50 protein-coding genes, 4 tRNA genes and 1 pseudogene (1 of these 55 cut by a window edge) are annotated in these 56,179 nt (G+C 62.8%); 27 read left to right on the top strand and 28 right to left on the bottom strand.

Going from position 1 to position 56,179, the window contains the following annotated elements; translation table 11 throughout:
- Positions 1–750 carry the 5' portion of an outer membrane protein assembly factor BamD gene (locus tag Q6A48_RS17780; protein ID WP_304555467.1) on the bottom strand. Its footprint begins 267 nt before the window's first position, so only the first 750 of its 1,017 coding nucleotides appear in the window; it begins with the start codon at positions 748–750; its stop codon lies beyond the left edge, outside the window.
- 150 nt (positions 751–900) lie between these two features.
- On the opposite strand from Q6A48_RS17780, the gene rluD reads away from it, so the two are divergent.
- The 9 genes and pseudogenes from rluD to Q6A48_RS26135 all read left to right on the top strand — a co-directional run bounded on the left by rluD (position 901) and on the right by Q6A48_RS26135 (position 7,778).
- On the top strand, positions 901–1,863 hold the full coding sequence (gene rluD, locus Q6A48_RS17775) for a 23S rRNA pseudouridine(1911/1915/1917) synthase RluD (protein ID WP_304555465.1): 963 nt from the start codon (positions 901–903) through the stop codon (positions 1,861–1,863).
- Positions 1,860–2,585, top strand: coding sequence for a peptidoglycan editing factor PgeF (pgeF, locus tag Q6A48_RS17770; protein WP_304555463.1), 726 nt, complete (start codon positions 1,860–1,862; stop codon positions 2,583–2,585). Before rluD ends, pgeF begins: the two co-directional genes overlap by 4 nt.
- Before the next feature lie 129 nt (positions 2,586–2,714).
- Positions 2,715–5,279, top strand: a complete 2,565-nt coding sequence (gene clpB, locus Q6A48_RS17765) for an ATP-dependent chaperone ClpB (RefSeq protein WP_304555461.1) — start codon at positions 2,715–2,717, stop codon at positions 5,277–5,279.
- Between the two features lie 307 nt (positions 5,280–5,586).
- A tRNA-Asn gene (locus tag Q6A48_RS17760) sits at positions 5,587–5,662 on the top strand.
- 7 nt (positions 5,663–5,669) lie between these two features.
- Positions 5,670–5,746: transfer RNA gene (locus tag Q6A48_RS17755), tRNA-Pro, on the top strand.
- Between the two features lie 5 nt (positions 5,747–5,751).
- Positions 5,752–5,827: transfer RNA gene (locus Q6A48_RS17750), tRNA-Lys, on the top strand.
- 94 nt (positions 5,828–5,921) lie between these two features.
- A tRNA-Pro gene (locus tag Q6A48_RS17745) sits at positions 5,922–5,998 on the top strand.
- A 154-nt stretch (positions 5,999–6,152) separates the two neighbouring features.
- Positions 6,153–6,923: pseudogene (locus Q6A48_RS26140) on the top strand (MCP four helix bundle domain-containing protein); the annotation flags it as partial.
- Positions 6,915–7,778: a methyl-accepting chemotaxis protein gene (locus Q6A48_RS26135; RefSeq protein WP_369811712.1), complete on the top strand. Its 864-nt coding sequence runs from the start codon at positions 6,915–6,917 to the stop codon at positions 7,776–7,778. The pseudogene Q6A48_RS26140 and the gene Q6A48_RS26135, both read left to right, overlap by 9 nt.
- Positions 7,779–7,899: 121 nt before the next feature.
- On the opposite strand, the gene Q6A48_RS17735 is transcribed toward Q6A48_RS26135, so the two are convergent.
- The 3 genes from Q6A48_RS17735 to Q6A48_RS17725 form a co-directional block, all read right to left on the bottom strand.
- The gene (locus tag Q6A48_RS17735; RefSeq protein WP_304555457.1) at positions 7,900–9,198 is read right to left on the bottom strand and encodes an NAD(P)/FAD-dependent oxidoreductase; all 1,299 of its coding nucleotides are present in this window, start codon (positions 9,196–9,198) and stop codon (positions 7,900–7,902) included.
- Between the two features lie 57 nt (positions 9,199–9,255).
- Complete coding sequence (locus Q6A48_RS17730) at positions 9,256–9,429, bottom strand: DUF3094 domain-containing protein (RefSeq protein WP_003185543.1); 174 nt, start codon at positions 9,427–9,429, stop codon at positions 9,256–9,258.
- A gap of 121 nt (positions 9,430–9,550) precedes the next feature.
- Entirely contained in the window at positions 9,551–10,177 is a 627-nt protein-coding gene (locus Q6A48_RS17725; protein ID WP_304555450.1) for a DUF1780 domain-containing protein, read from the bottom strand.
- Positions 10,178–10,344: 167 nt separating this feature from the next.
- Here Q6A48_RS17725 and Q6A48_RS17720 point away from each other — a divergent pair, with 167 nt between their 5' ends.
- Both Q6A48_RS17720 and Q6A48_RS17715 read left to right on the top strand, forming a co-directional pair.
- On the top strand, positions 10,345–11,031 hold the full coding sequence (locus Q6A48_RS17720) for an energy-coupling factor ABC transporter permease (RefSeq protein ID WP_304555449.1): 687 nt from the start codon (positions 10,345–10,347) through the stop codon (positions 11,029–11,031).
- Between the two features lie 63 nt (positions 11,032–11,094).
- Positions 11,095–11,310, top strand: a complete 216-nt coding sequence (locus tag Q6A48_RS17715; protein ID WP_042730989.1) for a hypothetical protein — start codon at positions 11,095–11,097, stop codon at positions 11,308–11,310.
- Here the strand turns inward: Q6A48_RS17715 and yacG are convergent.
- The 5 genes from yacG to pilB are packed head-to-tail and all read right to left on the bottom strand — an operon-like array spanning position 11,307 to position 15,937.
- Complete coding sequence (gene yacG, locus Q6A48_RS17710; RefSeq protein ID WP_304555448.1) at positions 11,307–11,513, bottom strand: DNA gyrase inhibitor YacG; 207 nt, start codon at positions 11,511–11,513, stop codon at positions 11,307–11,309. The genes Q6A48_RS17715 and yacG overlap by 4 nt on opposite strands.
- The gene (gene coaE / locus Q6A48_RS17705; RefSeq protein ID WP_304555447.1) at positions 11,510–12,133 is read right to left on the bottom strand and encodes a dephospho-CoA kinase; all 624 of its coding nucleotides are present in this window, start codon (positions 12,131–12,133) and stop codon (positions 11,510–11,512) included. Before coaE ends, yacG begins: the two co-directional genes overlap by 4 nt.
- A 12-nt stretch (positions 12,134–12,145) precedes the next feature.
- Positions 12,146–13,015 (bottom strand): prepilin peptidase, encoded by an 870-nt coding sequence (locus Q6A48_RS17700; RefSeq protein WP_304555446.1) that lies wholly within the window; start codon positions 13,013–13,015, stop codon positions 12,146–12,148.
- Position 13,016: 1 nt separating this feature from the next.
- Positions 13,017–14,234, bottom strand: coding sequence for a type II secretion system F family protein (locus tag Q6A48_RS17695; RefSeq protein ID WP_304555445.1), 1,218 nt, complete (start codon positions 14,232–14,234; stop codon positions 13,017–13,019).
- 2 nt (positions 14,235–14,236) lie between these two features.
- Positions 14,237–15,937, bottom strand: coding sequence for a type IV-A pilus assembly ATPase PilB (gene pilB / locus Q6A48_RS17690; protein ID WP_304555443.1), 1,701 nt, complete (start codon positions 15,935–15,937; stop codon positions 14,237–14,239).
- Positions 15,938–16,162: 225 nt separating this feature from the next.
- Here pilB and Q6A48_RS17685 point away from each other — a divergent pair, with 225 nt between their 5' ends.
- Positions 16,163–16,570, top strand: a complete 408-nt coding sequence (locus tag Q6A48_RS17685; protein WP_304555442.1) for a pilin — start codon at positions 16,163–16,165, stop codon at positions 16,568–16,570.
- Positions 16,571–16,839: 269 nt separating this feature from the next.
- Positions 16,840–17,193 (top strand): BON domain-containing protein, encoded by a 354-nt coding sequence (locus Q6A48_RS17680; RefSeq protein WP_304555441.1) that lies wholly within the window; start codon positions 16,840–16,842, stop codon positions 17,191–17,193.
- A 333-nt stretch (positions 17,194–17,526) separates the two neighbouring features.
- On the opposite strand, the gene Q6A48_RS17675 is transcribed toward Q6A48_RS17680, so the two are convergent.
- The 14 genes from Q6A48_RS17675 to dksA form a co-directional block, all read right to left on the bottom strand.
- The gene (locus Q6A48_RS17675; RefSeq protein ID WP_304555440.1) at positions 17,527–17,823 is read right to left on the bottom strand and encodes a DUF2845 domain-containing protein; all 297 of its coding nucleotides are present in this window, start codon (positions 17,821–17,823) and stop codon (positions 17,527–17,529) included.
- Between the two features lies 1 nt (position 17,824).
- Positions 17,825–20,758, bottom strand: coding sequence for a DUF748 domain-containing protein (locus Q6A48_RS17670; protein WP_304555438.1), 2,934 nt, complete (start codon positions 20,756–20,758; stop codon positions 17,825–17,827).
- A 116-nt stretch (positions 20,759–20,874) separates the two neighbouring features.
- Positions 20,875–21,891, bottom strand: a complete 1,017-nt coding sequence (locus Q6A48_RS17665) for a class I SAM-dependent rRNA methyltransferase (RefSeq protein ID WP_304555437.1) — start codon at positions 21,889–21,891, stop codon at positions 20,875–20,877.
- Between the two features lie 241 nt (positions 21,892–22,132).
- Positions 22,133–24,070: an acetate--CoA ligase gene (gene acs, locus Q6A48_RS17660; protein WP_304555436.1), complete on the bottom strand. Its 1,938-nt coding sequence runs from the start codon at positions 24,068–24,070 to the stop codon at positions 22,133–22,135.
- A 235-nt stretch (positions 24,071–24,305) separates the two neighbouring features.
- Entirely contained in the window at positions 24,306–25,970 is a 1,665-nt protein-coding gene (gene pgi / locus Q6A48_RS17655; protein WP_304555435.1) for a glucose-6-phosphate isomerase, read from the bottom strand.
- A 368-nt stretch (positions 25,971–26,338) separates the two neighbouring features.
- Entirely contained in the window at positions 26,339–27,199 is an 861-nt protein-coding gene (gene panC, locus Q6A48_RS17650) for a pantoate--beta-alanine ligase (protein ID WP_304555434.1), read from the bottom strand.
- On the bottom strand, positions 27,196–27,996 hold the full coding sequence (gene panB / locus Q6A48_RS17645; protein ID WP_304555433.1) for a 3-methyl-2-oxobutanoate hydroxymethyltransferase: 801 nt from the start codon (positions 27,994–27,996) through the stop codon (positions 27,196–27,198). Before panB ends, panC begins: the two co-directional genes overlap by 4 nt.
- A gap of 353 nt (positions 27,997–28,349) precedes the next feature.
- Complete coding sequence (gene folK / locus Q6A48_RS17640) at positions 28,350–28,835, bottom strand: 2-amino-4-hydroxy-6-hydroxymethyldihydropteridine diphosphokinase (protein WP_304555431.1); 486 nt, start codon at positions 28,833–28,835, stop codon at positions 28,350–28,352.
- A 3-nt stretch (positions 28,836–28,838) separates the two neighbouring features.
- Positions 28,839–30,239 (bottom strand): polynucleotide adenylyltransferase PcnB, encoded by a 1,401-nt coding sequence (locus tag Q6A48_RS17635; RefSeq protein WP_304555430.1) that lies wholly within the window; start codon positions 30,237–30,239, stop codon positions 28,839–28,841.
- A 724-nt stretch (positions 30,240–30,963) separates the two neighbouring features.
- A complete protein-coding gene (locus Q6A48_RS17630; RefSeq protein ID WP_304555429.1) occupies positions 30,964–32,400 on the bottom strand; it encodes a sigma-54-dependent transcriptional regulator in 1,437 nt (478 codons plus the stop codon).
- Between the two features lie 22 nt (positions 32,401–32,422).
- A complete protein-coding gene (locus Q6A48_RS17625) occupies positions 32,423–35,377 on the bottom strand; it encodes a sensor histidine kinase (RefSeq protein WP_304555428.1) in 2,955 nt (984 codons plus the stop codon).
- Positions 35,361–35,537 carry a hypothetical protein gene (locus Q6A48_RS17620; protein ID WP_003176118.1) on the bottom strand — a complete coding sequence of 59 codons (177 nt, stop codon included), beginning with the start codon at positions 35,535–35,537 and terminating at the stop codon, positions 35,361–35,363. The genes Q6A48_RS17625 and Q6A48_RS17620 overlap by 17 nt, the downstream gene beginning before the upstream one ends.
- Before the next feature lie 78 nt (positions 35,538–35,615).
- Complete coding sequence (gene gluQRS, locus Q6A48_RS17615; RefSeq protein ID WP_304555427.1) at positions 35,616–36,506, bottom strand: tRNA glutamyl-Q(34) synthetase GluQRS; 891 nt, start codon at positions 36,504–36,506, stop codon at positions 35,616–35,618.
- A 241-nt stretch (positions 36,507–36,747) separates the two neighbouring features.
- Positions 36,748–37,191 (bottom strand): RNA polymerase-binding protein DksA, encoded by a 444-nt coding sequence (gene dksA / locus Q6A48_RS17610; RefSeq protein ID WP_003205639.1) that lies wholly within the window; start codon positions 37,189–37,191, stop codon positions 36,748–36,750.
- A gap of 352 nt (positions 37,192–37,543) precedes the next feature.
- Here dksA and Q6A48_RS17605 point away from each other — a divergent pair, with 352 nt between their 5' ends.
- Both Q6A48_RS17605 and sfsA read left to right on the top strand, forming a co-directional pair.
- Positions 37,544–38,716: a pyridoxal phosphate-dependent aminotransferase gene (locus tag Q6A48_RS17605; RefSeq protein ID WP_304555426.1), complete on the top strand. Its 1,173-nt coding sequence runs from the start codon at positions 37,544–37,546 to the stop codon at positions 38,714–38,716.
- Complete coding sequence (gene sfsA, locus Q6A48_RS17600) at positions 38,716–39,471, top strand: DNA/RNA nuclease SfsA (RefSeq protein ID WP_304555425.1); 756 nt, start codon at positions 38,716–38,718, stop codon at positions 39,469–39,471. Before Q6A48_RS17605 ends, sfsA begins: the two co-directional genes overlap by 1 nt.
- Here sfsA and Q6A48_RS17595 read toward each other — a convergent pair.
- On the bottom strand, positions 39,427–39,744 hold the full coding sequence (locus Q6A48_RS17595; protein ID WP_304555424.1) for a Rieske (2Fe-2S) protein: 318 nt from the start codon (positions 39,742–39,744) through the stop codon (positions 39,427–39,429). The genes sfsA and Q6A48_RS17595 overlap by 45 nt on opposite strands.
- Before the next feature lie 278 nt (positions 39,745–40,022).
- Here Q6A48_RS17595 and Q6A48_RS17590 point away from each other — a divergent pair, with 278 nt between their 5' ends.
- The 3 genes from Q6A48_RS17590 to Q6A48_RS17580 are packed head-to-tail and all read left to right on the top strand — an operon-like array spanning position 40,023 to position 42,643.
- Positions 40,023–41,006, top strand: coding sequence for a FecCD family ABC transporter permease (locus tag Q6A48_RS17590; protein ID WP_304555504.1), 984 nt, complete (start codon positions 40,023–40,025; stop codon positions 41,004–41,006).
- A gap of 2 nt (positions 41,007–41,008) precedes the next feature.
- A complete protein-coding gene (locus Q6A48_RS17585; protein WP_440137893.1) occupies positions 41,009–41,773 on the top strand; it encodes a heme ABC transporter ATP-binding protein in 765 nt (254 codons plus the stop codon).
- Positions 41,774–41,794: 21 nt separating this feature from the next.
- Entirely contained in the window at positions 41,795–42,643 is an 849-nt protein-coding gene (locus Q6A48_RS17580) for a ChaN family lipoprotein (protein ID WP_369811711.1), read from the top strand.
- A 218-nt stretch (positions 42,644–42,861) separates the two neighbouring features.
- On the opposite strand, the gene Q6A48_RS17575 is transcribed toward Q6A48_RS17580, so the two are convergent.
- The 3 genes from Q6A48_RS17575 to Q6A48_RS17565 all read right to left on the bottom strand — a co-directional run bounded on the left by Q6A48_RS17575 (position 42,862) and on the right by Q6A48_RS17565 (position 45,381).
- Positions 42,862–43,134 (bottom strand): TfoX/Sxy family protein, encoded by a 273-nt coding sequence (locus tag Q6A48_RS17575; RefSeq protein WP_304555421.1) that lies wholly within the window; start codon positions 43,132–43,134, stop codon positions 42,862–42,864.
- Between the two features lie 257 nt (positions 43,135–43,391).
- Positions 43,392–43,733, bottom strand: a complete 342-nt coding sequence (locus tag Q6A48_RS17570; RefSeq protein ID WP_042728782.1) for a pentapeptide repeat-containing protein — start codon at positions 43,731–43,733, stop codon at positions 43,392–43,394.
- A 91-nt stretch (positions 43,734–43,824) separates the two neighbouring features.
- Positions 43,825–45,381, bottom strand: coding sequence for a bifunctional aminoglycoside phosphotransferase/ATP-binding protein (locus Q6A48_RS17565; protein ID WP_304555419.1), 1,557 nt, complete (start codon positions 45,379–45,381; stop codon positions 43,825–43,827).
- 141 nt (positions 45,382–45,522) lie between these two features.
- Between Q6A48_RS17565 and mrcB the strand changes: the two genes are divergently transcribed.
- From mrcB to Q6A48_RS17550, 3 genes are read left to right on the top strand one after another with little or no spacing between them, the layout of a single operon-like run.
- Positions 45,523–47,841, top strand: coding sequence for a penicillin-binding protein 1B (mrcB, locus tag Q6A48_RS17560; RefSeq protein WP_304555418.1), 2,319 nt, complete (start codon positions 45,523–45,525; stop codon positions 47,839–47,841).
- A gap of 16 nt (positions 47,842–47,857) precedes the next feature.
- Positions 47,858–48,577 (top strand): tetratricopeptide repeat protein, encoded by a 720-nt coding sequence (locus Q6A48_RS17555; protein WP_304555417.1) that lies wholly within the window; start codon positions 47,858–47,860, stop codon positions 48,575–48,577.
- Positions 48,577–48,906 (top strand): YqcC family protein, encoded by a 330-nt coding sequence (locus Q6A48_RS17550; RefSeq protein WP_304555416.1) that lies wholly within the window; start codon positions 48,577–48,579, stop codon positions 48,904–48,906. Before Q6A48_RS17555 ends, Q6A48_RS17550 begins: the two co-directional genes overlap by 1 nt.
- A 6-nt stretch (positions 48,907–48,912) precedes the next feature.
- Here the strand turns inward: Q6A48_RS17550 and Q6A48_RS17545 are convergent, their stop codons facing one another.
- Positions 48,913–49,338 carry a DUF4124 domain-containing protein gene (locus Q6A48_RS17545; RefSeq protein WP_369811710.1) on the bottom strand — a complete coding sequence of 142 codons (426 nt, stop codon included), beginning with the start codon at positions 49,336–49,338 and terminating at the stop codon, positions 48,913–48,915.
- A gap of 400 nt (positions 49,339–49,738) precedes the next feature.
- Here Q6A48_RS17545 and Q6A48_RS17540 point away from each other — a divergent pair, with 400 nt between their 5' ends.
- The 6 genes from Q6A48_RS17540 (at position 49,739) to msrQ (ending at position 55,718) form a co-directional block, all read left to right on the top strand.
- Positions 49,739–51,463, top strand: coding sequence for an acetolactate synthase 3 large subunit (locus Q6A48_RS17540; protein WP_304555415.1), 1,725 nt, complete (start codon positions 49,739–49,741; stop codon positions 51,461–51,463).
- Between the two features lie 2 nt (positions 51,464–51,465).
- Positions 51,466–51,957 (top strand): acetolactate synthase small subunit, encoded by a 492-nt coding sequence (ilvN, locus tag Q6A48_RS17535; RefSeq protein ID WP_003205610.1) that lies wholly within the window; start codon positions 51,466–51,468, stop codon positions 51,955–51,957.
- Positions 51,958–52,002: 45 nt separating this feature from the next.
- A complete protein-coding gene (gene ilvC, locus Q6A48_RS17530; protein ID WP_042728776.1) occupies positions 52,003–53,019 on the top strand; it encodes a ketol-acid reductoisomerase in 1,017 nt (338 codons plus the stop codon).
- 144 nt (positions 53,020–53,163) lie between these two features.
- On the top strand, positions 53,164–54,009 hold the full coding sequence (gene pssA / locus Q6A48_RS17525) for a CDP-diacylglycerol--serine O-phosphatidyltransferase (protein ID WP_304555413.1): 846 nt from the start codon (positions 53,164–53,166) through the stop codon (positions 54,007–54,009).
- A gap of 75 nt (positions 54,010–54,084) precedes the next feature.
- Positions 54,085–55,098, top strand: coding sequence for a protein-methionine-sulfoxide reductase catalytic subunit MsrP (gene msrP, locus Q6A48_RS17520; protein WP_304555412.1), 1,014 nt, complete (start codon positions 54,085–54,087; stop codon positions 55,096–55,098).
- A complete protein-coding gene (msrQ, locus tag Q6A48_RS17515) occupies positions 55,098–55,718 on the top strand; it encodes a protein-methionine-sulfoxide reductase heme-binding subunit MsrQ (protein ID WP_304555410.1) in 621 nt (206 codons plus the stop codon). Before msrP ends, msrQ begins: the two co-directional genes overlap by 1 nt.
- Positions 55,719–56,179: the final 461 nt, after the last annotated feature.

The raw sequence follows: 56,179 nt of genomic DNA, 5'->3' as shown, positions 1-56,179 counted from the left end.
CTGGCCGTCGACCAGGGAAGGGTGGTCCGGGTAGTTCAGCTTCAGGGTTTCCAGGCTGGTGGCGGCCAGGTCGTCCAGGTGCAGGCGCTGGTACGCCTCGGTCATCACGGCCAGGCCGTCACCCACTGAAGGGGTTTCCTGGAAGTTTTCCACCACGTAGCGGCCACGGTTGGCAGCGGCGACGTAGGCCTGGCGGGTCAGGTAGTAATCCGCCACGTGGATCTCGTAGGAGGCCAGCAGGTTGCGCAGGTAGATCATGCGCTGCTTGGCATCCGGCGAGTAGCGGCTGTTGGGGAAGCGGCTGGTCAGCTGGGCGAACTCGTTGTAGGAGTCGCGGGCGGCGCCCGGGTCGCGCTTGGTCATGTCCAGCGGCAGGAAGCGCGCCAGCAGGCCGACGTCCTGGTCGAAGGAAGTCAGGCCCTTGAGGTAATAGGCGTAATCGACGTTCGGGTGCTGCGGGTGCAGGCGAATGAAGCGCTCGGCGGCGGATTTCGCTGCTTCCGGCTCGGCGTTCTTGTAGTTGGCGTAGATCAGTTCCAGCTGGGCCTGGTCGGCGTAGCGACCGAACGGATACCGCGACTCCAGGGCCTTGAGCTTGGCTGTGGCGCTGGTGTAGCTGTTGTTGTCCAGGTCGTTCTGCGCCTGTTGGTACAGTTCGACTTCGCTCAGGTTTTCGTCTACGACTTCCTTCGACGAGCAAGCAGCAGTCAATGCGAGGATGGCGATCAGCAGCAGGTGTTTCACTTGCATGGCGGCTTGCGTCCCTATGACGGCCGCTGTCTTGGGCGGGGCCGTCCTGTTATGATGAGCGCCCCGTTGAAAGCCTCGGGGCAAAAGACGCCGTATTTAACCACAAGCGCGCAGCCGAAACCAAAGGCTGTGCCGACGCCCAGTCCGAGCATGTCCGATAAAATAGAACTTCGCGCAGAGGTGCCGTCCGAATTGGGCGGCCAACGCCTCGATCAAGTCGCCGCCCAACTCTTCGCCGAGCATTCGCGCTCGCGCCTTTCCGCCTGGATCAAGGACGGCCGCCTGACCGTGGATGGGGCGGTGGTCCGCCCACGCGACATCGTCCATGGCGGCGCCATCCTCGAGCTGACTGCCGAGCAGGAGGCCCAGGGAGAATGGGTCGCCCAGGACATTGCCCTGGACATCGTCTATGAAGACGACGAGATCCTGGTCATCAACAAGCCCGCGGGCCTGGTGGTGCACCCGGCGGCCGGGCATGCCGATGGCACCTTGCTCAACGCCTTGCTGCACCACGTCCCGGACATCATCAATGTGCCGCGCGCCGGCATCGTCCATCGCCTGGACAAGGACACCACCGGCCTGATGGTGGTGGCCAAGACGATCCAGGCGCAGACACAACTGGTCGCGCAACTGCAAAGCCGCAGCGTCAGCCGCATCTACGAGTGCATCGTCATCGGCGTGGTCACCGCCGGCGGCAAGATCAACGCCCCGATCGGCCGCCACGGCCAGCAGCGCCAGCGCATGGCGGTGATGGAAGGCGGCAAGCCGGCGGTCAGCCATTACCGCGTGCTGGAGCGTTTCCGTTCCCACACCCACGTGCGGGTCAAGCTGGAAACCGGCCGTACCCACCAGATCCGCGTGCACATGGCCCACATCAACTTCCCGTTGGTGGGCGATCCGGCCTATGGCGGGCGTTTCCGCATTCCGCCGGCCGCCAACCCGTCCATGGTCGAATCCCTGAAGAACTTCCCGCGCCAGGCGCTGCATGCGCGTTTCCTGGAACTGGACCATCCGACCACCGGCAAGCGCATGAGCTGGGAGTCGCCACTGCCGGATGACTTCGTCTGGCTGCTGACGTTGCTCAAGCAGGACCGCGAGGCGTTCATCGGATGAGTGACTGGCTGAGCCCCGACTGGCCCGCGCCGGACCGGGTCAAGGCCTGTGTCACCACCCGTGCGGGCGGCGTCAGCCTCGCGCCGTTCGACAGCCTCAACCTTGGCGACCACGTGGACGACGACCCGGCGGCCGTTGCCGAGAACCGTCGCCGTCTCACCGAGCGGTTCGCCATGCGTCCGGCCTGGCTGCAGCAGGTGCATGGGATTGCCGTGGTCGAGGCTGATCCGACCCGGGTGGCCACCGCCGACGCCAGCTGGACAGCGACGCCAGGCATCGCCTGCGCGGCGATGACCGCGGACTGCCTGCCCGTGCTGTTCTGCAACCGCGCCGGGACCCGGGTCGCGGCGGCCCATGCCGGTTGGCGAGGGCTGGCGAACGGCGTGCTGGAAGCGACCCTCGACAGCCTCCAGGTGCCCGCCGACCAGGTCCTTGCCTGGCTCGGCCCGGCCATCGGCCCGCAGGCTTTCGAAGTCGGCCCGGAAGTGCGTGAAGCCTTCACCGCCCCATTGCCCGATGCGACGCAAGCCTTCGTCCCCAGCCACAACGCCGGCAAGTTCCTCGCCGACATCTATGCATTGGCGCGCTTGCGGCTGGCGGCGCGTGGTGTCATGGCGGTCTACGGTGGCGGCTTGTGCACCGTGACCGATTCGCGCTTCTTCTCCTACCGCCGCAGCCCGCGCACCGGTCGCTTCGCCTCGCTGGTCTGGATCGAGCGCTAGACTTCTCTGATCTGCATCAAGGGCGCCCGGCTTGAATCTTCCAGAATCGGCCACATCTATAAGGGTATCTGGCAGGTTTCTTCATTCAGGATGTGTTTCGGTCCGGCCTGCCCAATAGGAAGGTGACCCATGCGAATTGATCGTTTAACCAGCAAATTACAGTTGGCCCTGTCCGACGCCCAGTCCTTGGCCGTCGGGCTGGACCATCCCGGTATCGAACCGGCGCACTTGATGCAGGCCATGCTCGAACAGCAAGGCGGCTCCATCAAGCCCCTGCTGATGCAGGTGGGCTTTGACGTCAACAGCCTGCGCAAGGAGCTGGCGAAAGAGCTCGACCAACTGCCCAAGATCCAGAATCCGACCGGTGACGTGAACATGTCCCAGGACCTGGCGCGGCTGCTCAACCAGGCCGACCGCCTGGCCCAGCAGAAGGGCGACCAATTCATTTCCAGCGAACTGGTGTTGCTCGCCGCCATGGACGAGAACAGCAAGCTGGGCAAATTGCTGCTCGGCCAGGGCGTCAGCAAGAAAGCCCTGGAAAATGCCATCAACAACCTGCGCGGCGGCGAAGCGGTCAACGATGCCAACCACGAGGAATCCCGCCAGGCGCTGGACAAATACACCGTCGACCTGACCAAGCGCGCCGAGGAAGGCAAGCTCGACCCGGTGATCGGTCGCGACGACGAAATCCGCCGCACGGTGCAAGTGCTGCAGCGCCGGACCAAGAACAACCCGGTGCTGATCGGTGAACCCGGCGTGGGCAAGACTGCCATTGCCGAAGGCCTGGCCCAGCGCATCATCAATGGCGAAGTCCCGGACGGCCTCAAGGGCAAGCGCCTGCTGTCCCTGGACATGGGCGCGCTGATCGCCGGCGCCAAGTACCGTGGCGAATTCGAAGAGCGGCTCAAGGCGTTGCTCAATGAACTGTCCAAGCAGGAAGGGCAGATCATCCTGTTCATCGACGAACTGCACACCATGGTCGGCGCGGGCAAGGGCGAAGGCTCTATGGACGCTGGCAACATGCTCAAACCGGCACTGGCCCGTGGCGAACTGCACTGCGTTGGCGCGACCACGCTCAATGAATATCGCCAATACATAGAGAAGGACGCGGCCCTCGAACGACGCTTCCAGAAAGTGCTGGTGGAGGAACCGAGCGAAGAAGACACCATCGCCATCCTGCGCGGCCTCAAGGAGCGGTACGAGGTTCACCACAAGGTGGCGATCACCGATGGCGCGATCATCGCGGCGGCCAAGCTCAGCCACCGCTACATCACCGACCGCCAGTTGCCGGACAAGGCCATCGACCTGATCGACGAGGCCGCCAGCCGCATCCGCATGGAAATCGACTCCAAGCCGGAAGTGCTGGATCGCCTGGAACGGCGGCTGATCCAACTCAAGGTCGAATCCCAGGCCCTGAAGAAAGAAAGCGACGAAGCGGCGAAGAAACGCCTGGAAAGGTTGCAGGAAGAAATCGTTCGCCATGAGCGCGAGTATTCCGATCTCGAGGAAATCTGGAACTCGGAAAAAGCCGAGGTCCAGGGTTCGGCGCAGATCCAGCAGAAGATCGAGCAGTCCCGCCAGGAGCTGGAAGCGGCCCGCCGCAAAGGCGACCTCAACCGCATGGCCGAGCTGCAGTACGGGGTGATACCGGACCTGGAGCGCAGCCTGCAAATGGTCGACCAGCACGGCAAGAGCGAAAACCAGTTGCTGCGCAGCAAGGTCACCGAGGAAGAAATCGCCGAAGTGGTGTCCAAGTGGACGGGTATCCCAGTGTCGAAAATGCTCGAAGGCGAGCGCGACAAGCTGTTGAAGATGGAAAGCCTGCTGCACCAGCGCGTGATCGGCCAGGAAGAGGCCGTGGTGGCCGTGGCCAACGCGGTGCGCAGGTCCCGTGCCGGGTTGTCGGACCCGAACCGGCCCAGTGGTTCGTTCATGTTCCTCGGCCCGACCGGTGTCGGTAAAACCGAGCTGTGCAAGGCGCTGGCCGAGTTTCTCTTCGACACCGAAGAGGCCATGGTGCGCATCGACATGTCCGAGTTCATGGAGAAACATTCCGTGGCGCGGTTGATCGGTGCCCCACCGGGGTACGTTGGCTACGAGGAGGGCGGCTACCTGACCGAGGCGGTACGGCGCAAGCCTTACTCGGTGATCCTGCTCGATGAGGTCGAGAAGGCGCATCCGGACGTGTTCAACATCCTTCTGCAAGTGCTGGAGGACGGCCGCCTGACCGACAGCCACGGGCGTACGGTGGACTTCCGCAACACCGTGATCGTGATGACCTCCAACCTCGGCTCGGCACAGATCCAGGAACTGGTGGGGGACCGCGAGGCGCAACGGGCGGCGGTGATGGACGCGATCTCCACCCACTTCCGGCCGGAGTTCATCAACCGGGTCGACGAGGTGGTGATTTTCGAGCCACTGGCCCGCGACCAGATCGCCGGCATTACCGAGATCCAGCTGGGTCGCCTGCGCAGCCGCCTCACCGAGCGCGAGCTGAAGCTGCAATTGAGCGACGAGGCCTTGGACAAGTTGATCGCGGTGGGTTACGACCCGGTCTATGGCGCACGGCCGCTGAAACGGGCCATCCAGCGCTGGATCGAAAACCCGCTGGCGCAGTTGATCCTGTCGGGTCGCTTCATGCCAGGCGAAACCGTGACCGGCGTGGTCGAGAACGACGAAATCGTTTTCAACTGAAAGCCGCCACGGCTTGCAATGGGAATGGCCTCGCTGTGCGAGGCCATTTTTTTCATCAGGCCGTTGAACTCAAAGGAAAAGGCTTGTAAAGTGCGCCCCGCAGTACGTCACCCCCACGGCGACTTCCACTGGGAAGCAACCGAAAATAAGTTGCAAATCATTGTCTTGAAAGCAATTTAAGGGGTTGACAGAGGTTTTGAAGATTGTAGAATAGCGCGCCTCAGACACATGAACGCAGCGATGCGAACAGGTTGAAGAGGTTGAAGCTGGCTTCAACGTTGTAACAGCAGTAACTTGAAATATCAGTTCCGTGATAGCTCAGTCGGTAGAGCAAATGACTGTTAATCATTGGGTCCCAGGTTCGAGTCCTGGTCACGGAGCCATTTCAATCGGGGTATAGCGCAGTCCGGTAGCGCGCCTGCTTTGGGAGCAGGATGTCAGGAGTTCGAATCCCCTTACCCCGACCATATTTGGGTCGTTAGCTCAGTTGGTAGAGCAGTTGGCTTTTAACCAATTGGTCGTAGGTTCGAATCCCACACGACCCACCATTTTTGAGACCAGTTCGCTGGAATCGAATCTTAAGATCAGAGGCCAAAAGCGCTGATCGAGGAAGGCGACTTGTTGAGGTCGCCTTTTTTTTACCGGGGTATAGCGCAGTCCGGTAGCGCGCCTGCTTTGGGAGCAGGATGTCAGGAGTTCGAATCCCCTTACCCCGACCATATAGAAAATCCCCGTATCGAAAGATACGGGGATTTTTTTTGCCTGCAAAAAAGGCCTGAAGTCTTAAGTTGTCGTACAACTAGCCGATAATCCAACGACCGGGGCTGGACCGATCGCCCCCTTTCAGGCCAATAACAAAAAGGCAGCCCCGTTATGTCTCTTCGCCAGCTGAATATCGCCCCCCGCGCCGCATTGGGTTTTGCCTTGATCGCCGTCCTGGTGGCGTTGCTCGGGGTGTTTGCGCTGGGCCAGATGTCGAGTATCCGCGACAGCGAAGTGGCGGTGGAAACCCAATGGCTGCCCAGTATTCGCGGCGGTGACGAGATTCGTGAGCTGATGTTGCGCATCCGCACGATTTCCCTGCGCATGGCCTTGGACGAGGACCCGAAGAACATCTCGGTGTACCGTGGGCAAATGGACACGCGGGACAAGGAGTTGAGCGAGAAAATCGCCGCTTATGACAAGCTGGTCGTCACCCCTGAGGGCAAGGCGCTCTACGATCAGTTCAAGCAAACCTTCGCCGCTTACCGCGCCGGTATCGCCCAGTCCTTTACGCTGGCGGAGCAGGGCCGGCGGGAAGACCTGATCAAGCTGTTACTGGTGGACATGAAGACCGTGGTGGACGGTTCCGGCAAGCAGCTCAACGACCTGGCGCAGTTGTTTTCCCAGCAGGTGTCCCTGGAGAGCCAGAAATCCCAGGAGCACTACGTCAATTCCCGGATGATCGTCAGCCTGTTCATCGTGCTCGCGGCCCTGGCCACGGTGGTCCTGGCGATGTTGCTGACCCGCAGTATCGTCAAGCCCCTGGGCGAGGCATTGAATGCGGCGGAGCATGTGGCCCGGGGCGACCTGACCCGGCCCATCGAAACCCACGGCAGCGACGAAGTGAGCCGCCTGCTCAAGGCGCTGGCGACCATGCAACTGAACCTGCGTGAAACCCTGCAGAACATCAGCGGTTCGGCAACGCAATTGGCCACCGCTGCCGATGAGCTGAACGCGGTGACCCTCGACAGCACCCGCAGCCTGCAGCAACAGAACAATGAAATCGAACAGGCGGCCACCGCCGTCACCGAAATGACCACCGCCGTGGAGGAGGTCGCCCGCAACGCGGTGTCCACCTCCGATGCCACGCGCCAGTCCAGTGAGTCGGCGTCCCTCGGGCAGCAGCGAGTCAGTGACACGGTGGACGCCATTGGGGCCCTGGCCAGCGACGTGCAGGTCACGGGCGACCTGGTGCAATCCCTGGCCAACCAGTCGCAGGATATCGGCAAGGTGCTGGACGTGATCCGGGCGATTGCCGAGCAGACCAACCTGCTGGCCCTCAATGCGGCCATCGAGGCGGCCAGGGCCGGGGAGAGCGGGCGCGGTTTTGCGGTGGTGGCGGACGAGGTCCGCGCCCTGGCGTATCGCACGCAACAATCGACCCAGGAAATCGAGCAGATGGTCCAGGGCATGCGCAGCGGTGCCAGCCAGGCGCTGGACTCCATGCAGGCCAGCTCCAGCCGCGCCGCCAGCACCCTGGCGCTGGCGGAGCGGGCGGGAGAGGCGCTACAAACCATCACGACGTCGGTCAGCGAGATTCACGAACGCAACCTGGTGATCGCCAGCGCCGCGGAAGAGCAGGCACAAGTGGCCCGTGAGGTTGACCGTAACCTGGTGAACATCCGCGACCTGTCCGTGCGTTCGGCCACGGGGGCTGACCAGACCAGCGCGTCCAGCCATGAACTGTCGCAGCTGGCGAATTCGTTGCGCACGCTGGTGCAGCGGTTTCAGGTCTGAGCGGGGCTTGGAGTCGGTAGCGACTGCATCGCCGTCTTCGCGAGCAGGCTCGCTCCCACAGGTGCGGTCCCTGTGGGAGCGAGCCTGCTCGCGATAGCGCTGTATCGGGCTGCCGCCAGCCTCAGTGCAACTTCAGCCGTGGCTCGGTCCCGCGGCCGATCTTGCTGCCCAGCATCAGCATCGCCGTGCGAAACATCCCGTACAACGCCATCTGGTGCATGCGGTACAGCGACACATAGAACATCCGCGCCAACCAGCCTTCGAGCATTACGCTGCCGGTGAGGTTGCCCATCAGGTTACCCACCGCCGAGAAGCGCGACAGCGAGATCAGCGAGCCGTAGTCGGTGTATTTGTAATGGGGCAGGGCCTTGCCTTCGATCCTCAGCTTCAGGGATTTGGCCAGCAGCGACGCTTGCTGGTGCGCCGCCTGGGCGCGCGGCGGTACGTTGCGGTCGCTGCCCGGCTGGGGGCAGGCGGCGCAGTCACCGAAGGCGAAGATGTTCTCGTCGCGGGTGGTCTGTAAGGTCGGCAGTACCTGCAACTGGTTGATGCGGTTGGTCTCCAGGCCGTCGATGTCCTTGAGGAACGCCGGTGCGCGAATGCCGGCGGCCCAGACCTTCAGGCTCGCATCGATCACCTTGCCATCGCCGGTGATCAGGCTGTCGGCGGTCACCTGGCTGACGGCGGCGTTGGTCATCACATTTACCCCGAGTTTCTCCAGGGTCTTGTGCACGGGGCCGCCGATACGCTCGGGCAGGGCCGGCAAGACCCGCGGCCCGGCCTCGATCAGGGTGATGTGCATGTTTTCCGGCTTGATCCGGTCCAGGCCGTAGGCCGCCAGTTCGTGGGCGGCGTTGTGCAACTCGGCCGCCAGTTCGACCCCGGTGGCACCGGCCCCGACGATGGCGACGCTGATGCGTTGCGCCGCATCGGCCTGCTCGGCATGGGCGCGCAGGTAATGGTTGAGCAACTGCTGGTGGAAGCGCTCGGCCTGCTTGCGGGTGTCGAGAAACAGGCAATGCTGCGCCGCTCCCTCGGTGCCGAAGTCATTGGTGGTGCTGCCGACAGCGATCACCAGGGTGTCGTAGCCCAGCTCCCGGGCCGGCAACAATTCCACGCCTGCTTCGTCGTAGGTGGCCGCCAGTTGGATTTTCTTCTGCTCACGATCCAGGCCGCTCATGCGCCCGAGTTGGAACTCGAAGTGGTTCCATTTGGCTTGGGCGACATAGTTGAGTTCGTCTTCGGAGGAGTTCAGGGAGCCGGCGGCCACCTCATGCAGCAGCGGTTTCCAGATGTGGGTCAGGTTGGCGTCGACCAGCATCACACTGGCGGTACCGCGCTTGCCCAGTGTCTTACCCAGACGGGTAGCCAACTCCAGGCCGCCGGCGCCGCCGCCAACGATGACAATACGATGAGTCATGGGGATATCTCGCAAGGCTAAAGGAAATCGGTGCCGTTACCCGCGCGAGTCCAGGGCTCATAGCGTCAGGTAACTGATCAGGCGGCTCAACAGGCCCAGGCCGATGGTCACGGCCAGTACCACCACCAGGAGCATCCACGGCCGGAAAGGCCGGCGCTCGACTCGGTGTTGGGACAGTTGCAGGTACTCTTCGACATGCTTCTGGTCATCTGGGTTCAGGCGGCTGGTCATAAAGGCCTCGTCAGGTAGACGTTGCGAAATGGGTTGGCGCTACAGCGTCCGGCTATCCGGCTTTCAATGCAGCGTAGCCGCTCGTCAGGTGAGCGTGCAGGGAAGGGGATCCAGCGCGAGCTCACAGGCTGATCCCCACATCGAAGACGATGCTGCGGCCCAGGTTGCCCCGCAGGAAATCCGGCGCATCGGGATGGGCGAACAGCACCCGGGCAAACGTCGGCCCCACCAGCGACAGCGAGCGCCAACCCTGGCGCAGGTATTCGGTGGGCGGTGGGAAATGGCTGTTGAGGTCCAGCACTTCGCGCTTGAGGCTGGCGAAGGCGATGATGTCCAGCTCGCCCAGGTCCATGCCGCGCTCGGTGTAGTTGTGGGCTTTCTTGCGCAAGGTTGGCGCCAGCCTGAGCAGGAACTCGTTGGCCGGGATGCGCCGGGGCTTGGCCTCGCGGCGCACCAGCTGGCTCAGGGAAAAAGCGCTGCGGCGGCGTTGCAGCTCGTCGCGCCATTCATCATTGAGGCGGCGGCCCTCGTCGAGTACGAAGAACACTTCGAAATTGGCATCCCGAAACAGCACATCCGGCGGCTCCCCGGCGGGGGCGAACTCGTCGGTGCGATACGGCACGTTCAAGCCTTGCAACAGGCGCTGGCAGACCCAACGCTCACGCTCCCATTTGCGGGCATTGGAGAGAAAGGCGTTGGCCTGCTCGGCCGCGATGGTCAGCAGGCGTAAATAATCGGAATCATCCATGGTCCCAAGCTTAGCGTTCAATTGCGACAAGCTGAAAGCATCGCGTGGATCAATGGCGCTCCTCGGTCGGTGTAGACTGCCGGCAGGACACGACGTTGGCGAGGCAACGGCTGCGCAGCCCGGTGGCGGCAAGCGCCCTCGCCACCCGAAAGGAAAGGTGCAATGCCATGATCGGTGCCGAACTGCTTTCCCCGCAGACCCTGGCGGTGGGTTGGCTGGTCTATGTCCCGGTGTTGGCCTGGGCGGTGTGGCGTGCGCCATGGGTGGAGTTGTTCACCGACAGCCGGCGCCAGCACCTGTTGTTCGGCACGGTGCTGGCGCTGTTCATGCTGTGGCTGGTGCGACGGGACTTCGACACCGGCGTGTCGTACCACTTCATCGGCATGACCGCCGTGACCCTGTTGCTGGACTGGCCGCTGGCGATCCTCGGCGGCCTGTTTGCCCAGTCCGCGCTGGTACTGCTGGGTCGCCAGGACCTGTTGGCGATGGGCGTCAACGGTGCGCTGCTGATCCTGCTGCCGGTGCTGGTCACCGAGTGCTGCGCCATCCTGGTGGAGCGCGCCCAGCCGCGCAACCTGTTCGTCTACATCTTCTGCTCGGGCTTTCTCGCCGCCGCGCTGTCGGCGTTGTTGTGCCTGCTGCTGGGGCTCGCGCTGCTGTGGTACGACGGGGTCTTCGCCATGCCTTACTGGCTGGAGGACTTCATCGGCTACCTGTGGCTGATCATCTTTCCCGAAGCGTTCATCAACGGCATGGTGGTCAGTGCCCTGGTGGTGTTCAGCCCCGAATGGCTGGAGACCTTCAACCGCACGCGCTATCTGTCGGCGCCCTGGAAGGATGAAGACAAATCTTGATGCACATCAAGGCCGTGCAGGCAGGTGCCGCTCATGCTCTGGAAAACTTCCAGGAGCACAGCGATGAGTGTTTATGAGTGGGCGAGACAAGAGATCAGGCGTAGCCACGATGCCGCGATGGAGATCGGTTTCGACCCGGGCTTGAGCCTGCGTGCCTTGCTCAGTGCCATCGTGCAACAGAGCAAGACAGTGCGCAGCGCCGAAGACCTGGCCGACGAGTTGAGTTTCCTGGCGGAAAATCTCGACGACCAGCAGGACTACGGTTTCATGCGGCCTTAATGATGCGAGCGGGGGTTGAAGTCCTCGCTGAACAGCTCATCCTCGGCCTCCGGGCTGACCGGGATCTTGTGTTCCTCGGACGCCCAGGCCCCCAGGTCGATCAGTTTGCAGCGATCGGAGCAGAACGGCCGGAACTTGCTTTGCGGGCTCCATTCGACGGGGGCGCCACAGGTTGGGCAATCAACGGTTGGGGTTTGGCTCATGACTGGCCTCCACGCAAAGTAAGGTAAAAGTGATGCAGGCGCTCGACCTCGCTGTGCAACCAGGCGAGGTCACGGTCGTTGACCACCACGTCGTCGGCATGGCTCAGGCGATCCTGGCGGCTGGACTGCGCCTTGAGGATCGCCTGGACCTGTTGTTCGCTGGTCTGGTCGCGCTGCAGGGTGCGTTCGACCTGCAACTGCTGCGGTGCGTCGATCACCAGGATGCGCCGGGTCATGGCGTACTGTCCCGATTCGATCAACAGTGGCGAGACCAGGATCGCATAGGGCGATTGTGCCTGCGCCAGGTGGTGGGCGATTTCATCGGCGATCAACGGGTGCAACAGCGCTTCGAGCCAACGGCGCTCATCGGCATTCTCGAAGATCAGCTTGCGCAGTGCCGCCCGATCCAGCGTGCCATCGGCCTGCAATACGCCCGGGCCGAAGTGACGGGCGATGCTGGCCAGCGCCGGGCGCCCGGGCTCGACCACCCAGCGCGCCGCGTGATCGGCGTCGATGACGTGCACGCCCAGGTCGATGAAGTGCTGGGCCGCCGCGCTCTTGCCGCTGCCAATGCCACCGGTCAGGCCGAGAATCCAGGGTTTTTCCATGGGGTTATTCATAGTGAATCGACATTAGAAACCGACAGCCTGCCAATAGAAGTCGGTTATTTGACCACCCCAGAGCAATGCAATCCAGCCGGCAATGGCCAGATAAGGGCCAAAGGGGATCTGCGTCGACCCCGGGGCGTTGCGCAGGCGCAGCACGACGACCCCGACGACCGCCCCCACCAGCGACGACAGCAACACCGTCAGGGGCAGGAGTTGCCAGCCGCCCCAGGCCCCCAGCATCGCCAGCAGCTTGAAGTCGCCGTAGCCCATGCCTTCCTTGCCGGTGAGCAGCTTGAACACCCAATACACCGACCACAGGACCAGGTAGCCCGCCACCGCGCCCCACATCGCCTGGTCCAGGGACGCGAACAAGCCGAAGCTGTTGACGATCAGGCCCAGCCACAACAGCGGCAGGACCAGTGTGTCGGGAAGCAATTGGTGTTCGGCGTCGATCAGGCTCATGGCCAGCAGGCCCCAGGTCAACACCATCACCGACGCGGCTTGCCAGCCGAAGCCGAAATGCCAGGCGACGAAGGCCGACAGGGCGCCGCAGGCCAGTTCGGTCAAGGGATAGCGCCGGCCGATGGGCGCGCTGCAGCTCGAACAGCGACCGCGCAGCATCAGGTAGCTGAGCAGCGGGATATTTTCCCAGGCCCGGATGCGATGGCCGCAATGGGGGCACTGGGAGTGGGGCAGCATCAGGTTGTAGACCGGGCCGGGGGCCTCGGCCGGCAAGCCCAGCAAGTCGTGGGCCTGCACGCGCCATTCGCGGCTGAGCATCTTCGGCAGGCGCCACACCAGCACGTTGAGGAAGCTGCCGATGATCAGCCCGAGCAGCAGCGCGGCAAGCGCGAAGGCCAGGGGATAAAGTACGAAGAATTCGCTCAGGGGCATGTCAGATCGCAGAGCCGAGTTGAAAGATGGGCAGGTACATGGCAACCACCAGGCCGCCGACGACCAACCCCAGGACCACCATGATGAAGGGTTCCATCAGGCTGGTGAGGTTGTCCACCAGATTGTCCACCTCGGCTTCGTAAAAGCTCGCCACCTTGTCGAGCATGTCATCCAGCGCGCCGGATTCCTCGCCGATGGCGGTCATCTGGATCGCCAGGTTCGGGAAGATGCCAGATGCGCGCATGGAGAAATTCAATTGCATGCCGGTGGAGACGTCCTGCTTGATGCGCTGCACCGCCTGCTTGAACACCACGTTGCCGGTGGCGCCGGACACCGAATCCAGGGCTTCCACCAACGGCACGCCCGCCGCGAAGGTGGTGGACAGCGTGCGGGCGTAGCGGGCCACGGCGGTCTTGTACATCAACGTGCCTATCAGCGGCAGTTTCAGCATCCATTTGTCGCGCCAGTCGCGCAGCGCCGGGGAGCGCTTGAGGGCCTGCTTCAGGCCAAAGAAACCGCCGACCAACAGGGCCAATATCAGCCACCACCAGCGCTGCATGAACTCCGACAGGCCGATGACCATCACCGTGAACGCCGGCAGTTGCGCGCCGAAGCCGGAGAACACCGATTCGAACTGGGGCACCACCTTGACCAGCAGGATACCGGTGACCACGGCCGCGACGAGCACCACGGCGGCCGGGTAGGTCATGGCTTTCTTGATCTTGGCCTTGAGCGCCTCGGTCTTCTCCTTGTAGGTCGCGATCCGGTCCAGCAACGTGTCCAGGGCGCCGGCCTGTTCACCGGCATCCACCAGGTTGCAGTACAACTCGTCGAAATACTGCGGGCATTTGCGCAGCGCCGCGGCGAAGCTGTTGCCTGCGGCGACCTCCTGCTTCACCTCGTCCACCAGCTTGCGCATGTTGGGGTTGTCGAAGCCTTCGCCAATGATGTCGAACGCCTGCAACAGCGGCACGCCGGCCTTGAGCATCGTCGCCATCTGGCGGGTGAAGAGGGCGATGTCCAGCGGCTTGATGCGCTTGCCCTTGCTGAAGATCGAGGCGGTCTTCTTGCGGACCTTTTCCGGCGTGATGCCTTGTTTACGCAACTGGGCCTTGACCAGGGCGGTGCTCTGCCCCGCCAGCTCACCGGTCATCCTCGTGCCTTTGCGGTCCTTGCCTTCCCAGGTGTAGACGTCGGTTTTGACTGCCTTGACCGCCATGTTCAATCCTTGGTGACCCGGTTGATTTCTTCGAGGCTGGTGACGCCTTGCATCACTTTGAGCAACCCCGAGGTGCGCAGGTCGTTGAAACCGTCCTTGCGCATCTGCAGGTCGATTTCCAGCGAGTTGCCCTCGGCCATGATCAGGCGTTGCAGCTCCGGTGTATTCCTGACCACTTCGTAGACCCCCACGCGCCCCTTGTAGCCACTGTTGCACTGTTCGCAACCGACCGGCTCATAGATCGTGAACGAGCCGATGCGTTCCCGAGGGAAACCTTCCTTGAGCAGGGTTTCGTCGGGAATCTCGATGGCTTTCTTGCAGTGGTTGCACAGCTTGCGCGCCAGCCGCTGGGCGATGATCAGGTGCACGGCGGTGGCAATGTTGAAGCCCGGGATGCCCATGTTCTGCAAGCGGATCAGGGTTTCGGCCGCGCTGTTGGTGTGCAGGGTAGAGAGCACCAGGTGACCGGTCTGGGCCGCCTTGATGGCGATCTCGGCGGTTTCCAGGTCGCGGATCTCGCCGACCATGATCACGTCCGGGTCCTGGCGCAGGAACGAGCGCAGGGCCTGGGCGAAATCCAGCCCCTGGCGTGGGTTCACGTTGACCTGGTTGATGCCCTCCATGTTGATCTCCACCGGATCCTCGGCGGTGGAAATGTTGATGTCCACGGTGTTGAGGATGTTCAGCCCGGTGTAGAGCGAGACGGTCTTGCCCGAGCCGGTTGGCCCGGTGACCAGGATCAGCCCCTGGGGTTGCTTGAGGGCGGCCATGTACAGGGCTTTCTGGTCCGGCTCGTAGCCCAGGGCATCGATACCCATTTGCGCGCTGGACGGATCGAGGATCCGGATCACCACTTTTTCGCCCCAGAGCGTGGGCAGGGTGTTGACCCGGAAATCGATGGACTTGTTTTTCGACAGGCGCATTTTCAGGCGTCCGTCCTGGGGCTTGCGGCGCTCGGAAATGTCCAGGCTGGCCATGACCTTCAGCCGAGCGGCGATGCGGGTGGCCAGTTGGGTCGGCGGCTTGGCCACTTCGCGCAGCATGCCGTCGGTGCGCACCCGCACCCGGTAGGATTTTTCATAGGGTTCGAAGTGCAGGTCGGAAGAGCCGCCCTTGATCGCGTCCAGCAGCATCTTGTTGACGAAGCGCACCACCGGCGCATCGTCGGCGTCCTGGCCGACAAGAGCGTCCTGCTTGCGGTCGTCGTCCGACTCGATGTCCAGGCCGTCGAGGTCGACATCGCCCATGCCCTCCAGGCCGGTGCTGCTGGACTCGAAGAATTTCTCGATGGCGTCGCTGAGCTTGTCGTCCTCCACCAGGATCGCTTCGGTGGTCAGGCCGGTGCTGAACTGGATGTCGTTGATGGCCTGGTGGTTGGTCGGGTCGGAGATGCCCACGAACAGCTTGTTGCCACGCCGCCAGAGCGGCAGGGCATGGTGCTGGCGGACCAGTTTTTCGCTGACCAGCCCGGTGGGCTGGTTCTCCTTGTCGAGGCTGTTGAGATCCAGCAAGGCGACGCCAAAATGCTCCGAGGCGATTTCCGCGATTTGACGGCTCTGGACCAGTTTGTTCTGTACCAGGTAGCTGACCAGGGGCATGCGATTGCGCTGGGCCTGCTGGTACGCCTGCTGGGCATTCTGCTCGGTGATCAGTTCGGCCAACACCAATTGCTTGGTCAGGCCGCTGAGGGCGATGTCATTCATGGGAATACCGGACGCGGACAGTTCATGACTTATAGCCTAGTCAAGCATCGACGCCAAACCAGCGGGGCGGGGTGACAAAAAGTGTCAGATAGTGCGGTTGTTGGGGTAGGACGCTGGTCGTCCAACGGTCGAAGGCCCTTGCCGGCGGCGCCTTTGCGGGTTGGCATATGCCGTGCAACAGCCGCCTCAGGACATGAGATTCCGCCTCATGCTATGGAGAAGTCTATGAGCAAGCAGAAAGGTTTTACCCTGATCGAACTGCTGATCGTCGTGGCGATCATCGGCATCCTGGCGACGTTTGCGTTGCCGCAATATTCCAGGTACCAGGCACGGGCCAAGGCCGCGGCCGGGCTTGGGGAAATCTCGGCGTTGAAGGTGCCGTACGAAGACCAGATGAACCAGGGTGTCACGCCGACCCTGGCGCTCATGAACGCCACGTCCCCTACCAGCAACTGCACGATCACGGTGACCGGTACCGCTGCGGCGGGGGGGACCATCGTGTGTACGCTTCTGAACGCCCCGGCCTCCGTGGCGGGCAAGACGATTACCCTCAGTCGTGACGCCAACGGCGCCTGGACATGCGCCTCCAACGCACCCAAGGAATACCTGCCAGCGGGTTGCCCTGGCGTGTGATACCTGCCCGGCGAGGGAGCCCGCTCCCTCGCCACAGAAACTTTCCTTAATTCATATGCTTAGCCGGAAGCTTGAATCGGCAAGTTGCATGTCTAAAAAGCGAAGGGTCTTGCATTTTGCATGATTCCGAAAAAAGCCGCTTCGCTTAACTCATTGATTTAGAACGAATTAATCAATGTTTCAAAACTGGCACAGCCTTCGCACTACTCCTGTTAACCCTGCCGGGATGCACCTCCGGCGGTTTTCTGAGAAAAACAGGAGTTACTCGTATGAAGAAGTTCGCTATCACTGCCGCTGCTGCTACCGCACTGACCCTGACCATGGCTAGCGCATTCGCCGAGACCACTCAAGCAACTCAGGCTCCAATGATGCTGGCTGCTGGCGAAGTGACCAAGGCGAAGGAAGCCACCTCCGACACCTGGATCACCACCAAGGTCAAGGCTGACCTGGTCACTGAAAAAGGTATCCCAGGCTCCGACATCAAGGTTGAGACCAACAAGGGTGTCGTGTCCCTGTCCTCCACCGTGGCTGTGACTGACTCGCAGAAAAAAATGGCCGTAGACATCGCCAAGAAAATCAAAGGCGTCAAGGCCGTCTCGGCTGATGGCCTGAAAGCCGAATAAGGCTCAAGACTTCTCGCCTGGACCGGGAGAAGGCACGGCAAGCGGGCTGAGTCATACGCCGGCCGTTGCTTTTGGAGTTCATGCGAAGGCCACACGGACGTGGCCATTACAGGCCCTCGGCACTCGTGCCGGGGGCCTGTTCTATTCCGGGTGAGGAAATTGCGGATTAAAGTTGTGGGCCAGTCTGGGAAACCGGGTTGTCCTTTTCGCGAGCCGGCTCGTTCCCACATTTAAATGCATTGTGCCCGAAGAACCTCGGTCCACCGGGAGCGAGCCTGCTCGCGAAGGCGGCGGCACGACCAACACACATGCCGCTATTGACTAGTGACTCGGTCAGCGCCCGCGCTTGCTGGTGATCTGCACCAGTCGATTCCCCTCGAAACGCAGGTACTGGTACATGCCGCTGTTGGGGCCGTAGGTCCATTCTTCCACGGGGTATTCCTCGCGGCGATTGACACTGCGCTTGTAGCCCAGGTCATCCCGCGCCGCAGGCTGCCCGCACTTCTGCAACACTTCGCTGGAACGGTCGCCGACGCTGATCAACTGGCTGCCGCACCGCAGCGTATCAGCCGCCAAGGCCTGGCCGGCGGCGAGCAATAGACCCAGGCTGAGCCCGTACCAGGGTTTCATCTTATTCGGCATCCAAATGCATAGGGGTGATCACCCGGCCGTCACTCTCGGCCTGGCCGAGGCTGGCGTCGATGAAGTAGACGCGGTCGTCGGCCAGGCGGCCCTTGTCCACCAGGAAGTCCTTGATGCTACCGGCCCGCTCTTGCCCCAGTTGGCGCAGCAACACGTCACTGCCGCTCCAGAACTTGATCACGCTTTCGCGCAGCTTGTCGGTGCGCGCCTTCTTGTCCAGTTGTGCCCATTCGGCCGGTGGCTGGGTCTTGAGGCGGGTACGGTAGATGCCTTCGAGCAACGGTGCCTTTTCATCCTCGGGCACCTGCAACAGCGAAGCCTGGGCCGGCACCTTGTCGCCACGGCGCTGGAGCATCTTGTAGTAGTTGTACTGGTATTCACGTTCCAGGCGCTGGGCCGCCAGCAGCGGGCCGTCGCTGCTTTCGGCGGCGGTGCCTTCGATCTCCAGGCGCAGTTCCGGACGCTTGCCCAGGGCTTCGGAAAGCTTGAGCAGCACGCCCTCGCTCTCTTTGCTCAAGTCGCTGGAGCCCGGGGCGAATGCCACGCTGCCGAGGTCTTCCGAACCGCCACCGGACACCAGCCCGCCGATGAGCTTGAACGGTGCCTGTGCGGCGCGTACCACCAGGTTGCGCAGGGTCTGCCAGACAATCGGCATGACGCTGAACTGCGGGTCGTTGAGGTTGCCGGTGACCGGCAGCTCGATGGAAATCTTCCCTTCGGAGTCTTTCAACAGCGCGACGGCCAGCTTCAGCGGCAGGCTCACGGCGTCCGGGCTGTCGACTTTTTCGCCGAGTTGCAATTGCTCCACCACCACCTTGTTTTCAGCCTGGAGCTGGCCCTTGGTGATCCGGTAATGCAGGTCCAGGTTGAGCCGGCCCTTGCGGATGCGGTAGCCGGCGAACTTACCGGAGTAAGGGGTCAGGGTGGTCAGTTCGACCCGTTTGAAACTGGTGGCGATGTCGAGGCTGGCCATCGGGTCGAAGGGGTTGAGCGCACCCTTGATGGTCACCGGCGCATAGCGGTCGACCTTGCCCTTGACGTCCACGCTGGCCGGCTTGACTTCGCGGCTGTCGATGGTGCCGATCTGGCCGTTGAGCTGCTGGATGGCCGTGGCGAAGTTCGGCGTCAGGCTGAAGTCGGCGAAGTTGGCCGAGCCGTCGTTGATGGCGATGCCGCCAATGTGGATGCCCAGCGGTTTGTCCTGGGAGGCCGGCTTGGCCGCCGTGGTTTTCGTCGAGCCCTCGGCCGGTTGCGGGATCAGCAGGTCATCGACGTTGGTGGTGCGGTCGTCGTTGATCATGAAGCGCGCATAGGGTTGGAACAGGTTCACCTTGTCGATGGACAGGCGGTCGCCGTGCTGGTAGTCGAGGCCTTCGAGGACCAGGCTCTGCCACTTGACGAAGTCCCGGGTCTTGAGGGTGTCGAGGGTGTGCAATTGATCGACCTGGGCGCGGCCGGTCACGGCGAAGGCCAGCGGCTCGGTGCTCTTGAGGTCCACCGCCAGGTCGCTGCCGAGCATCCCGGAGCGCAGTTCCAGGCGTATGAACGGGTTGATGTACGACTGGGCGACCCGCAGGTCGATGTCCTGGGTCTTGACCTTGAGCCGGGCGCTGATGGGGTTCAGGTTGACTTCGCCGTCAGCGAGGATCTTGCCTTGCTTGCCCACGCCGGTATCCAGCTTGAGGCTGAAGGGCGAGCCGTTGAGGGTGTCGTAGTTCTGCAGGTCCAGGTTCAGCGGGCCGACTTCCAGTGCCACGGCAGGTTGTGCCTGACGGTCGGCCAGGTGCACCTGGTAATTGCGCAGTTGCACGTCTTTGAGCAGCACCTGCCAGGGTTTGCCGGGGGCAGCGGGTTCGGCTTTCGGCGAATCGGCCGCGGCGGGGGCGGACGCGGGTTCGGCCTTGGCCTGTGGCTTGGCCGGTTGGCTGGCGAAGAGTTTCTGCCAGTCGAGTTGCCCGTCCGCCTCGCGAGCGGCCCAGGTTTCAAGCTTCTGGCTGCGGATCTTGCCCACCACCACTTGCTGCTTGGCCAGGTCGACCGTGGTGTCGCTGACGTCCAGGCGTTCGAGCCGGGCCAATGGCCGGCCATCGGGTGCCTTGATGGCGAACGGTGCGACGCTGGCGGCGACATTGTCGAGGCGCAGTTCGGTGCCCTTGGCCAGGTTGAGCGTGTAGTCGGTGCTGACGTTCAGCACGCCGTTTTCCAGCACCAGCGGCACGGCGTCGCGGACATAGGGCCAGAAGGCTTTCATCTGGCCGTCGGTGATCTTGAGCTTGCCTTCGGAGGCGATCGGCGTGAGGCTGAAGTTGCCGGTCCAATCGACGCGGCCGCCGCCAGGGCCGACGGCCACCAGGGTCATGTCGGCGCTGTCGTCGGGCAGGGTGCTGAGGTTCTTCAGTTCGAAGTCGAGGGCGTCGTAGAGGAATTCGATCGGCTCGCTGGGGCGCAGGTCCTGGAAGTGCACGTAGCCGCTGGCCAGCTTGATCCGGTCGACGCGCAGTGGAAATGGCTTGGCCTCGGGGTCGGCCGGAGTCGGCTCGCTGGCCGGCAGCTTGAACAGGCCCAGCAGGTTCAACTGGCCGTCCTTGGCGAACACCACTTCGGTCCTGGGCTTGTCGAGCTCGATGTCGGCCAGGTGCAGGGCGCCGGACCACAGGCTGTCGACCTGCAGGTTGGCGTACAGCCGTTCGAAGCCGATCTGCTCCTTGCCCGGTTCACCGATGCTCAGGCCCCAGAGGGTCACTTCGAGGCTGAACGGATTGAGCTCGATCCGCTGGATCCGGGCGGGCACCGTGGCGTGCTCGGCCAACTGCTGATTGGCGATCCGCAAGGCGATACCGGGCAGGATCAGGAAACCCAACAGGCTGTACAGGGCCAGTGCGGTCAACAGGGCGCCGAGAGCGCGGAGCAATCCTTTGGGCATGTGCGGCTTCATCTGATGTGAATTCGGAGTGCCTTGGAGTATGGCATGCGTTTGCGGTTCCGAAACCACTGTGATTTATGAGATTTGTCCGCTGTTTCAGTAGGATTGCGACGAATTCAAAGCTGCAGGATCAACGTCTTGAGCGGCGGCTGGTTGTCCATCGAGGGGAAATCGCTGCCGGGCGTCAGCACGCTCCATTCCCGAACCGGCCGGCCGGCCTTTTCCGCGCAGCGCAGCACCTGCTCGCGCCAGTCGTCCATCGGCACTTTCGCCAGGTTGTTGCAGCAGATCAGCACGCCGTCTTCGGCGGTGGCCAGCAGCGCCGGTTTCAGCAGGCTCTGGTAATCACGCAGCAGGTCGACCGTACCGAAGGCGCTCTTGGCCCAGGCGGGCGGATCGAGCAGCACCAGGTCGTACTGACGTGGTTCCAGGCGCACATAGCTGGGCAGCTTCTGCCCGCGGCGCTGGCTGATGGGCAGGCCGGCCAGCTGGCGGATCGCCGGGAAGTAATCCGACTGCACGAACGTCATGGGCGGCAAGGTCGGGTTGAGCAAGCCATTCTCACGGCCCACGGCCAGGTTCCCTTCGGCGAAGTCGAGGTTGCAGACTTCCCGGGCCCCACCGGCGGCCGCGCTCAAGCCGACGCCGCAGGTATAGGCGAACAGATTCAGTACGCGCTTGCCCCGGCTGTGCGCCTTGACCCAGCCGCGGGCGTTGCGCAGGTCGAGGAACAGCAAGGGGTCTTGCCCGGCATGGCGCCCGCGCACGCGGTAATTCAGGCCCCACTCATGACCGACCAGGTCTTGCAGGGCGGCTTCATCGGCCGGGTAGACGGGGTCCTGGCGGTCGATGCGCGAATTGCCGCCGGAGCGGTCGTTGTAGACCAGCAGGGTGTCCAGGCCCAGGTGCTCGTTGACGATCCCATGGAGTTGCAACAGGGCCTCGCGCTCCAGTGGCTGGTGGAAGCTCTGCACCAGCAGTTGCGGGCCGTAGCGGTCGACGGTCAGGCCGGGCGCGCCTTCCTGGCTGCCGTGGAACAAGCGATAGCAGTCGGTGCCTTGCTGGTGCAACTGGCCGAGCAGGTCCTGACGCTGGTCGAGGGCGGCGCGCAGCGCCAGATTCAAGGAAGCCATGCCGGGCGCGCCTTAGAGAAATGAGGCGCGGGAGTTTAGCAGTTATGGCTGGCGTGGTCCCTGTGGGTGCACTGTGGCGAGGGGATTTATCCCCGCTGGACTGCTCGGCAGTCCTTGGTTCTGCAAGCGAAATCTGACTGACACTGTGAGGTGTCAGGCTTTAGGGCTGCTGCGCAGCCCGGCGGGGATAAATCCCCTCGCCACAGGGCTGGGTGCCACTGGGGGAACCCAGTTGTCCGCCTCAGCGATTCAAGCGCTTGTCGATCAACCCCTCCACCACGCTCGGATCGGCCAGGGTCGAGGTGTCGCCCAGGCTGTCGAGTTCATTGCAGGCGATCTTGCGCAGGATGCGGCGCATGATCTTGCCCGAGCGGGTCTTGGGCAGCGCCGGTGCCCACTGGATCAGTTCCGGTTTGGCGAAGCTGCCGATTTCCTTGCTGACGAGGGCCAGCAAGTCGTTGTGCAAGGTTTCGTCGGCCTCGACGCCGTTCATCGGTGTGACGAAGGCGTAGATGCCCTGGCCCTTGAGGTCATGGGGATAACCGACCACCGCCGCTTCGGCAATGCTGTCGTGCAGCACCAGGGCGCTTTCCACTTCGGCGGTGCCGATGCGGTGGCCGGAGACGTTGATCACGTCGTCGATGCGCCCGGTGATCCAGTAATCGCCGTCTTCGTCACGACGGGCGCCGTCGCCGGTGAAGTAGTACCCGGGGTAGGGCTTGAAGTAGGTCTCGACCATGCGCTGATGGTCGCCGTAGACGCTGCGGATCTGTGCGGGCCAGCTGGATTTGATGGCCAGCACGCCGCTGCCGGCACCGCTGATTTCCTTGCCCGTTTCATCCAGCAGCACCGGCTGCACGCCGAACATCGGCCGGGTGGCGCAGCCCGGCTTGAGCCGTGGGGCGCTGACCAGCGGGCTGAGCATGATGCCGCCGGTTTCGGTCTGCCACCACGTATCGACAATCGGGCAGCGCTGTTCGCCGACCGCATTGAAATACCATTCCCACGCTTCGGGGTTGATCGGCTCACCGACACTGCCGAGCAATCGCAGGCTCTGGCGCGAGGTGTCCTGCAAGGGGCCGGGGCCTTCGCGCATCAACGCCCGCAGGGCCGTCGGCGCGGTGTAGAAAATGTTGACCTGGTGTTTGTCGATCACTTGCCAGAAGCGCGAACTGCTGGGGTAGCTTGGCACGCCTTCGAAGATCAGCGTGGTGGCGCCGTTGGCCAGCGGCCCGTAGACGATGTAGCTGTGGCCGGTGACCCAGCCGACATCGGCGGTGCACCAGAAGACTTCGTTGTCCCGGTAGTCCAGCACGTACTTGAATGTCATCGCCGCTTGCAGCAGGTAGCCGCCGGTGGTGTGGAGGACGCCCTTGGGCTTGCCGGTGCTGCCGGAGGTATAGAGGATGAACAGCGGGTCCTCGGCGTCCATCGGTTCGGGCGGGCAATCGTCGCTCGCGTCGTGCATGGCCTGGTGGTACCACAGGTCGCGACCTTCGACCCAGTCCACCTCGCCCTGGGTGCGCGCGACCACCACCACGGTGCCGACATTCGGGCAGCTTTCCAGCGCCTTGTCGACGTTGCGCTTGAGCGGGATGAAACGCCCGCCGCGCACGCCTTCGTCCGCGGTGATCACGGTGCGGCAGTCGGCATCGAGAATCCGGTCACGCAGGGAGTCCGGCGAGAAGCCCCCGAACACCACCGAGTGCACCGCGCCGATGCGGGTGCAGGCGAGCATGGCGTAGGCTGCTTCTGGAATCATCGGCATGTAGATGCAGACCCGGTCGCCTTTTTTCACGCCGCGACTTTTCAGCACGTTGGCCAGGCGGCAGACGTGGTCATGCAATTTCTTGTAGGTGATTTGCGCCGATTCGGCGGGGTTGTCGCCTTCCCAGATGATCGCGACCTGGTCGCCACGGGTGCCAAGGTGGCGGTCGATGCAGTTGGCGCTGACGTTCAATTTGCCGCCGGCGAACCAGGTCGCGTCGCCGCTCCTGAGGTCATAGCGCTGGACAGTTTGCCAAGGCGCCATCCAGTCGAGAAAGCGCGTGGCTTGCCCGGCCCAGAACGCGCTGGGGTGTTCGATGGATTCCTTGTAGAGCCGCTGGTACTCGTCCTGACTCAATTGCGCAGCCCGGCGGACGGCATCGGCTTGGGGGTACTGGCTGATCTCGAACATGACGGATCCTTATTCTTGTTTTTGCGACAAGCATAAAGATGCGCCGAGTAGCCTGAGGGTTCAAGTCATGCACAAAGCAACTGTGGGAGCGAGCCTAGTGGGAGCAAAGCTTGCTCGCGACGACGTCGTCACATTCAACGGTAGGTTGATATCAGACCGCTATCGCGAGCAAGCTTTGCTCCCACCAGGCGCGCTCCCACAGGGTTCAGCGCTGAGCTGTGGGAGCGGGGTACGATCAGCCGCGATGACGCCCGCGGAAGTAGTTGATCAGGCCCTGGGTCGAAGCGTCTTCGGCCGGGGTTTCTTCGCTGCCCACCAGGCGGTTGTAGACACCCTTGCCCAGCTCCTTGCCCAGCTCCACGCCCCACTGGTCGAAGGCGTTGATGCCCCAGACCACGCTTTGCACGAACACCTTGTGTTCATACAACGCCACCAGCGCACCCAGGCGCCGTGGGCTGATGCGCTCGACCACCAGGGTATTGCTCGGACGGTTGCCCGGGATCACCTTGTGGGACGCCAGTTTCTGCACTTCTTCTTCGCTCGCGCCCTTGTCCCGCAGCTCGGCTTCGGCTTCGGCGCGGGTCTTGCCCAGCATCAGTGCCTGGCTCTGGGACAGGCAGTTGGCGTACAGCCACTGGTGGTGGTCGGCGACCGGGTTGAAGCTGACGATCGGCACGATGAAGTCGGCCGGGATCAGTTGCGTGCCCTGGTGCAACAACTGGTGATAGGCGTGCTGGCCGTTGCAGCCGACGCCGCCCCAGATCACCGGCCCGGTGTCGGTGGACACGGGGGTGCCGTCCTGGCGCACGCTCTTGCCGTTGGACTCCATGTCCAGTTGCTGCAAGTGCTTGGTGATGTTGCGCAGGTAATGGTCGTACGGCAGGATCGCGTGGCTTTGCGCGCCCCAGAAGTTGCCGTACCACACCCCCAGCAGCGCCAGCAGCACCGGCATGTTCTGTTCGAATGGTGCGCTCTGGAAATGCTGGTCCATGGAATAGGCCCCGGAGAGCAATTCCTTGAAGTTCGACATGCCGATGGCCAGGGCGATCGGCAGGCCGATGGCCGACCACAGCGAATAGCGCCCGCCCACCCAGTCCCACATCGGGAAAATGTTCTCTTCGCGGATGCCGAAGGCCACCGCGGCGGCGTTGTTGCTCGAAACGGCGATGAAGTGGCGATACAGCTCGGCCTCGGAGCCACCCTGGGCAAGGTACCAGGCGCGAGCGGCCTGGGCGTTCTTCAGGGTTTCGAGGGTGCTGAAGGATTTCGACGAGACGATGAACAACGTGGTCTCGGCGCGCAGCTTCATGGTCAGTTCATGGAACTCGCTGCCGTCGATGTTTGCCAGGTAGTGGCAACGCACGCCCTTGTGGGTATAGGACAGCAGGGCCTCGGACACCAGTTGCGGGCCGAGGAACGAGCCACCGATGCCGATGTTCACCACGTCGGTGATCGGCTTCTCGGTGTAGCCACGCCACAGGCCGTCGTGGATGCGGCCTACCAGGTCGGTGATCTGGTTCAACACCTTGTGCACTTCGGGCATCACGTTGACGCCGTTGACCGACAGCTTGTCGCCGACTGGACGGCGCAGGGCGGTGTGCAGGGCCGGGCGACCTTCGGACGAGTTGACGATCTCGCCTTCGAACAGCGCCTTGATCGCGCCCTGGAGGTCGACTTCGTTGGCCAGGCCTACCAGCAGGTCGCGGGTCTGGGCGTTGATCAGGTTTTTCGAGTAGTCGAGAAACAGGCCGCAGCTCGACAGGGTGAATTGGTTGAAACGCTGCGGATCGGCATTGAACGCTTCGCGCATGCTGAAATCCTGCATGGCTTTGCGGTGGTCATTCAGCGCTTGCCAGGCGGGCAGAGCGGTCACGTCATGAGGGGTTCGGTAATACGCCATCGCTGCGGGTTTCCTTTTTACTTGAACGACCTTTTGTACACTAAAAATTCCGGCGCGACATGGGACGGGCGTCCGGACCCTGCATCGACACGATCGCCAAACGCAGGGCGACTACAGTAAACCTCGCGTTGCGATCTGTCTCGGCTTTGTCAGACAGTTTCCCGGTACTTTTTTATACAGCAGGGGCGGGCACGGTCCGACAGACGGAAGCGCAGGGGACATTGCTGATCAACGGTGAGCGCAAGCCTTGTGGGAGCAAAGCTAGCTCGCGAACGCCGCCGTCACATTCACATCTGGATCGACTGTCAGATCGCTATCGCGAGCAAGCTTTGCTCCCACAGGTCTTTTCCTACCGGGTTTGCGCAGGGTCAGGCGGGGGCGTCGAGATCCAGGTGCAGGTTGTCGATCAACCGCGTGGTCCCGAGGAAGGCGGCCACCAGGATCACCAGGTCCCGGTCCTCCGGCGTGGCCGGGCGCAAGGTCCGGGCGTGACGGATTTCCAGGTAGTCAGGGCGCAAGCCGGCGGCTTCGAGTTGCTGGAGCTGCCCGGCGATCAACGCGGGGTAATCGCGTTGCCCCTGCCGGATGGCTTCGGCGATCTGGCTCAGGCCACGATAAACCACCGGGGCGGTGGTGCGTTGCTCGGGACTGAGGAAGCCATTGCGCGACGACAGCGCCAGGCCATCGTCGGCCCGTACGGTGGGTTCGCCGATGATCTGGATCGGCATGTTCAAGTCATGGACCAGTGCGCGGATCACCGCCAGTTGCTGGAAGTCTTTCTGGCCAAACACCGCGATGTCAGGCTGAACCATGTTGAACAGCTTGCTGACCACCGTCGCCACGCCCTCGAAATGCCCGGGGCGACTGGCGCCACACAGGCCTTCGGACAATTGCGGCACGCTGACCCGGGTCTGCCCGGCCATGCCGTCGGGGTACATTTCCTCGACGCTGGGAGCGAACAGCAGGTGGCAACCGGCCTGGAGCAGTTTCTCCTGGTCGGCGACCAGGGTGCGCGGGTACTTGTCCAGGTCTTCGCCGGCGCCGAACTGCAGCGGATTGACGAAGATGCTCGCCACCACGAAGTCGGCCCGCTGCCCGGCCTTGGTCACCAGCGCCACGTGGCCGCTGTGCAGGTTGCCCATGGTCGGCACGAAGGCGATGCGCTTGCCTTCGCTGCGGGCGCGGGCCACGGCAGCGCGCAGTTCGCGTACGGTCTTGACGGTGTTCATGCAGAGAATCCGTGTTCGGCGCCCGGGAAGGTGGCGCCCTTCACTTCGGCGACGTAGGCGCCGAGGGCGGCCTGGATGGTGGTTTGCCCGGCCATGAAGTTCTTCACGAACTTGGGCGAGCGGCCGGTGAGCGACAAGCCGAGCATGTCGTGCAGCACCAGCACCTGGCCGTCGGTGGCGCTGCCGGCGCCGATCCCGATCACCGGGATCTTCACCGCCTGGGTGATTTCTTCGGCCAGCTCGCTGGGCACGCACTCGAGCAGCAGCATCGCCGCACCGGCCTGTTCCAGGGCAATGGCGTCGGCGCGCATCTGGCGGGCCTGGTTTTCATTGCGGCCCTGGACCTTATAGCCGCCGAGGATGTTCACCGCTTGCGGCGTCAAACCCAAGTGCGCGCAGACCGGGATGCCACGTTCGGCCAGCAGCCGGATCGAGTCCGCCAGCCACAGGGCCCCTTCGATCTTGACCATGTGCGCGCCAGCCTGCATCAGCAGGGCGCTGTTGGTCATGGTTTGTTCGAGGGTGGCGTAGGCCATGAACGGCAGGTCGGCGAGGATCAATGCATCGGTGTTACCGCGTTTGACGGCGGCCACGTGATAGGCCATCTCGGCGGTGGTCACCGGCAGCGTGCTGTCGTGACCTTGCAGCACCATGCCGAGGGAATCGCCCACCAGCAGCACTTCGACACCGGCTTCGTTGCAGGCGTGGGCGAAGGTTGCGTCATAGCAGGTCAGCATGGTGATTTTCTCACCTTTTTGCTTGAGACCTTGCAGCGTGGTCAGGGTAATAGCTGGCATGAAAAAGTCCTCTTCAGGCGCTCGTGAACTACTGCGAGTAACGCGCATGATTCGTCATTTATACAGGCGCACCTTCTATGCGTGGTGCTTGTAAGGCCTGGATTGCGCCCTTAAACGCCGCGTTGGCGGCTATGGGACGCCTATAGTCGTGAGGAGCACCCGGGAAGTCAATTGGATGTGTTACCGCCGGGTGTTACCGGGGTTACTGATGCGTTTCAGCCAAATCGGAAGTTGCCTGGCACTGAACCTTGTGGGAGCGAGCCTGCTGGCGATAGCGGTTTATCAGTCAACATTTATATCGACTGGCCCGCCGCTATCGCGAGCAGGCTCGCTCCCACAAGGGAGGGTCTTCGTCAGAAAGTGGGCAGGCGTTCGAGGCCGGCGAACGGGCAGGCGGCGAGCAGGTCCCGGAGCAGGCGCCCATCGGCCAGGCGCAGCTCGGCGGGTGCCAGTTCCGCCAGCGGGTACAGGACGAACGCCCGGGCGTGCATGTGGTAGTGCGGGACCTTGAGGCGAGGCTCGTCGATCAGGCGGTCACCGAACAGCAGGATATCCAGGTCCAGGGTACGCGGGCCCCAGCGTTCCAGGCGCTCGCGGCCTTGGCCGGTTTCGATGGCTTGCAAGGCATCGAGCAGGTCCAGCGGGGCCAGGCGACTGTCCAGCGCCGCCACCGCATTGGTGTAGCGCGGCTGGCCAGGCAGCAGCGAGTCGCTTTGATAAAACGCCGAGACTCCCGCCAGTTGTGTGCCTGGCAATTGCGCCAGCGCCTGGAGGGCACTGCGCAATTGCTCGGCGGGTTGGGCCAGGTTGCTGCCCAGGCCGACGTAGATGCGCTCCATCGATTACTCGCCTGACTCGCTCGAAGCGCCGGCGCGCTTGCGCTTGGCACCGCCGCCGGTACGACGACGCTTGCGCGGGCCGCTGGCGCCGTCATCCTTGCCGCTGAGCTCGCGAATCATTTCGCGGCGTTCGCTGTCGTTGGCGTCCTGGTAATCGGTCCACCAATCGCCCAGGCCATCGGTCTGCTCACCGGCGCTTTCGCGCAGCAACAGGAAGTCGTAGCCCGCCCGGAAGCGTGGGTTGTCCAGCAGCAGGTCGGCGCGTTTGCCGCTGCGCCGTGGCAGGCGCTCCTGCATGTCCCAGATCTCGCGGATCGGCATCGTGAAGCGTTTTGGAATCGCGATGCGCTGGCACTGTTCGGCAATCAGCTCGTGGGCCGCCTCCTGCATGGCCGGGATCGGCGGCATGCCGCGGTCTTGCAGGCGCAGCACCCGTGCCGGCAGCGCCGGCCAGAGCAGGGCGGCGAACAGGAACGCCGGGGTCACCGGCTTGTTCTGCTTGATGCGCAGGTCGGTGTTGATCAGGGCTTCGCTGATCAGGGTGTGCGTGTAGGTCGGGTTGTGCTCCAGCGCCTCGGCACTGGCCGGGAACAGCGGGTCGAACAGTTGCAGGTCCACCAGCATTTCGAAGGTGTCCGCGGCGTTGCCCGACAGGAACAATTTGAGCACTTCCTCGAACAGCCGTGCCGAAGGAATCTCCCGCAGCATCGGCGCCAGGTCGCGAATCGGCGCGGCGCTGTGTTTCTCGATGCCGAAATTCAACTTGGCGGCGAAACGCACGGCCCGCAGCATGCGGACCGGGTCTTCCTGGTAGCGCTGCTTCGGATCGCCGATCAAGCGAATCAGGTGATTGCGGATGTCATGTACGCCATTGGCGTAATCGAGGATGCGCTCGCTGACCGGGTCGTAGTAAAGGGCGTTGATGGTGAAGTCGCGGCGCTGCGCGTCTTCTTCCAGCGTGCCGTAGACGTTATCGCGCAGGATGCGCCCGCTCTCGTTGCGCGAAGACTGGTTGCTGTCTTCTTCCTCATCGTTTTGCGGGTGATTGGCGCGGAACGTCGCCACCTCGATGATTTCGCGGCCGAAATGGATATGGACCAGCTTGAAGCGCCGGCCAATGATCCGTGCGTTGCGAAATTCGGCCCGGACCTGTTCCGGCGTGGCGCTGGTGGCGACGTCGAAGTCCTTGGGCGTGATGTTGAGCAGCATGTCGCGCACGCAGCCGCCGACCAGGTACGCCTGGTAACCGGCGTTCTGCAAGCGTTCGACGATGTTCACCGCATAACGGCTGAACTGGGCCTTCTGCAAGGAATGCTGGCCGATATTGAGCACTTCAGGCGTGCTGCGAATGTGTTGCGTACGACGCAAGGGAGAACGGAATGACTGGAACAGCTTCTTCAGCATGGGATGCACTGTTTGAAGGAATGTTCGGCCAAAACGAAGAATGACCGCATGATGGGCGGGGATTCTAGCATTTAGTGGAGGGATGGTGTAGGACACTGGAGTTTTGAGCTGCAAGCTCCAAGCGCCAGGCTTGTAGGCTGCGGGATAGGCGGAACGACAGAAACCACAAGGGGAGCCTAAGCTCCCCCAGAATGAGTTTCGTGCTCTATTTTTATTATTGATTTCGGGCTTCTTGTTTTTGTTGAGTGCCCCGCGCCACGAGGTTTCCCTTCGTGACCCTCCCAATCGGGAGTCAAGAGCAAACGGATTGCTTTGGTCGCTGTGTTGCAGTGATCGATCGATCCAACCAGTTCAGGCACCTGTCTTGAGACAGTTTTTATTGTTCTCGGCCTGGTTGTGGGGCAAGCCCCAAATACAACGCCTCTCCAAAAGAATCAGTTAGCTGCGCCTCTCGCCGTCTTGTTTTTATTGTGCGTGAGTCGATTCGTCTTATTTTTATTGTCTTGTGCATTGCTTGTTATTGTTCTTGTACCAAAGCTATAGCAGGGTGCGTGCCAACTTTTGCAAAGCCCAGCGAAACCGGGGGTTCTATGGTTATAGCCATTTTTGCGGGGCGAAAAAAAGCCGGGGTTTCGTTACCGTAAACCCCGGCTTCTGTTACGTGAAAAAGCTGAGGTAACAGTTTTTTCACATTCAATGGCTCAGCGAGCCGTGCCTTCCCCCGTCAGCTTTCGCTGGCCACCCCGGTCTTGCGCCGTGGGATGCCCAGGCGTTGGCGGCGTTCCCACAGGCACTTGCGGCTGACGCCCAGCTTGCGGGCCAGTTCGGTCTCGGTCATGTGGTCCTGGTGCTCCAGGACGAAATGCTGGAAGTAGTCCTCCAGGGACAGGTCCTCGGTGGGCTCGTGGCTGGTGTTGTTGGCGCCGTTACCGCCGTGCTGCGGTGCCAGGCCGATGAACTCTTCGTCGTCCAGGTCCCCCAGCTCGATGTCGATGCCCAGCAGGTCGGCGGAAATTTCCGGGCTCTCGCACAGGATCACCGCGCGTTCGACGGCGTTTTCCAGCTCCCGGACGTTACCCGGCCAGCTGTAGTGACGAATGACCTGTTCGGCATCCGGGGCGAACTTGAGGTCGGTGCGGTTGACTCGCGCACTCTGGCGGGCGAGGAAGGCCTGGGCGATTTCATTGACGTCCGCGCCACGCTCGCGCAGGGCCGGCAGCTTCAAGGCGATTACGTGCAGGCGGTAATACAGGTCTTCTCGGAACTGGCCGATCTTCGCCAGGCTCTTGAGGTCACGGTGGGTCGCCGCGATCAACCGTACGTCGACTTTCTGCGATTGCACCGAGCCCACCCGGCGGATCTCGCCCTCCTGGAGCACCCGCAACAGGCGGGCCTGGGCCTCCAGGGGCAGTTCGCCGATTTCATCGAGGAACAGCGTGCCGCCATCCGCCGCCTCCACCAGCCCGGCGCGTCCGGCGCTGGCGCCGGTGAACGCGCCTTTCTCGTGGCCGAACAGTTCGGACTCGATCAGGCTTTCCGGAATAGCCGCGCAGTTCACCGAAATCATCGGCGCCTTGGCCCGGCGCGAGAGGTTGTGCAGGGCGCGGGCGACCAGTTCCTTGCCGGTGCCGGATTCGCCCTGGATCAGGACGTTGGAGTCGGTCGGCGCGACCTTGCGGATCTTGCCATACAGGTCCTGCATCGGTGGGCAGGAACCGATGATGCCGATTTCGCCATTGCTGTTGCTGGCGCCACCTTTGACGGGGGCGCTGGCCTTGCCGGCAGGTTCCGACGAATGGCTGCTCGCCGCTTGCCGATCGCGCAGGATGCGAGCCACGGCCTGGAGCATCTCGTCGTGGTCGAACGGTTTGGCGATGTAGTCCACCGCGCCCATCTTCATGGAGTCCACCGCCGAGCGCAGGCTGGCGTAGCTGGTCATGATCAGGACCGGCGTGCCCTGGCCGAGCTTGATCAGCTCGGTGCCGGGGGCGCCAGGCAGGCGCAGGTCGCTGACGATCAGGTCAAACGTGGGAATGCTGAAACGCTCTTGTGCTTCCTGCACGGAACCGGCTTCGCTGACCTGGTACTGGTTGCGTTCCAGCAGGCGGCGCAAGGCGGAGCGGATAATTGTTTCGTCTTCGACGATCAAAATGTGCGGCATTGATTCGATTCTCTCGACGGTCTCAGTTCACAGCGGACGTCGCTTCGACATGACGCGGCAAGGTCACCCGGATACGGGTGCCGCGTTGGCTCTGTACATCGGCCGGGCTGTCGATGGTGATTTGTCCATAATGCTCTTCAACGATGGAATAGACCAGTGCGAGGCCCAGACCGGTGCCTTCGCCAGGATCCTTGGTGGTGAAGAAAGGTTCGAACAATCGGTCCATGATGTTCTGTGGGATGCCGCTGCCTTCGTCTTCGACGATCAGGTCGATCGTGTGTTCGCTGGCTTCGCTCTTGACCCGTACCGCACTGCCGGCCGGCGTGGCGTCACGGGCGTTGGACAGCAAGTTGATCAGCACCTGGGCAAGCCGCTGGGGATCGCCGTCGACCCAGTGATCCGGATCGCACAGGTTGAAGAATTGCACTTCGAAATTGCGTCGGTTAAGGGCCAGCAGACCAATGGCATCCTGGGCCACTTCGGCCAGACAGACGGCCTCGTCGTTGTGCTGGTGGCCGCCGGCATGGGCAAAGCTCATCAGCGACTGGACGATGCGCGACACCCGCTTGGTCTGTTCGAGGATCTGGCCGCTGATCTCCGTCAGTTCGCTGTCGTCCTCGCGCTCTTCACGCAGGTTCTGCGCCAGGCAAGCGATGCCGGTGATCGGGTTGCCGATCTCGTGGGCTACCCCGGCGGCCAGCCGGCCGATGCTGGCCAGGCGTTCGGAGTGAACCAGCTTGTCTTCGAGCATCTGCGTTTCGGTCAGGTCTTCCACCAGCAGCACCAGGCCGCTGTTGCCGGGCGCCAGCGGCTCGTCGATCGCCGCCTTGTGCAGGTTCAGCCAACGGGTCTGTCCGTCGAGGGCCAGGTGCTGCTTGTGCAAGTGTTCGTCTGGCAGGTCGATGAAGCCTTGCAGCAGGCCTTTCCAGGGTTCGCCCAGGGTACTCAGGCGGGAACCGACCACGCGTTGGGCGGCGATCCCGGTCAGTTCTTCCATGGCCTTGTTCCACATCAGGATCTCCTGGTCCTTGGCCAGGGAGCACACGCCCATCGGCAATTCCTGCAGGGTCTGGCGGTGGTAGCGGCGCAGGGCGTCCAGTTCGGCGGCCAGGCCGGTGAGGCGCGAGTGATAGTCTTCGAGGCGGCTTTCGATGAAGTGGATGTCCTCGGTCACATAGTTTTCGCCGCCGGCCTTGTAGGGCAGGAACGTCTCGACCATGTCCTGGGCCACGCTGGGGCCCATCAGGCCGGACAGGTTGGCTTCGATCCGGTCGCGCAGGCGCCGCAAGGCATACGGGCGACGTTCGTCAAAGGGCAGGTACAGGTCGCGCAAGGCCTGCTCGACTTCCTTCTGTGCGGCCTTGGCGCCGAGGGGCTTGGCCAGTTGCGTGGCGAACTCCTGGGGCGAGGCGGCGTGCAGTTCGCGCCGCTGCGGGCGGCGGACGTTGTCCACCGCGCAGGCTTCGGCGGCGCTGGCTTCTTCGCTACTGGCGTTGGTGAACAGCGAGATCAGCGTGAACATCAGAACGTTCGCCGCCAGGGAGGCGATGGCTGCCATGTGCCAGCTGGTGTCGTCGAGCACGTAGATCATGTTCAACAGCGGGATGTAGAACCCCTGCAGGTTGCCCATCAGCGGCAACAGCATCGCCACCAGCCACACCAGGATGCCCGCCAGCAGGCCGGCGATGAAACCGCGGCGATTGGCGGTCGGCCAGTACAGCACCGACAGCACGCCGGGCAAAAATTGCAAGGTGGCCACGAAGGCGACGATGCCCAGGTTCGCCAGGTCCTGGCCGTCGCCCAGTATCAGGTAGAAGCCGTAGCCGGCCATGATGATCGCCACGATCAACGCCCGGCGCGTCCACTTCAGCCAGCGGTAGATGTTGCCTTCGGCCGGTGGCTGGTAGAGCGGCAGCACCAGGTGGTTGAGGGCCATCCCGGACAGCGCCAGCGTGGTGACGATGATCAGGCCGCTCGCCGCCGACAGGCCGCCGACGTAGGCCAGCAGGGCGAGGGCCTTGCTGTTGGCCGCCAGGCCGATGCCCAGGGTGAAGTACTCGGGGTTGGTGCTGGCCCCCAGTTTCAACCCGGCCCACAGGATTAGCGGCACCGCCAGGCTCATCAGCAGCAGGAACAGCGGCAGGCCCCAGCTCGCGCTGACCAGCGAGCGCGGATTGAGGTTTTCGGTAAAGGTCATGTGGTACATGTGCGGCATGACGATCGCCGACGCGAAGAACACCAGCAGCAGCGTGCGCCATGGGCCTTCCTGCAGCGGGGTGTGCAGGGCGGCGAGGGCGGTCTGGTTCTGCAGCAACCAGACTTCCAGTTGCTGCGGGCCATCGAATACACCGTACAGCGCATAGAGGCCGACGCCGCCGATGGCGATCAGCTTGATCACCGATTCGAAGGCGATCGCGAACACCAGGCCTTCGTGCTTTTCACGGGTGGCGATGTGCCGGGAGCCGAAGAAAATCGTGAACAGGATGATCAGGCCGCAAAAGCTCAGCGCCACGCGGTGCTGCACCGGTTCGCCGGTCAGGATGCTGATGGAGTCGGCGACGGCCTGGATTTGCAGGGCCAGCAACGGCAATACCCCGACCAGCATGAAGATCGTGGTCAGCGCGCCGGCCCAGGTGCTGCGAAAACGAAAGGCGAACAGGTCGGCCAGCGATGACAGTTGGTAGGTGCGGGTGATTTTCAGGATCGGGTAGAGCAGCACCGGCGCCAGCAGGAACGCTCCGGATACGCCAAGGTAACTGGACAGGAAGCCATAGCCGTACTGGTAGGCCAGGCCGACCGTGCCGTAGAACGCCCAGGCGCTGGCGTAGACGCCCAGCGACAAGGTATAGGTCAGCGGGTGGCGGATGATCGCCCGGGGGATCATGCCCCGTTCGCTGACCCAGGCCACGCTGAACAGCACGGCCAGGTAGGCGGCGCTGATCAGGATCATCTGGGTCAGGCTAAAGCTCATCGGCATCTTTTTGGCTCTGCAGGATGAAGGTCACGACAATCAGGATCAGCCATAGCAGATACGGTCGATACCAGGCACCCGTGGCATCGATCCACCAATCCATGATGGCCGGGGAAAACAGGTAAATCCCCACTACCAGCAGCAGGACCAAGCGATAGATGTACATCCCGGCCTCTCTATATGGGTGCACGTGCCCGAAAACGTGCGGCGATGGTAACGGATGGGCGCCAGGCTGCAAGGGCCGTCAACGGATTTGCGCTTCCGGCAGGCTCAGCGTGCGCGGGATCCTGCCCGCCTCCCAGTGGCGCATGCCCCAGGCCAGCAGTTCCCGGGGGCTGGCGTCGGCCAGTTCGGGCCCCGGTTGCTGGCCCAATGCGCGCAGGGCCCGCAACAGCAGCGGCGTGGCCTGGTCGGCCGCCAGCGGCGGTGAACGGTAGGATTTGCCCAGTTTGTGCCCGTCGGGCTGGGTGATCAACGGCACGTGCAGGTAGCGCGGTTGGGGCAGCCCGAGCAGTTCTTGCAGGTACAACTGGCGCGGCGTCGAGTCCAGCAGGTCGGCGCCACGCACGATATCGGTCACGCCTTGCCAGGCATCGTCCAGCACCACGGCCAGTTGATAGGCGTAGAGCCCGTCGCGGCGGCGGATCACGAAGTCACCCGCCTCGCGGCCCAGGTGCTGGCGGAACTCGCCCTGGACCCGGTCGCTGAAGTGGTATTCGAGCTCCGGCACGCGCACGCGGATGGCGGCGTCCTCGGTGCCGTGCCCGGCATTGCGGCAGAGCCCCGGGTAGATGCCCTGGTACGCTTCCAACTGCTTGCGCGAACAGGTGCAGGCGTAGGCCAGGCCTTGGCTGAGCAGCCGGGTGATCACCTGCTGGTAGGCCTCGTGACGCTCGCTCTGGCGCACCATTTCGCCGTCCCATTCAAAGCCGTAGCTTTCCAGGGCCCGCAGGATCGCCGCCTGGGCGCCGGGTTCTTCCCGGGGCGGGTCTAGGTCTTCCATGCGCAACAACCAGCGCCCGCCCACGGCCCGGGCGTCCAGGTACGACGCCAGCGCGGCGACCAGCGAGCCGAAATGCAAGTGGCCGCTGGGGGTGGGGGCAAAGCGGCCGATGTAGGAGGAGGCAGCAGTCATGGGCAATTGTTACTTTTTTAAGTCAGGCACGGTCTTGTGGCGAGGGGATTTATCCCCGTCGGGCTGCGGAAGCAGACCCAAACGCCTGATGCACCGAGGGGGTAGGTTTCAGGGCCGCTTCGCGTCCCAACGGGGATAAATCCCCTCGCCACAAGGTATCGGGTATCCGATGTTCCAATGTGCATGTCGGAAACAAAAAACGGAGCGTATGAACGCTCCGTTTTCATCACAGCCCGGGCAATTACTTGCCGACCTGTTTTTCCTTGATTTCCGCCAGGGTCTTGCAATCGATGCACAGGTCGGCGGTCGGTCGGGCTTCCAGGCGGCGGATGCCGATCTCGATGCCGCAAGACTCGCACCAACCGTACTCTTCGTCTTCGATCAGTTGCAGGGTCTTGTCGATTTTCTTGATGAGCTTGCGCTCACGGTCACGGGCGCGCAGTTCGAGGCTGAATTCTTCTTCCTGGCTGGCACGGTCGGCCGGGTCGGGGAAGTTGGCCGCTTCGTCTTTCATGTGATCCACGGTGCGATCGACTTCCTGCATCAAGTCCTGTTTCCACTTGTTCAGGATCTTGGTGAAGTGCGCGCGCATGGGGGCGCCCATGTACTCTTCGCCCGCTTGCGGGACGTACGGCTCAAACCCGCTGAGCGACTGATTTTGATTCTGCTTTGCTTGGGTGGGCATGAATGGACCGCCTCTACTCTTGTAATCCACTACGCAGGATTGCTCCATCACCGACACCTGCCGGCCCTGCGGCTGCAAGCGGGCGAACTTACCAGATCGAATCGGGCCGCGCTACTCCCGGTTGTCGAGCCTGCGGCGGGCGGGGCTTCGCAGCCCAGGGCCGGGTTCGGTTCGGTGCAAAGGTCATCCTGCTCAATGCTTGATTCTAGTCAAGCCTGGGCCAATCGCCGGAGTCATTTCCTGCAATCCACGGCCTCAGACCGCCTGGGGTTCGCTTGCGTTCCCGCCGTTGTTTCTGACTTGTGGAGAGAGTTGGGTAGAATCGGTTCTTTTGACCTTGTAAGGAAGGCTAATGGCTCAGCCCTACAGTGCGCGCAGCCGCGCCATCGAACCGTTCCACGTGATGGCGCTGCTGGCCCGGGCCAACGAACTGCAGGCGGCCGGGCACGATGTCATCCACCTGGAGATCGGCGAGCCGGACTTCACCACTGCCGAGCCGATCATCCAGGCCGGCCAGGCGGCGCTGGCCGCGGGCAAGACCCGCTACACCGCCGCCCGTGGCATTCCCGAGTTGCGCGAGGCCATCGCCGGTTTCTATGCCCAGCGCCATGGCGTGGAGATCGATCCGCGACGCATCCTGGTGACGCCGGGCGGCTCGGGCGCATTGCTGCTCGCCAGTGCCCTGCTGGTGGACCCGGGCAAGCATTGGCTGCTGGCCGATCCGGGTTACCCGTGCAACCGCCACTTCCTGCGGTTGGTCGAGGGCGCGGCGCAGTTGGTACCGGTGGGCCCGGACGTGCGTTATCAGCTGACGCCGGACCTGGTGGACCGCTACTGGGACCAGGACAGCGTCGGCGCGCTGGTGGCGTCGCCGGCCAATCCGACCGGGACGATTCTTTCCCGGGACGAGCTGGCGGGGTTGTCCAAGGCCATCAAGGGGCACAACGGCCACCTGGTGGTGGACGAGATCTATCACGGCCTGACCTACGGCACCGACGCCGCCAGCGTGCTGGAAGTCGATGACGACGCCTTTGTCCTGAACAGTTTCTCCAAGTATTTCGGCATGACCGGCTGGCGGCTCGGCTGGCTGGTGGCGCCCTCGGCGGCTGTCAGCGAGCTGGAAAAGCTCGCGCAGAACCTCTACATCAGCGCGCCGAGCATGGCCCAGCACGCGGCGCTGGCCTGCTTCGAACCGGCCACCATCGAGATCTTCGAGCAGCGGCGGGCCGAGTTCGCCTTGCGCCGCGATTTCCTGCTGCCGGCCCTGCGGGCGCTGGGTTTCGGGATTGCCGTGGAGCCGGAAGGGGCGTTCTACCTCTACGCCGACATCAGCGCCTTCGGCGGCGACGCGTTCGCGTTCTGCCAGCACTTCCTGGAAACCGAACACGTGGCCTTCACTCCGGGCCTGGATTTCGGCCGCCACCAGGCCGGCCACCATGTGCGCTTCGCCTACACCCAGAATCTGGAGCGACTGCAGGAAGCGGTGACGCGCATCGAACGTGGGCTGCGGAGCTGGCAAGGCTGATGCGTTTTTCTCCTGCGCTGGAAGAAGGTCGCCTGGTTCGACGTTACAAGCGTTTTCTCGCGGATATCGAGACCGTTCAGGGCGAACTGCTCACTATTCACTGTCCCAACACCGGCTCGATGCTCAATTGCATGGCGCCCGGTGCGCGGGTCTGGTTCAGCCGGTCCAGCGACCCCAAGCGCAAGCTGCCGGGCACCTGGGAAATAGGTGAAACCCCGCAGGGACGGCTGGCCTGCATCAACACCGCGCGGGCCAATAGCCTGGTCGAAGAGGCCCTGCGTGGCGGGGTCATCAGCGAATTGAACGGATTTGTCGGGCTCAAGCGCGAAGTGGCCTATGGTCAGGAAAACAGCCGCATCGATTTTCGCCTCGACTACGCGGATGGCTCGGCTTGGGTTGAAGTCAAAAGTGTAACGCTGGGTTTCGATGGCACCGCCGTGGCGGCGTTTCCCGATGCGGTGACCCTGCGCGGGGCCAAGCACCTGCGCGAGCTGGCGTGCCTGGCCCGGCAAGGTGTACGGGCGGTGCAACTGTATTGCGTGAACCTGAGCGGCATCGAGGCGGTGCGCCCGGCGCACGAAATCGACCCCGGTTACGCGGCGGCGCTGCGCGAAGCGATGGCGGCGGGCGTGGAAGTGCTGGCCTACGGTGTCACGCTGACGCCCGAGCAGATGTGGATCGATCGACCGTTGCCCGTGCTGTCGGCCCCCCTAGCATTCGATCCAGAGCCCTTGCTCATCCTCCCGGGTGTCTAGCGCTTCCAGGAATTGACCGGCACAGGGGCCGGCCACGCATTCGCCGTTCTCGATCAGGAACAAGGCGCCGTGGGTGGCGCAGCGAATCAGGCTGGCGCTGGGGTCGAGGAACTGGTCGGGTTGCCATTCCAGCGGTACGCCGCGGTGCGGGCACCGATTGAGATAGACGTAGGCCTGGCCGGCGCGGCGCACAGCCAGCACCTTGCGGCCATCGAGGACGAAGCCGCGGCTGCCGTTGTCAGGCAAGTCGGCGGTGGTGCACAGAAACTTCATGGGGATCTCTACAGGTTGGTCGCAGAGCCTGCGCGTGGCGCGGGCTCCACACAGCTTGACGGTCAGATGGGAGCAATCATCCAATGGCGACTTCTCGCGATGACTGAGGATACTTGGCCTGGCGGGTTTATGTCCGGTCCTTGCACCATTCTTCAAGGAAGCCTGATGCGTCTGAATACCCGCGTGGCTGCGCGTTGCGCCGCACGCTCGCCAGCCAAGAGGCCACGATGACCGTGTTCAAACCGCGCCGCCTGTTCATGGGCTTGGGCCTGCTGTGCCTGCTGGCGACCTGGCTGTCCCTGGCCTTGGGATCGGTGAACTTGCCGCTGTCCGACACGTTGTGGGCTGCGCTGCGGTTGTCGGGTCTGCCGGTGAAGGCCGATGGCCTGGAGCAGGCTGAGCTGATCCTCGGGCAGATTCGGGGGCCGCGCACCTTGCTCGGCTTGGCGGTGGGCGGCGTCCTGGCGCTGTCTGGCGTGGCGATGCAGGGGCTGTTCCGTAACCCGCTGGCCGACCCGGGGTTGGTGGGAGTGTCCAGTGGGGCGGCCCTGGGCGCTGCGTTTGCCATTGTCGGCGGCTCGGCGCTGGGCGGGCTGCCCGAAGCGCTCGGCCCTTATGTGTTGTCGTTGTGTGCATTCCTGGGAGGGCTCGGCGTCACGGCGCTGGTCTATCGCCTCGGGCGGCGCAATGGCCAGGCCCACGTCGCCACCATGCTCTTGGCCGGGATCGCCCTGACTGCGCTGTCCGGATCGGCCGTGGGCCTGTTCAGCTACCTGGCGGACGACGCGACCTTGCGCACCCTGGCGTTCTGGAACCTGGGCAGCCTCAACGGCGCCAGCTACGCCAGGTTGTGGCCGCTGTTACTGATCAGCACGGGTGTGGCGCTCTGGTTGCCGCGCCGGGCCCAGGCGCTCAACGCGCTGTTGCTGGGTGAGTCCGAGGCGGCTCACCTGGGCATCGACGTCGAACGGCTGAAGCGTGAGCTGGTGTTCTGCACTGCGTTGGGCGTAGGCGCGGCGGTGGCGGCGGCGGGCATGATCGGCTTCATCGGGCTGGTGGTGCCGCACCTGGTGCGGTTGGTGGCGGGCCCCGACCATCGCGTGCTGCTGCCGGCTTCCGTGCTGGCGGGGGCAAGCCTGCTGCTGTTCGCCGACCTGGTGGCACGCCTGGCGCTGGCTCCGGCAGAGCTGCCGATAGGGATCGTCACGGCCTTTATCGGGGCGCCGTTCTTCCTTTATTTATTGTTGCGAGGGCGTGCCTGATGTTGCGTGCGCAAAACCTGCACCTGCGGCGTGGCCCGCGCACCGTGTTGGCGGACGTCGACCTGCGGCTCGAACCCGGTGAAGTGCTCGGCGTGCTCGGACCGAACGGCGCCGGTAAAAGCACCTTGTTGGCGGGGTTGAGTGGCGAATTGCGCCCGACCCAGGGACAGGTGTGGCTGGATGATCGACCGCTGGCCCATTGGCCGGGCGCCGAGCGCGCCCGGCGCCTGGCGGTCCTGCCACAAGCCTCGACCCTGGATTTCGCCTTTCGGGTCGAAGAAGTGGTCGGCCTGGGCCGCCTGCCGCATCGGGCGGGACGCCTACGGGACGAGCAGGTCGTCGCTTCGGCGCTGCAAGCCGCAGACGCAGGGCACCTGCTCGGGCGCAGCTACCTGGCATTGTCTGGCGGCGAACGCCAGCGCGTGCACCTGGCGCGGGTATTGGCGCAGCTGTGGCCGGGCGAGGCGGGGCAGGTGTTGCTGCTGGACGAGCCGACCTCGATGCTCGATCCCTTGCATCAGCACACTATTCTGCAGGCGGTGCGCGAGTTTGCCGATCGCGGCGCTGCCATCCTGGTGGTCCTGCATGACCTGAACCTGGCGGCGCGCTACTGTAATCGCCTGTTGCTGCTCGCTTCGGGCCGGTCGGTGGCCCTGGACACGCCCCAGGCGGTGCTGCGTCCGGAACCGCTCAAGGCGGTGTTTGGCCTGGAGGTGTTGGTGCACACCCATCCGGAACGCGGGCATCCGTTGGTCATCGCCCGCTGAGGGCTTATCGAGGAGATGCACATGCGCCTGATCCTGATGTTGGCACTGAGTGTCCTGGCGGCTTGCCAGAGCATTGCACCGCCCCCGGTCGGCGGGCGAATCGTGGATTTGCACAACGGCCAGGTCGTGACACCGCAGGTGTTGGTCGAGCGCCTGGCCGTGGCACGGCGGGCGGTGGTGGGTGAGCGGCACGACAACCGCGACCACCACACGCTGCAACGCTGGTTGCTCCAGGCCCTGGCCGAGGAGCGGCCCCAGGGCAGCTTGCTGCTGGAGATGTTGACCCCTTCGCAGCAGCCGCGGGTCGATGCTCTGCGCCAACGCACCGCGCTGCCCAAGGACCTGCCCGGCGCCCTGGCCTGGTCGCCGGGATGGGATTGGAGCCTGTATGGGCCGGTAGTCGAGTTTGCCTTGGGACAAGGCTATCCGGTGTTGTCCGCCAACCTGGACGCCGCCGAGATCCAGCGCGTCTATCGGCAGGCGCCGGCCTTGAGGGGTGCTCGCAGCAATGCCGCCGCGGTGAAGGACGAGTTGCTGGGACAGATCCGCGAGTCCCATTGCGGCCTGCTGCCGGAATCGCACATGCCGGCGATGCTGGCGGTGCAGCAACAGCGTGATCGGCGGATGGCCGAACGCCTGCTGCAAGCGCCGGCGCCGGCCCTGTTGCTGGCGGGAGCCTGGCATGCACGAAAGGACGTTGGCGTACCGCTGCACGTGCTGGATCTGGGCGCCAGCGAAGAACCAACCGTCTTGATGCTGGCCGAAGAAGGCAGCGAGGTGACCGCGGCCATGGCGGATTATGTGTGGTACACCCCGGCGATGCCGCCACAGGATGCCTGCGCGCAGATGCGTGAACAATCCGGGAGCTGATTTTTCAGCGGGCAAAAAAAGACCCGGCAAGAGCCGGGTCGAATAACCGTGATTAGCCTGATGAGGAGATATCTGAGAGTCCGAACCAAGGGCTGTTCAAATATCGACCAGTCTCGCGACCGGATGTGGTAATCATAGCGATTCTCATTACCATGTCAAACATTGTTTGATGATTCGCTGAAATAACCTCGGGATGGCGTTGCGCCGGGCAAACTGCGTCAGGATTTATGGCGCGTCGAAATGGCGTCCAGCTGCTTGTTGAGGGCTTCCTTGCGCTCGGCGGGAACGTCATTCCAATGCACGTCCAGCAACGCGCCCTCGATCGCGTACAGCAAGACCTTGGAAGCCCGGAAGCCACGCGTGCGCACGGCGCGATAAGCGTCCACCGCACCGAGCCGGCGTAGATCCGAAGCACTGTGGATACCCACGGCGTGCAGCCACTGGGCGGAGGTCTTGCCCAGATTCTTCAGGTGTTGCAACTCATCATTCATCGAGCCTCCTTGCGATGGCCGATCGGTGCGGTGGGCAAGCTTCTGAGCAGTGTAGCGGTCAGTAGGAAAAGCGTGATTCTTTGGTGGGATTAGTTGCGAAAGCTTCTAATGCATTACGCACGATCGAGGCGGCGGGAAGCCTGTTCCAGCGCGGGCGGGGGCGCTGGATGTCATGACAGCGGACGGTCGGGCGCTCGGGCAGGCGAGTGCGGGTGCCAACCCGGTAGGCACCCGCTCAAGCAGGCGCGACCTTGTCGTCAACGGGTCCGGTAGCGCAGCCGGGTGCCGAAGTTCATCGACATCAGGATTTCATCCGCGGACAACTCGGGCGGGAAATAGGCGCCGGATATTTGCGCGTGAGCCAGGCTCGCGCCCTCCAGCGAGGCCTTGCGAAAGTCGATCCCGCGCAGGTCGGCGGAACGGAAGTAGGCGTCGGTGAAGTCCACGTCGTCTGCGTTCAGTTCCCGCAGGTCAAGGCCACGAAAATCGCCGCCACGCATGTCCACCGGACCCTGCGGGCGTTCACTGTTGAAACCGGCGATGTCGTCTTTGCGCAGCAAGGCGTACAGCGGGGTATTGAGAAGCTTGGGAAGGCTCATGTCGCGTCACCTGTTGGTTTTATGACGCCAGTATAGTGCCACTATTTGGCGGCCGTGAAGCCGGGCGTCGCCTCACGGCCGAAATAGTTTCCTACAGCCCTGGCAGGCGCTGGCGAATCTGCGCGACCACGACGTCGAGCGTGCCGCTTTCGTTGGTCTGCACCCGTTTGCTGCAGAGGATTTCTTCCGGGGTCAGGGCTTCACGGCTGGCCTGCTGGGCCGCGATCACGGCCAGGGTCGCATCGGAAGGGTCTTTCTGGTCGGCCTGGCGCTGCGCCAACCAGCTTTCGATCACCGCCTGCGGCGCGTTGCAGTCGAGGATCAAAAACGGAGCACCCGTAGCCTCGGCGATTTTCGCTGCGGCATCGCGCTGGTCACGCTTGAGGTAGGTCGCATCGATCACCACCGGGAAGCCGGCGCGCAGGATGGCATCGGCGATTTCATGCAGGCGGCTATAGGTGGCGCTGCTGGCGTCGCTGCTATAGATGCCGACCTGTGGATCATTGGGCACCTGCTGCTCGCCGAACAGGCGCTTGCGCTCGACGTCCGAACGCAGGCGAATGGCGCCCAGGGCTTCGACCAGGCGCATGGCGACGTGGCTTTTGCCGACTGCCGAGACGCCGTGGGTGATGGCCAGGAAGCGCGAAGGAATGGTGCTGTAGCTTTCCGCCAGATTGGCGTAGTTGCGGTACTGGCGCAGGGTGGTGGCGCGTTGCACCGGGTCGGCCTCGGCCGGCATGCTGAACAGCGCGATCTTGGCACGGACCAGCGCGCGGTAGGCTTTATAGAAGTTCAACAGTTCCAAGCCCCGGTAGTCGCCGGTCAGCTCCAGATACTGGCTGACGAAACGCCGCGCCAACGACTTGAGGCCTCGGTCCTCCAGGTCCATCGCCAGGAACGCGGTGTCGCCATAGACGTCGGTGAAGCGGAACGGCTCGTTGAACTCGATGCAGTCGAAGATCACCACCTTGCCGTCGATCACCGTGGCGTTGCCCAGGTGGATGTCGCCATGGCATTCGCGGATGAAACCTTCGGCCTTGCGCTGGATGAACAGTGGCTTGAGGCGTTCGAAACTGCTGTCGGCCCAGGCTTGCAGCGCTTCGAGTTGCAGCAGGTCGGCCTTGTCGCTGAGGAACGGGCGGATCTGCTCGAAGTTCTGGCGCACCGGGGCCATCACGCTGTCCGGGGTGCCGGCGGCGTTTTCGGCCGGGACCTTGGGCGTGGAGAGATGGAACCGGGCGATCTGCTCGGCCATTTCGTCGATGTGCGCGGTGGTCAGCTCGCCATTGGCCTGCAGCGTGCTGAGCAGTTGGCTCTGCGGAAACTGGCGCATCTTCAGCGCGTATTCGATGGCCGGGCCGTCGCCACCCAGTTGCGGGGCCTCGACGCTGCCGGTCACGGGCAAAACCTCCAGGTACAGGTCCTGGGTCAGGCGTTGGTTGAGTCGCAACTCTTCGTTGCAAAAATGTTGGCGCGCCTCGAGGTGGGTGAAGTCGAGGAAGCCGAAATTGACCGGTTTCTTGAATTTGTAGGCATAGGGCCCGGTGAGCAATACCCAGGAAATATGCGTCTCGATGACCTGGAACCCGTCGACGGGATGGGGGTAGAGGGCCGGGTTTTGCAGGGCGGCGATCAGGGACTGGCTCACGGGCGATCCTTCAGAGTCTGGGAAAATTCACGGCCGTCATTATGGCGGCAAGCGTGGTTAACGCAAACAGGCTGGCCTGGGTTGCCAGGCGGGCCATCGGGCTCATGTTGAACCGTAGCAAAGTGCGTATAATCCGCCGCCATGACTCGTACTCGATCCCCCCGTACCCCCAAGAAACCACCCGCCAGCCGCCTGCGGCCCTGGCTGGGCTGGGCCCTTAAACTCAGCCTGGTCGGCCTCGTCGTGCTCGCCGGTTTCGCCGTCTACCTCGATGCCGTGGTCCAGGAGAAATTCTCCGGCAAGCGCTGGACCATTCCGGCCAAGGTCTACGCCAGGCCGCTGGAACTGTTCGTCGGACAGAAGCTGAGCCGCGATGATTTCCTCACCGAACTGGATGCCTTGGGCTATCGCCGCGAAAGCGTCGCCAATGGTCCGGGCGCGGCGTCGGTCAATGGCAACACCGTCGACCTCAACACCCGTGGCTTCCAGTTCTATGAAGGCATGGAGCAGCCGCAGCCGGTGCGCGTGCGTTTTTCCGGTGACTACGTGGCGGCGCTGACCGGTGCCAACAACGCCAGCCTGTCGGTGGTGCGCCTCGAGCCGCTGCTGATCGGCGGCCTGTACCCCAAGAACCTGGAAGACCGGATCCTGATCAAGATCGACCAGGTGCCGCCGTTCCTGCTCGATACGCTGATCACCGTCGAGGACCGCGACTTCTATCATCACTTCGGCGTCTCGCCCAAGTCGATCGCCCGGGCCGTCTGGGTCAACACCTCCTCGGGCCACATGCGCCAGGGCGGCAGTACCCTGACCCAACAGTTGGTCAAGAACTTCTACCTGACCAACGAGCGCAGCCTCACCCGCAAGCTCACCGAAGCGATGATGGCGCTGCTGTTGGAGTTGCACTACGACAAGCGGGAGATCCTCGAGGCGTACCTCAACGAGGTCTTCATCGGCCAGGATGGGCAACGCGCCGTGCACGGCTTCGGCCTGGCCAGCCAGTTCTTCTTCAGCCAGCCGTTGTCCGAGCTGAAGCTGCACCAGGTAGCGTTGCTGGTGGGCATGGTCAAGGGGCCATCGTCCTACAACCCGCGGCGCTATCCGGAGCGAGCCCTCGAACGGCGCAACCTGGTGCTCGACCTGTTGCAGCAACAAGGCGTGGCGACGGCCGAACAGGTTGAAGCGGCCAAGAAGATGCCCCTGGGCGTGACCCAGCGTGGCAGCCTGGCGGACAGCTCGTTCCCCGGCTTCATGGACCTGGTCAAGCGCCAGTTGCGTGAAGACTACCGTGACGAGGACTTGACCGAGGAAGGCCTGCGAATCTTCACCAGCTTCGACCCGATCCTGCAAATGAAGGCCGAGGCTTCGGTCGACGATACCTTCAAGCGCCTGGGCGCGCGCAAGGGTGCCGATGAAGTCGAAGCCGCCATGGTCGTGACCAACCCGGAAACCGGTGAAGTCCAGGCCATGATCGGCAGCCGCCAGGCCAGTTTCGCCGGTTTCAACCGGGCACTGGATGCGGTCCGCCCGATTGGCTCGCTGATCAAGCCGGCGGTGTACCTCACCGCCCTGGAGAAGCCCAGCCAGTACACGTTGACCAGTTGGCTGTCGGACGAGGCGTTCTCGGTCAAGGGGGCCGATGGCCAGGTCTGGAAACCGCAGAACTATGACCGTCGTTCCCACGGCACGGTGTTCCTGTATCAGGGGCTGGCACATTCCTACAACCTGTCAACGGCTCGCCTGGGGCTGGAGGTCGGTGTGCCGAACGTGCTCAAGACCGTGGCGCGCCTGGGGGTGAGCCGTGAATTGCCGGCCTTCCCGTCGATGCTGTTGGGCGCGGGTGGCCTGACGCCGATCGAAGTGGCGGCGATGTACCAGACCCTGGCCAACGGCGGCTTCAACACGCCGATGCGCGGGATTCGCAGCGTGCTGACCGCCGACGGCGAGCCGCTCAAGCGCTATCCGTTCCAGATCCAGCAGCGCTTCGATCCGGCGTCCATCTACCTGATCCAGAGTGCGATGCAGCGGGTCATGCGCGAAGGCACCGGCAGTTCGGTCTATAACGTGCTGCCCCGGACCCTGACCCTGGCCGGCAAGACCGGTACCAGTAACGATTCGCGCGACAGTTGGTTCGCCGGTTTCAGCCAGGACCTGCTGGCAGTGGTGTGGCTCGGCCGGGATGACAACGGCAAGACTCCGTTCACCGGTGCCACCGGCGCGTTGCAGGTCTGGACCAGTTTCATGCGCAAGGCCGACCCGTTGCCGCTGGACATGCCGCAGCCGGACAATATCGTCCAGGCCTGGGTGGATTCGCGGACGGGACAGGGCTCCGACGCCAATTGCCCGGGTGCGGTGCAGATGCCGTATATTCGCGGCAGCGAGCCGCCACCCGGTGCTGCCTGCGGTACTCAGAATCCCGCCGAATCGGTGATGGATTGGGTCAAGGACTGGATGAATTAAGCAAAGAGGGTTTCAAGTGAACAAGTGGTTGATTCCAGCGGTAACGGCCGTGGCTTTGCTCAGTGGTTGCTCTACCGTGCAACGTGGTTCGATTCCGGTCGTCGACTCCGGCACTGCGGTGTCCAACAGTGAGCGCGTCTCGGCCAACGGCGGTTTCCGGCAAACGACGGTGAAACGTCCGGTCCAAGGTCAGGCCCAGGCCATTCCCCAGGGTGACTCCGGTGTCGTCGTGATGATTCCAGGTGGTGGCGCCACGACCTCGGCCCCGATCAGCAGCACGCCGATCACCCCGGGTCCGATCACGCCGGGGCCTATCGAGACCTCGCCGATCGACCAGGGCAGCTACAGCATGCCTTCGGCGCCGAGCAGCGTGCCGCCGGCCAGTTCCGGTGGCTTGTCTGCCGATGAGCAGTTGGACGGTCCGGTGCTGGCCCTGCTGACCACGGCGCAACAGCAGCAGGCCGGTGGCGACCTCAATGGTGCGTCTTCGAGCCTCGAGCGCGCCCAGCGTGTCGCGCCGCGTGAGCCACAGGTCCTGTATCGCCTGGCCCAGGTGCGCATGGCCCAAGGCGACGCGCCGCAAGCCGAACAGCTGGCCCGGCGTGGCCTGACCTTCACCAGTGGTCGTCCGGCCCTTCAGGCCAGCCTGTGGGAATTGATCGCCCAGGCCCGTGAGAAACAAGGCGATCCATCTGGCGCGGCCCTGGCTCGCCAGAAGGCCAAGGTCTCGCTCTGATGGATACGCGTTTTCCCCAAATCGCCGATCAGCTGTTGCTGATCGAGCGGGAATTGCGGGTCCAGGGCTGGTGGAGCGATCACTCGCCCTCGGCCGAGGCGCTGGCCAGTGTCGAGCCATTCGCGGTCGACACCCTGGACTTCGAGCAGTGGCTGCAATGGATTTTCCTGCCTCGCATGAAAGCCATCCTCGAAAATGACCTGCCGCTGCCCAACGCCTCCGGCATTCTGGCGATGGCGGAGATGGTCTATGCCCAGCGACCGGGGCAGGGCATCGAGTTGCAGCGGCTGCTGTCGCAGTTCGACCAGTTGATCAGCAGCGCCAGCTGACCGTCGTCACTGGCAGTTCTCTTCTATCTGCTTGCGGGTCTCATCGATCCGCTGGCGTCGTTGCTCTTCGCTGAGGCGGCGCATTTCCCCCTCCACGTCCTCGCGTACCCTCGGGTTGTTCTGCAGTTGTGCCAGGTTGGTCCGGGCCTGCTCGCAGAACGCCTTGAGCTGGGCCTCCTGTTCGGCGACCTGCTTCCTGACTTGCTGGTCGATCGCCTTCTGGTCGCCAATGACCCCGCCGGATGGCGGTGCCGCAGGCTTGGCCGGGGCGGGCGGAGTGGACTTGATCACGGTGGCGGTCTCTGCGCCATCGGGCGGCTGGGCGCCAAAATGGGTGACACCCTGGGCGTCCACCCATTTGTAGACCTGGCCGGCCATGCACATCGGGCTCAGGCCAACCAGCAGGCTGGCCGTCAAGAAGAACATTCGCATGCTGTTTCCTTGTCGTGGGTTGCGCAATTGAAGCTAACACAGTTGCCGTTTAAAGGTTTTTTCTTGCGTTCTCATGCGCTTACTTCGAATAAAGCACATAGACGTCTTGACTTGCAGAGGGCGAAACAGAAGAATCCAAAGTCCGCTGTAGAGGGACTGCCAGAAGCAGGCCCACTCGGCAGATCATGAGGCGCACATCCGCGCCGACCTGTTACACCCGCAACGCGTTACCTCGCGCTGGGTGGGAAAGGCCCGCAACACTTGGGACGATCCCAATACTTGCTCAGTCAGTGCTGACGTAGTCGGCGACCACCGTCGCTCATGCTCTGCCGAGAAGTAAACCTATTAAGACCCGTCCCCTTTCGTGGGCCGGTATTCTGGCGTTTTAGAGGTGAACAACGTGGAGCTTTTATCTGGCGGTGAGATGCTCGTCCGCTTTTTGCGTGACGAAGGCGTCAAATATATCTACGGGTACCCGGGTGGTGCTCTCCTTCATGTCTACGATGCCCTGTTCAAAGAGCCGGAAGTGACCCACATCCTGGTTCGTCACGAGCAGGCGGCGACCCACATGGCCGACGGCTATGCCCGTGCCACCGGCAAGGCCGGCGTGGTATTGGTGACTTCCGGTCCTGGCGCCACGAACGCCATCACCGGCATCGCCACCGCGTACATGGACTCCATCCCGATGGTGATCATCTCCGGCCAGGTGCCCAGCACCATGGTCGGCACCGATGCGTTCCAGGAAACCGACATGATCGGTATCTCCCGGCCGATCGTGAAGCACAGCTTCATGATCAAGCACGCGTCGGAAATCCCGGAAGTCATGAAGAAGGCCTTCTACCTGGCCGAATCCGGTCGTCCGGGCCCGGTCGTGGTCGACGTACCGAAAGACATGACCAACCCGGCCGAGAAATTCGAATACGTCTTCCCGAAGAAAGCCAAGCTGCGTTCCTACAGCCCGGCCGTACGCGGTCACTCCGGGCAAATCCGCAAGGCGGCCGAAATGCTCCTGGCGGCCAAGCGCCCGGTATTGTACTCCGGTGGCGGCGTGATCCTCGGGGGTGGCTCCGCGCCGCTGACCGAACTGGCGAAGATGCTCAACCTGCCGGTGACCAACACGCTGATGGGCCTAGGCGCGTTCCCGGGTTCCGACCGCCAGTTCATCGGCATGCTCGGGATGCACGGCAGCTACACCGCCAACCTGGCGATGCACCATGCCGACGTGATCCTGGCCGTTGGCGCGCGTTTCGACGACCGGGTCATCAACGGTGCATCGAAGTTCTGCCCGAATGCCAAGATCATCCATATCGACATCGATCCGGCCTCCATCTCCAAGACCATCAAGGCAGACGTGCCTATCGTCGGTCCCGTGGAGAGCGTGCTGACCGAAATGGTCGCCATCCTCAAGGAGATCGGCGAGACCCCGAACAAGGAAGCGCTGGCCAGTTGGTGGAAGCAGGTCGATGAATGGCGCGGCGATCGCGGCTTGTTCCCTTACGACAAGGGCGACGGCAGCATGATCAAGCCGCAGACCGTGATCGAAACCCTCTGCGAAGTGACCAAGGGCGATGCTTTCGTGACCTCCGACGTGGGCCAGCACCAGATGTTCGCTGCGCAGTACTACAAGTTCGACAAGCCCAATCGCTGGATCAACTCCGGCGGCCTGGGCACCATGGGCTTCGGTTTCCCGGCGGCCATGGGCATCAAGTTGAGCTTCCCGGATGCCGACGTCGCCTGCGTCACCGGCGAGGGCAGCATCCAGATGAACATCCAGGAACTCTCCACCTGCCTGCAGTACGGCTTGCCGGTGAAGATCGTGATCCTGAACAACGGTGTACTGGGCATGGTTCGCCAGTGGCAGGACATGAGCTACGGCAGCCGTCACTCGCATTCCTACATGGAATCGCTGCCTGACTTCGTCAAGCTGGCAGAGGCCTATGGCCATGTCGGCGTACGCATCACCGAGTCGAAAGACTTGAAGACGAAGATGGAGGAGGCGTTCGCCATGAAGGATCGCCTGGTGGTGATCGATATTGCGGTCGATACCAGCGAGCACGTCTACCCGATGCAGATCAAAGACGGCTCCATGCGCGATATGTGGCTGAGCAAGACGGAGCGTACCTAATCATGCGACACATTATTTCCCTGCTTCTGGAAAACGAACCGGGTGCGCTGTCTCGCGTCGTGGGCCTGTTCTCGCAGCGCAACTACAACATCGAAAGCCTGACCGTGGCGCCAACCGAGGACCCGACCTTGTCGCGTCTGACGCTGACCACTGTCGGGCATGATGAGATCATCGAGCAGATCACCAAGAACCTGAACAAGCTGATCGAGGTGGTCAAGCTGGTGGACCTGTCGGAAAGTGCTCACATCGAGCGCGAGCTGATGCTGGTCAAGGTCAAGGCCACCGGCGCCCAGCGCGCCGAGATCAAACGCACTACCGATATTTATCGTGGGCAGATCGTCGATGTCAGCGCCAGCGTCTATACCGTTCAACTGACCGGTACCAGCGACAAGCTCGACAGCTTCATCCAGTCGATCGGCACTGCCTCGATTCTGGAAACCGTACGCAGTGGTGTCACCGGGATTGCCCGTGGCGACAAAGTACTGAGCATCTAAACCAAATTAGCGAATGGCCTGAACGGCCGGATAGAGAGGAAATTCATGAAAGTTTTCTACGATAAAGACTGCGACCTGTCGATCATCCAGGGCAAGAAAGTCGCCATCATCGGCTACGGTTCCCAGGGCCACGCGCAAGCTTGCAACCTGAAGGACTCCGGTGTTGACGTGACCGTCGGCCTGCGTAAAGGCTCGTCCACCGTAGCCAAGGCAGAAGCCCACGGCCTGAAAGTGGCTGACGTGGCTTCCGCCGTTGCCGCTGCCGACCTGGTCATGATCCTGACCCCGGACGAATTCCAGGGCGCGCTGTACCGCGACGAAATCGAACCGAACATCAAGAAAGGCGCAACCCTGGCCTTCTCCCACGGTTTCTCGATCCATTACAACCAGGTCGTGCCACGTGCTGACCTCGACGTGATCATGATCGCGCCGAAGGCCCCGGGCCACACCGTGCGTTCCGAGTTCGTGAAGGGCGGCGGTATTCCTGACCTGATCGCGATCTACCAGGACGCTTCGGGCAACGCCAAGAATGTTGCGCTGTCCTACGCGGCAGGCGTGGGTGGCGGTCGTACCGGCATCATCGAAACCACCTTCAAGGACGAGACCGAAACCGACCTGTTCGGCGAGCAGGCCGTTCTGTGTGGCGGTACCGTCGAGCTGGTGAAAGCCGGTTTCGAAACCCTGGTCGAAGCGGGCTATGCGCCAGAAATGGCTTACTTCGAATGCCTGCACGAACTGAAGCTGATCGTTGACCTCATGTACGAAGGCGGTATCGCCAACATGAACTACTCGATCTCCAACAACGCCGAATACGGTGAGTACGTGACCGGTCCGGAAGTGATCAACGCCGAATCCCGCCAGGCCATGCGCAATGCCCTGAAACGTATTCAGGACGGCGAATACGCCAAGATGTTCATCAGCGAAGGCGCCACCGGCTATCCTTCGATGACCGCCAAGCGTCGTAACAACGCTGCGCACGGCATCGAAATCATCGGCGAGCAACTGCGCTCGATGATGCCGTGGATCAGCGCCAACAAGATCGTCGACAAAGCCAAGAACTGAGTCGCGAGCTTGATCGAAAAACGCGGCCTCGGCCGCGTTTTTTCGTTTGGGCGATGGCTTCTGGTATAAAGCTGCATCGTTTGCGGCCGAACCGTCGCCGCAGACGTCAGTCGAATTTTTTCACACCGTTGCAAGGTATTGTCCATGAGCGAACGTCCCGACGAGCCAAACCTGGCTCCTGACGCCGAAAGCCTGCTGCCCATCGATGAGCACGTCGAAGAAGGCCATGACGCTGAAGGCCGTAAGGTCCGGCATCGTGGCATCTATCTGCTGCCGAATCTGTTCACCACTGCGAACCTCTTCGCCGGCTTCTATTCCATCATCAATTCCATGAGTGCCCAGGCTGCATTGAGTGCCGGCGACAGTGCGGGGGCGAGCCGCTATTTCGCGTTCGCTGCCATCGCGATCTTTGTCGCCATGGTGCTCGATGGCCTGGACGGGCGCGTGGCCCGCATGACCAACACCCAGAGCGCATTTGGCGCCGAATACGACTCATTGTCCGACATGGTCGCCTTCGGCGTGGCGCCGGCCTTGCTGGCGTTCGGCTGGGCGCTGGGGGACATGGGCAAGGTCGGCTGGATGGTCGCCTTCATCTATGTAGCGGGTGCAGCGTTGCGCCTGGCGCGGTTCAATACCCAGGTCGGCAAGGCTGACAAGCGCTACTTCATCGGCCTCGCCAGCCCGGCTGCCGCCGGTGTGGTGGCGGGCGTCGTCTGGGCCTTCAGCGACTACGGCATCCAGGGTTCGAAGATGTCGTTCCTCGTGGCGTTGCTGGTCGCAGCAGCCGGGATGCTGATGGTCAGCAACATCAAGTACAACAGCTTCAAGGAGCTGGACCTGAAGGGGCGCGTGCCGTTCGTTGCAATCCTGGTGGTCGTGCTGGTATTCGCGGTGGTCTTCAGCGATCCGCCCCGTATTCTGCTGCTGATCTTCCTCGCCTACGCGGCTTCCGGCCCGGTTCAATATTTGCTGCGCCTTCGCCGACGCTAAACGTTGCCTTAATGTAATTTCCCCCATACTCCGCAGTCTATTGGTGCAACTGCCCTCCAATACTGCGGAGTTGTCATGCTGATCAAGATCCCCAAGTCGTCCGACTGTCGAGAGTCGGACGTCACGCCCGAATCCTTCTATCTTTCCCGTCGCCAGGTGCTCGGTGCGTCCATGGCTGGCCTGGCCGTGAGTGGCCTGCCACGCTGGGCGGGCGCCGCCGATGCCGCGCGTTATGCCGATGTCGAACCTGGCAAGGCGCCGGCCTGGTTCGCTGAAAAACTGCCGTCCGTCCAATGGGGAGCGGTGACCGCCCAGAACGAAGCCATCACCCCGTTCAAGGACGCGACCCATTACAACAACTTCTATGAGTTCGGCACCGACAAGGGGGATCCGGCAGCCAATGCGGGGTCCTTGAAGACCGAGCCCTGGAGCGTGGTCGTGGACGGCGAGGTCGACAAGCCGGGACGCTATGCGCTGGAAGACTTCATGAAGCCTTATCAACTGGAGGAGCGGATCTATCGATTGCGCTGTGTCGAGGCCTGGTCGATGGTCATTCCTTGGATCGGCTTCCCTATTTCGGCACTGCTCAAGCAGGTCGGGCCAACCTCCAAGGCCAAGTACATCCGTTTCGAAACCTTGCAGGACCCCAAGGCCATGCCGGGGCAGCGCTCCGGTTTTGCCTTGATCGACTGGCCCTATGTGGAAGGTTTGCGGTTGGACGAGGCGATGAACCCCTTGGCCATCCTGGCGGTAGGCATGTACGGACGCGAGCTGCCCAACCAGAACGGCGCGCCGTTGCGTTTGGTGGTGCCGTGGAAGTACGGGTTCAAGAGTGTGAAGTCCATTGTGCGCATCAGCTTGGTGAGCGAACAGCCGAAGACCACCTGGCAAAGCATCGCAGCCGATGAGTATGGCTTCTATGCCAACGTCAACCCGACGGTGGACCATCCGCGTTGGACCCAGGCCCATGAACGCCGATTGCCGAGCGGTCTGTTCAGCCCCAACGTTCGCGATACCTTGATGTTCAATGGTTACCAGGATGAAGTGGCCTCCTTGTATGCGGGGATGGATTTGAGGAAGGACTACTGATGCGTTTTCCTCTGTGGCGGGTCGGCGTCTTCCTTGTGGCTGCAGTCTGGCCGCTGGTTTGGCTCTACCAGGCGTTGATGAACGCGCTGGGGCCCGACCCCGGCAAGGTGCTGGTGGACAGGCTCGGATTGGGGACGCTGGTCCTGCTGTTGATCACCTTGGGGATGACGCCACTGCAGAAGCTGACGGGGTGGGCGGGGTGGATCGCGGTCAGGCGCCAGCTCGGGTTGTGGTGCTTCACGTATGTCGTGCTGCACCTGTCTGGATATGCCGCGTTCATCCTGGGCTTTGATTGGTCGCAGTTGGGGGTTGAGCTGAGCAAGCGGCCCTACATCATTGTCGGAGTGCTCGGTTTCCTCGGCCTATTGGTGCTGGCGGTCACTTCCAATCGCTACAGCCAGCGCCGGCTTGGGTCGCGCTGGAAAAAACTGCATCGCCTGGTCTACCTGATTCTCGGGCTTGGTCTGCTGCACATGCTGTGGATCGTGCGAGCGGACCTGAAGGAGTGGGCGGTCTACGCCTCTATAGGTGCCGTTCTCTTGCTGCTCAGGGTACCGCCGATCCAGCGGCGGATACCGCGCTTGCTTGGTCGAAAGGCCGCCTCTGCAACAAAAGTTTAATTAAGTGTTGACGGCAGATTCCAGACGTCTATAATTCGCCCCACTTCCGGCGCAGTCGAAACGGAAAACTCCTTGAGTTTCAATGAGTTAAACGATTTTCGACAGCGCAGGACTTCAGTTCATCGAAGTCCGGAAGCGCTGAAAAAGAGGTGTTGACAGCAGCGAGCAACGCTGTAGAATTCGCCTCCCGCTAACGAGAGATCGGAAGCGCAAGTGGTTGAAGTTGTTGATGTTTCCCAAGGGGAACTTTGAAAAACTTCTAAAATAATCGCTTGACAGCAACGCCAGGCGCTGTAGAATGCGCGCCTCGGTTGAGACGAAAGAATCAACCACTGCTCTTTAACAACTGAATCAAGCAATTCGTGTGGGTGCTTGTGGAGTCAGACTGCTAGTCAACAGATTATCAGCATCACAAGTTACTCCGCGAGAAATCAAAGATGTAACCAACGATTGCTGAGCCA

Source organism: Pseudomonas citrullilanati (genome assembly GCF_030580855.1).
GTDB lineage: Bacteria > Pseudomonadota > Gammaproteobacteria > Pseudomonadales > Pseudomonadaceae > Aquipseudomonas > Aquipseudomonas citrulli.
Note: the sequence above shows the minus strand (reverse complement) of the source record. Positions and strands in the feature narration are given on the sequence as shown.

Coding starts and splice junctions, on each gene's coding strand:
- rluD (WP_304555465.1), top strand. CDS start 901: ATGTCCGATAAAATAGAACTTCGCGCAGAGGTGCCGTCCGAATTGGGC.
- pgeF (WP_304555463.1), top strand. CDS start 1,860: ATGAGTGACTGGCTGAGCCCCGACTGGCCCGCGCCGGACCGGGTCAAG.
- clpB (WP_304555461.1), top strand. CDS start 2,715: ATGCGAATTGATCGTTTAACCAGCAAATTACAGTTGGCCCTGTCCGAC.
- Q6A48_RS26135 (WP_369811712.1), top strand. CDS start 6,915: ATGCAACTGAACCTGCGTGAAACCCTGCAGAACATCAGCGGTTCGGCA.
- Q6A48_RS17735 (WP_304555457.1), bottom strand. CDS start 9,198: ATGACTCATCGTATTGTCATCGTTGGCGGCGGCGCCGGCGGCCTGGAG.
- Q6A48_RS17730 (WP_003185543.1), bottom strand. CDS start 9,429: ATGACCAGCCGCCTGAACCCAGATGACCAGAAGCATGTCGAAGAGTAC.
- Q6A48_RS17725 (WP_304555450.1), bottom strand. CDS start 10,177: ATGGATGATTCCGATTATTTACGCCTGCTGACCATCGCGGCCGAGCAG.
- Q6A48_RS17720 (WP_304555449.1), top strand. CDS start 10,345: ATGATCGGTGCCGAACTGCTTTCCCCGCAGACCCTGGCGGTGGGTTGG.
- Q6A48_RS17715 (WP_042730989.1), top strand. CDS start 11,095: ATGAGTGTTTATGAGTGGGCGAGACAAGAGATCAGGCGTAGCCACGAT.
- yacG (WP_304555448.1), bottom strand. CDS start 11,513: ATGAGCCAAACCCCAACCGTTGATTGCCCAACCTGTGGCGCCCCCGTC.
- coaE (WP_304555447.1), bottom strand. CDS start 12,133: ATGAATAACCCCATGGAAAAACCCTGGATTCTCGGCCTGACCGGTGGC.
- Q6A48_RS17700 (WP_304555446.1), bottom strand. CDS start 13,015: ATGCCCCTGAGCGAATTCTTCGTACTTTATCCCCTGGCCTTCGCGCTT.
- Q6A48_RS17695 (WP_304555445.1), bottom strand. CDS start 14,234: ATGGCGGTCAAGGCAGTCAAAACCGACGTCTACACCTGGGAAGGCAAG.
- pilB (WP_304555443.1), bottom strand. CDS start 15,937: ATGAATGACATCGCCCTCAGCGGCCTGACCAAGCAATTGGTGTTGGCC.
- Q6A48_RS17685 (WP_304555442.1), top strand. CDS start 16,163: ATGAGCAAGCAGAAAGGTTTTACCCTGATCGAACTGCTGATCGTCGTG.
- Q6A48_RS17680 (WP_304555441.1), top strand. CDS start 16,840: ATGAAGAAGTTCGCTATCACTGCCGCTGCTGCTACCGCACTGACCCTG.
- Q6A48_RS17675 (WP_304555440.1), bottom strand. CDS start 17,823: ATGAAACCCTGGTACGGGCTCAGCCTGGGTCTATTGCTCGCCGCCGGC.
- Q6A48_RS17670 (WP_304555438.1), bottom strand. CDS start 20,758: ATGCCCAAAGGATTGCTCCGCGCTCTCGGCGCCCTGTTGACCGCACTG.
- Q6A48_RS17665 (WP_304555437.1), bottom strand. CDS start 21,891: ATGGCTTCCTTGAATCTGGCGCTGCGCGCCGCCCTCGACCAGCGTCAG.
- acs (WP_304555436.1), bottom strand. CDS start 24,070: ATGTTCGAGATCAGCCAGTACCCCCAAGCCGATGCCGTCCGCCGGGCT.
- pgi (WP_304555435.1), bottom strand. CDS start 25,970: ATGGCGTATTACCGAACCCCTCATGACGTGACCGCTCTGCCCGCCTGG.
- panC (WP_304555434.1), bottom strand. CDS start 27,199: ATGAACACCGTCAAGACCGTACGCGAACTGCGCGCTGCCGTGGCCCGC.
- panB (WP_304555433.1), bottom strand. CDS start 27,996: ATGCCAGCTATTACCCTGACCACGCTGCAAGGTCTCAAGCAAAAAGGT.
- folK (WP_304555431.1), bottom strand. CDS start 28,835: ATGGAGCGCATCTACGTCGGCCTGGGCAGCAACCTGGCCCAACCCGCC.
- Q6A48_RS17635 (WP_304555430.1), bottom strand. CDS start 30,239: ATGCTGAAGAAGCTGTTCCAGTCATTCCGTTCTCCCTTGCGTCGTACG.
- Q6A48_RS17630 (WP_304555429.1), bottom strand. CDS start 32,400: ATGCCGCACATTTTGATCGTCGAAGACGAAACAATTATCCGCTCCGCC.
- Q6A48_RS17625 (WP_304555428.1), bottom strand. CDS start 35,377: ATGCCGATGAGCTTTAGCCTGACCCAGATGATCCTGATCAGCGCCGCC.
- Q6A48_RS17620 (WP_003176118.1), bottom strand. CDS start 35,537: ATGTACATCTATCGCTTGGTCCTGCTGCTGGTAGTGGGGATTTACCTG.
- gluQRS (WP_304555427.1), bottom strand. CDS start 36,506: ATGACTGCTGCCTCCTCCTACATCGGCCGCTTTGCCCCCACCCCCAGC.
- dksA (WP_003205639.1), bottom strand. CDS start 37,191: ATGCCCACCCAAGCAAAGCAGAATCAAAATCAGTCGCTCAGCGGGTTT.
- Q6A48_RS17605 (WP_304555426.1), top strand. CDS start 37,544: ATGGCTCAGCCCTACAGTGCGCGCAGCCGCGCCATCGAACCGTTCCAC.
- sfsA (WP_304555425.1), top strand. CDS start 38,716: ATGCGTTTTTCTCCTGCGCTGGAAGAAGGTCGCCTGGTTCGACGTTAC.
- Q6A48_RS17595 (WP_304555424.1), bottom strand. CDS start 39,744: ATGAAGTTTCTGTGCACCACCGCCGACTTGCCTGACAACGGCAGCCGC.
- Q6A48_RS17580 (WP_369811711.1), top strand. CDS start 41,795: ATGCGCCTGATCCTGATGTTGGCACTGAGTGTCCTGGCGGCTTGCCAG.
- Q6A48_RS17575 (WP_304555421.1), bottom strand. CDS start 43,134: ATGAATGATGAGTTGCAACACCTGAAGAATCTGGGCAAGACCTCCGCC.
- Q6A48_RS17570 (WP_042728782.1), bottom strand. CDS start 43,733: ATGAGCCTTCCCAAGCTTCTCAATACCCCGCTGTACGCCTTGCTGCGC.
- mrcB (WP_304555418.1), top strand. CDS start 45,523: ATGACTCGTACTCGATCCCCCCGTACCCCCAAGAAACCACCCGCCAGC.
- Q6A48_RS17550 (WP_304555416.1), top strand. CDS start 48,577: ATGGATACGCGTTTTCCCCAAATCGCCGATCAGCTGTTGCTGATCGAG.
- Q6A48_RS17545 (WP_369811710.1), bottom strand. CDS start 49,338: ATGCGAATGTTCTTCTTGACGGCCAGCCTGCTGGTTGGCCTGAGCCCG.
- ilvN (WP_003205610.1), top strand. CDS start 51,466: ATGCGACACATTATTTCCCTGCTTCTGGAAAACGAACCGGGTGCGCTG.
- ilvC (WP_042728776.1), top strand. CDS start 52,003: ATGAAAGTTTTCTACGATAAAGACTGCGACCTGTCGATCATCCAGGGC.
- pssA (WP_304555413.1), top strand. CDS start 53,164: ATGAGCGAACGTCCCGACGAGCCAAACCTGGCTCCTGACGCCGAAAGC.
- msrP (WP_304555412.1), top strand. CDS start 54,085: ATGCTGATCAAGATCCCCAAGTCGTCCGACTGTCGAGAGTCGGACGTC.
- msrQ (WP_304555410.1), top strand. CDS start 55,098: ATGCGTTTTCCTCTGTGGCGGGTCGGCGTCTTCCTTGTGGCTGCAGTC.